48 protein-coding genes and 1 tRNA gene (2 of these 49 running past the window's edge) are annotated in these 56,611 nt (G+C 72.4%); 15 read left to right on the plus strand and 34 right to left on the minus strand.

The window, feature by feature from the left end; translation table 11 throughout:
- A protein-coding gene (locus ACFY9V_RS12145) for a glycerol-3-phosphate dehydrogenase/oxidase (protein WP_355333038.1) crosses the window boundary here: on the plus strand, window positions 1-583 show its final stretch. Its footprint begins 1,025 nt before the window's first position; the window shows 583 of its 1,608 coding nt (coding positions 1,026-1,608); the start codon falls outside the window, past its left edge; its stop codon occupies window positions 581-583.
- Here the strand turns inward: ACFY9V_RS12145 and ACFY9V_RS12150 are convergent.
- Both ACFY9V_RS12150 and ACFY9V_RS12155 read right to left on the minus strand, forming a co-directional pair.
- Window positions 580-1,413 (minus strand): hypothetical protein, encoded by an 834-nt coding sequence (locus tag ACFY9V_RS12150; protein ID WP_391161067.1) that lies wholly within the window; start codon window positions 1,411-1,413, stop codon window positions 580-582. The genes ACFY9V_RS12145 and ACFY9V_RS12150 overlap by 4 nt on opposite strands.
- Window positions 1,410-1,985 carry a TIGR03086 family metal-binding protein gene (locus ACFY9V_RS12155; RefSeq protein WP_391161069.1) on the minus strand — a complete coding sequence of 192 codons (576 nt, stop codon included), beginning with the start codon at window positions 1,983-1,985 and terminating at the stop codon, window positions 1,410-1,412. The genes ACFY9V_RS12150 and ACFY9V_RS12155 overlap by 4 nt, the downstream gene beginning before the upstream one ends.
- A 146-nt stretch (window positions 1,986-2,131) precedes the next feature.
- Here ACFY9V_RS12155 and ACFY9V_RS12160 point away from each other — a divergent pair, with 146 nt between their 5' ends.
- Window positions 2,132-2,977: a DUF6597 domain-containing transcriptional factor gene (locus ACFY9V_RS12160; RefSeq protein ID WP_391161071.1), complete on the plus strand. Its 846-nt coding sequence runs from the start codon at window positions 2,132-2,134 to the stop codon at window positions 2,975-2,977.
- A gap of 146 nt (window positions 2,978-3,123) precedes the next feature.
- Entirely contained in the window at window positions 3,124-3,795 is a 672-nt protein-coding gene (locus ACFY9V_RS12165) for a FadR/GntR family transcriptional regulator (RefSeq protein ID WP_355333046.1), read from the plus strand.
- A 142-nt stretch (window positions 3,796-3,937) separates the two neighbouring features.
- On the opposite strand, the gene ACFY9V_RS12170 is transcribed toward ACFY9V_RS12165, so the two are convergent.
- From ACFY9V_RS12170 to ACFY9V_RS12200, 7 genes are all read right to left on the minus strand, one after another.
- A complete protein-coding gene (locus tag ACFY9V_RS12170) occupies window positions 3,938-4,792 on the minus strand; it encodes an amidohydrolase family protein (protein WP_391161073.1) in 855 nt (284 codons plus the stop codon).
- 4 nt (window positions 4,793-4,796) lie between these two features.
- A complete protein-coding gene (locus ACFY9V_RS12175) occupies window positions 4,797-5,786 on the minus strand; it encodes an aldo/keto reductase (RefSeq protein WP_391161075.1) in 990 nt (329 codons plus the stop codon).
- Between the two features lie 28 nt (window positions 5,787-5,814).
- Window positions 5,815-6,852 carry an ABC transporter permease gene (locus ACFY9V_RS12180; protein ID WP_188282963.1) on the minus strand — a complete coding sequence of 346 codons (1,038 nt, stop codon included), beginning with the start codon at window positions 6,850-6,852 and terminating at the stop codon, window positions 5,815-5,817.
- Entirely contained in the window at window positions 6,849-8,435 is a 1,587-nt protein-coding gene (locus tag ACFY9V_RS12185; RefSeq protein WP_391161076.1) for an ATP-binding cassette domain-containing protein, read from the minus strand. The genes ACFY9V_RS12180 and ACFY9V_RS12185 overlap by 4 nt, the downstream gene beginning before the upstream one ends.
- Window positions 8,436-8,438: 3 nt before the next feature.
- Window positions 8,439-9,476, minus strand: coding sequence for a sugar ABC transporter substrate-binding protein (locus ACFY9V_RS12190; protein ID WP_355333054.1), 1,038 nt, complete (start codon window positions 9,474-9,476; stop codon window positions 8,439-8,441).
- A gap of 143 nt (window positions 9,477-9,619) precedes the next feature.
- Window positions 9,620-10,429, minus strand: a complete 810-nt coding sequence (locus tag ACFY9V_RS12195) for an SDR family oxidoreductase (RefSeq protein WP_391048258.1) — start codon at window positions 10,427-10,429, stop codon at window positions 9,620-9,622.
- Complete coding sequence (locus ACFY9V_RS12200) at window positions 10,426-11,751, minus strand: L-fuconate dehydratase (protein ID WP_355333059.1); 1,326 nt, start codon at window positions 11,749-11,751, stop codon at window positions 10,426-10,428. The genes ACFY9V_RS12195 and ACFY9V_RS12200 overlap by 4 nt, the downstream gene beginning before the upstream one ends.
- Before the next feature lie 281 nt (window positions 11,752-12,032).
- On the opposite strand from ACFY9V_RS12200, the gene ACFY9V_RS12205 reads away from it, so the two are divergent.
- Window positions 12,033-13,160, plus strand: coding sequence for a PAC2 family protein (locus ACFY9V_RS12205; protein WP_391161078.1), 1,128 nt, complete (start codon window positions 12,033-12,035; stop codon window positions 13,158-13,160).
- 59 nt (window positions 13,161-13,219) lie between these two features.
- Here ACFY9V_RS12205 and ACFY9V_RS12210 read toward each other — a convergent pair whose 3' ends face one another.
- The 5 genes from ACFY9V_RS12210 to ACFY9V_RS12230 form a co-directional block, all read right to left on the minus strand.
- Window positions 13,220-16,273: an NPCBM/NEW2 domain-containing protein gene (locus ACFY9V_RS12210; RefSeq protein ID WP_391161080.1), complete on the minus strand. Its 3,054-nt coding sequence runs from the start codon at window positions 16,271-16,273 to the stop codon at window positions 13,220-13,222.
- 123 nt (window positions 16,274-16,396) lie between these two features.
- Window positions 16,397-17,626: a cysteine--1-D-myo-inosityl 2-amino-2-deoxy-alpha-D-glucopyranoside ligase gene (mshC, locus tag ACFY9V_RS12215; RefSeq protein WP_391161082.1), complete on the minus strand. Its 1,230-nt coding sequence runs from the start codon at window positions 17,624-17,626 to the stop codon at window positions 16,397-16,399.
- A 117-nt stretch (window positions 17,627-17,743) separates the two neighbouring features.
- Window positions 17,744-18,667, minus strand: coding sequence for an SCO1664 family protein (locus tag ACFY9V_RS12220; protein WP_391161084.1), 924 nt, complete (start codon window positions 18,665-18,667; stop codon window positions 17,744-17,746).
- Complete coding sequence (locus ACFY9V_RS12225; protein WP_355333071.1) at window positions 18,631-19,221, minus strand: DUF3090 domain-containing protein; 591 nt, start codon at window positions 19,219-19,221, stop codon at window positions 18,631-18,633. Before ACFY9V_RS12225 ends, ACFY9V_RS12220 begins: the two co-directional genes overlap by 37 nt.
- Before the next feature lie 102 nt (window positions 19,222-19,323).
- On the minus strand, window positions 19,324-20,043 hold the full coding sequence (locus tag ACFY9V_RS12230; protein WP_391048270.1) for an MSMEG_4193 family putative phosphomutase: 720 nt from the start codon (window positions 20,041-20,043) through the stop codon (window positions 19,324-19,326).
- 194 nt (window positions 20,044-20,237) lie between these two features.
- Here ACFY9V_RS12230 and ACFY9V_RS12235 point away from each other — a divergent pair, with 194 nt between their 5' ends.
- Window positions 20,238-20,867, plus strand: a complete 630-nt coding sequence (locus ACFY9V_RS12235) for a hypothetical protein (protein WP_355333075.1) — start codon at window positions 20,238-20,240, stop codon at window positions 20,865-20,867.
- Between the two features lie 180 nt (window positions 20,868-21,047).
- On the opposite strand, the gene ACFY9V_RS12240 is transcribed toward ACFY9V_RS12235, so the two are convergent.
- Complete coding sequence (locus ACFY9V_RS12240) at window positions 21,048-22,103, minus strand: LLM class F420-dependent oxidoreductase (protein WP_355333077.1); 1,056 nt, start codon at window positions 22,101-22,103, stop codon at window positions 21,048-21,050.
- A 234-nt stretch (window positions 22,104-22,337) separates the two neighbouring features.
- Between ACFY9V_RS12240 and ACFY9V_RS12245 the strand changes: the two genes are divergently transcribed.
- The gene (locus ACFY9V_RS12245; RefSeq protein WP_355333079.1) at window positions 22,338-23,318 is read left to right on the plus strand and encodes an aldo/keto reductase; all 981 of its coding nucleotides are present in this window, start codon (window positions 22,338-22,340) and stop codon (window positions 23,316-23,318) included.
- Between the two features lie 358 nt (window positions 23,319-23,676).
- Window positions 23,677-25,917, plus strand: a complete 2,241-nt coding sequence (locus ACFY9V_RS12250) for a helix-hairpin-helix domain-containing protein (protein WP_391161386.1) — start codon at window positions 23,677-23,679, stop codon at window positions 25,915-25,917.
- A gap of 184 nt (window positions 25,918-26,101) precedes the next feature.
- Here the strand turns inward: ACFY9V_RS12250 and ACFY9V_RS12255 are convergent, their stop codons facing one another.
- Complete coding sequence (locus ACFY9V_RS12255; RefSeq protein WP_391161087.1) at window positions 26,102-26,710, minus strand: hypothetical protein; 609 nt, start codon at window positions 26,708-26,710, stop codon at window positions 26,102-26,104.
- A 47-nt stretch (window positions 26,711-26,757) separates the two neighbouring features.
- Here ACFY9V_RS12255 and ACFY9V_RS12260 point away from each other — a divergent pair, with 47 nt between their 5' ends.
- On the plus strand, window positions 26,758-26,946 hold the full coding sequence (locus ACFY9V_RS12260; protein WP_188283518.1) for a DUF5703 family protein: 189 nt from the start codon (window positions 26,758-26,760) through the stop codon (window positions 26,944-26,946).
- A 120-nt stretch (window positions 26,947-27,066) separates the two neighbouring features.
- Here the strand turns inward: ACFY9V_RS12260 and chpH are convergent, their stop codons facing one another.
- Window positions 27,067-27,300, minus strand: a complete 234-nt coding sequence (gene chpH, locus ACFY9V_RS12265; protein ID WP_355333084.1) for a chaplin ChpH — start codon at window positions 27,298-27,300, stop codon at window positions 27,067-27,069.
- A gap of 146 nt (window positions 27,301-27,446) precedes the next feature.
- Entirely contained in the window at window positions 27,447-28,784 is a 1,338-nt protein-coding gene (locus ACFY9V_RS12270; RefSeq protein WP_355333086.1) for a M20/M25/M40 family metallo-hydrolase, read from the minus strand.
- Window positions 28,785-29,030: 246 nt separating this feature from the next.
- On the opposite strand from ACFY9V_RS12270, the gene ACFY9V_RS12275 reads away from it, so the two are divergent.
- From ACFY9V_RS12275 to ACFY9V_RS12295, 5 genes are all read left to right on the plus strand, one after another.
- Window positions 29,031-29,115: transfer RNA gene (locus ACFY9V_RS12275), tRNA-Leu, on the plus strand.
- Window positions 29,116-29,343: 228 nt separating this feature from the next.
- The gene (locus ACFY9V_RS12280; protein WP_355333088.1) at window positions 29,344-29,868 is read left to right on the plus strand and encodes a hypothetical protein; all 525 of its coding nucleotides are present in this window, start codon (window positions 29,344-29,346) and stop codon (window positions 29,866-29,868) included.
- A 107-nt stretch (window positions 29,869-29,975) separates the two neighbouring features.
- Entirely contained in the window at window positions 29,976-31,082 is a 1,107-nt protein-coding gene (locus ACFY9V_RS12285) for a histidine kinase (RefSeq protein ID WP_391161387.1), read from the plus strand.
- Window positions 31,079-31,744, plus strand: coding sequence for a response regulator transcription factor (locus ACFY9V_RS12290; protein ID WP_355333091.1), 666 nt, complete (start codon window positions 31,079-31,081; stop codon window positions 31,742-31,744). Before ACFY9V_RS12285 ends, ACFY9V_RS12290 begins: the two co-directional genes overlap by 4 nt.
- A gap of 66 nt (window positions 31,745-31,810) precedes the next feature.
- On the plus strand, window positions 31,811-32,815 hold the full coding sequence (locus tag ACFY9V_RS12295; protein WP_355333093.1) for a YdcF family protein: 1,005 nt from the start codon (window positions 31,811-31,813) through the stop codon (window positions 32,813-32,815).
- 48 nt (window positions 32,816-32,863) lie between these two features.
- On the opposite strand, the gene ACFY9V_RS12300 is transcribed toward ACFY9V_RS12295, so the two are convergent.
- Window positions 32,864-33,304 (minus strand): type II toxin-antitoxin system PemK/MazF family toxin, encoded by a 441-nt coding sequence (locus ACFY9V_RS12300; RefSeq protein ID WP_391161089.1) that lies wholly within the window; start codon window positions 33,302-33,304, stop codon window positions 32,864-32,866.
- Between the two features lie 113 nt (window positions 33,305-33,417).
- Between ACFY9V_RS12300 and ACFY9V_RS12305 the strand changes: the two genes are divergently transcribed.
- Window positions 33,418-33,594 (plus strand): hypothetical protein, encoded by a 177-nt coding sequence (locus tag ACFY9V_RS12305; RefSeq protein WP_355333097.1) that lies wholly within the window; start codon window positions 33,418-33,420, stop codon window positions 33,592-33,594.
- Window positions 33,595-33,731: 137 nt separating this feature from the next.
- Here the strand turns inward: ACFY9V_RS12305 and ACFY9V_RS12310 are convergent, their stop codons facing one another.
- The 6 genes from ACFY9V_RS12310 to ACFY9V_RS12335 all read right to left on the minus strand — a co-directional run bounded on the left by ACFY9V_RS12310 (window position 33,732) and on the right by ACFY9V_RS12335 (window position 39,709).
- A complete protein-coding gene (locus tag ACFY9V_RS12310) occupies window positions 33,732-34,574 on the minus strand; it encodes a DUF1206 domain-containing protein (RefSeq protein WP_355333099.1) in 843 nt (280 codons plus the stop codon).
- Window positions 34,575-34,613: 39 nt separating this feature from the next.
- On the minus strand, window positions 34,614-35,693 hold the full coding sequence (locus tag ACFY9V_RS12315) for a YhjD/YihY/BrkB family envelope integrity protein (RefSeq protein WP_391161091.1): 1,080 nt from the start codon (window positions 35,691-35,693) through the stop codon (window positions 34,614-34,616).
- Between the two features lie 202 nt (window positions 35,694-35,895).
- Window positions 35,896-36,501 carry a response regulator transcription factor gene (locus ACFY9V_RS12320; RefSeq protein WP_355333104.1) on the minus strand — a complete coding sequence of 202 codons (606 nt, stop codon included), beginning with the start codon at window positions 36,499-36,501 and terminating at the stop codon, window positions 35,896-35,898.
- Window positions 36,498-37,856 carry a histidine kinase gene (locus tag ACFY9V_RS12325; RefSeq protein ID WP_391161093.1) on the minus strand — a complete coding sequence of 453 codons (1,359 nt, stop codon included), beginning with the start codon at window positions 37,854-37,856 and terminating at the stop codon, window positions 36,498-36,500. Before ACFY9V_RS12325 ends, ACFY9V_RS12320 begins: the two co-directional genes overlap by 4 nt.
- Before the next feature lie 84 nt (window positions 37,857-37,940).
- Window positions 37,941-38,756 carry an ABC transporter permease gene (locus ACFY9V_RS12330; protein ID WP_355333109.1) on the minus strand — a complete coding sequence of 272 codons (816 nt, stop codon included), beginning with the start codon at window positions 38,754-38,756 and terminating at the stop codon, window positions 37,941-37,943.
- On the minus strand, window positions 38,753-39,709 hold the full coding sequence (locus tag ACFY9V_RS12335) for an ATP-binding cassette domain-containing protein (RefSeq protein ID WP_391161095.1): 957 nt from the start codon (window positions 39,707-39,709) through the stop codon (window positions 38,753-38,755). The genes ACFY9V_RS12330 and ACFY9V_RS12335 overlap by 4 nt, the downstream gene beginning before the upstream one ends.
- A 155-nt stretch (window positions 39,710-39,864) precedes the next feature.
- Between ACFY9V_RS12335 and ACFY9V_RS12340 the strand changes: the two genes are divergently transcribed.
- Complete coding sequence (locus ACFY9V_RS12340) at window positions 39,865-40,974, plus strand: phosphotransferase (RefSeq protein WP_391161097.1); 1,110 nt, start codon at window positions 39,865-39,867, stop codon at window positions 40,972-40,974.
- Window positions 40,975-41,104: 130 nt separating this feature from the next.
- On the opposite strand, the gene ACFY9V_RS12345 is transcribed toward ACFY9V_RS12340, so the two are convergent.
- The 9 genes from ACFY9V_RS12345 to ACFY9V_RS12385 all read right to left on the minus strand — a co-directional run.
- Window positions 41,105-41,938: a glucose 1-dehydrogenase gene (locus ACFY9V_RS12345; RefSeq protein WP_391161099.1), complete on the minus strand. Its 834-nt coding sequence runs from the start codon at window positions 41,936-41,938 to the stop codon at window positions 41,105-41,107.
- Window positions 41,939-42,045: 107 nt separating this feature from the next.
- Window positions 42,046-42,918, minus strand: a complete 873-nt coding sequence (locus tag ACFY9V_RS12350; protein WP_391161101.1) for an NAD-dependent epimerase/dehydratase family protein — start codon at window positions 42,916-42,918, stop codon at window positions 42,046-42,048.
- On the minus strand, window positions 42,912-47,054 hold the full coding sequence (locus ACFY9V_RS12355) for a hypothetical protein (protein WP_391161102.1): 4,143 nt from the start codon (window positions 47,052-47,054) through the stop codon (window positions 42,912-42,914). Before ACFY9V_RS12355 ends, ACFY9V_RS12350 begins: the two co-directional genes overlap by 7 nt.
- Complete coding sequence (locus ACFY9V_RS12360; protein ID WP_391161104.1) at window positions 47,051-48,010, minus strand: ABC transporter permease subunit; 960 nt, start codon at window positions 48,008-48,010, stop codon at window positions 47,051-47,053. Before ACFY9V_RS12360 ends, ACFY9V_RS12355 begins: the two co-directional genes overlap by 4 nt.
- Window positions 48,007-48,906 carry a sugar ABC transporter permease gene (locus ACFY9V_RS12365; protein ID WP_355333125.1) on the minus strand — a complete coding sequence of 300 codons (900 nt, stop codon included), beginning with the start codon at window positions 48,904-48,906 and terminating at the stop codon, window positions 48,007-48,009. Before ACFY9V_RS12365 ends, ACFY9V_RS12360 begins: the two co-directional genes overlap by 4 nt.
- Window positions 48,907-48,944: 38 nt before the next feature.
- Window positions 48,945-50,291 carry an extracellular solute-binding protein gene (locus ACFY9V_RS12370; RefSeq protein WP_355333127.1) on the minus strand — a complete coding sequence of 449 codons (1,347 nt, stop codon included), beginning with the start codon at window positions 50,289-50,291 and terminating at the stop codon, window positions 48,945-48,947.
- A gap of 85 nt (window positions 50,292-50,376) precedes the next feature.
- On the minus strand, window positions 50,377-51,678 hold the full coding sequence (locus ACFY9V_RS12375; RefSeq protein ID WP_391161106.1) for an enolase C-terminal domain-like protein: 1,302 nt from the start codon (window positions 51,676-51,678) through the stop codon (window positions 50,377-50,379).
- 53 nt (window positions 51,679-51,731) lie between these two features.
- Window positions 51,732-54,650, minus strand: a complete 2,919-nt coding sequence (locus ACFY9V_RS12380) for a hypothetical protein (protein WP_391161108.1) — start codon at window positions 54,648-54,650, stop codon at window positions 51,732-51,734.
- A gap of 19 nt (window positions 54,651-54,669) precedes the next feature.
- Window positions 54,670-56,611: the 3' portion of an alpha-galactosidase gene (locus tag ACFY9V_RS12385; RefSeq protein ID WP_391161110.1), read on the minus strand. The gene runs 281 nt beyond the window's last position; 1,942 of the gene's 2,223 nt are visible here — the last part of the coding sequence; the start codon falls outside the window, past its right edge; it ends in the stop codon at window positions 54,670-54,672.

A 56,611-nucleotide genomic window follows, 5' to 3' on the forward strand; every position in this document is an offset into this window, starting at 1 on the left:
CGACCTGATCACGTACTCCTTCGCGGGTCTGCGGGTGCTGCCCGGCGGTCCCGGCGACACCTCGAAGGCCAAGCGGGAGACGGTCGTCACCGAGGGGACCGGCGGGATGCTGTCGGTGGCGGGCGGCAAGTGGACCACCTTCCGGCACATCGGCCGCACGGTGATGACCAAGCTGGCCGAGCTGCCCGGGCATCCGCTGTCCGACGACATGGAGCCGATGTCGTCGCTGCCGCGCCGGGCCCCGCTGCCCGGTTTCGCCAGCCCCGACGCGGTCGCCCACCGGCTGCTGATCGACGGCGACGCGCCGGGACCGCGCATGGCGGCCGACACCGCCAGGCACCTGGCCACCCACTACGGCTCGCTGGCCTTCGACATCGCGCGGCTGGCCAACGAGGACCCGGAGCTGGCCCGGCGCGTGCACCCGGACGCCCCGGAGATCTGGGCCCAGGTCGTCTACGCCCGCGACCACGAGTGGGCGCAGGACGCGGACGACGTGCTGCGGCGGCGGACGACGCTGACCATCCGCGGTCTCGACACGCCGGAGGTGCGGGAAGGGGTCGAGCGGGTGCTTCGCCGGGACTAGGAAGTGGGGGCCGCCGTCCCTGCGGGCGGTTCCGTCGCGGCGGCCTCGGCCGTCCCGGCGGGCTGGGCCGTCTCGGCGGTCAGGCGGTCGAGTTCGGCGAACAGGGCGGTCGGGGCGGGGCGGCCGGTCCTGGGCAGCAGGGTCAGCCAGCGGTCGCGGCCCTCGTGCCAGAGGCTCACGGGGTTGGCCTCTGCCACGGCCGCGATCGTACGGGCGGGCAGCTCGGCCTCCGCGGCGCGCGACGGCGTCAGCCAGTGCGCGGTGCTGTCCTCGGCGAGCCGGGCCATCCACAGCACATGGCGGGCCGCGTGCCAGAGCGCGTCCCGCGCGCGCAGGTGCTCGCCGCGCGCGGTGACGTGCAGCGCGAGCACCAGCCAGTTGGCGAACCGGCCGCACAGGTCGGCGATCTCGTCGGGCGCCGCGGGGAGCACGGGGTGCTCGGGCACCGCTTCGAGCACGGGCGTCAGCAGCCCTTCGCGGTCGACGACCACCATCCGCTCGACGGCGGCGCCGCGCGCGGGCCAGGTGGCGACCGTCGGGATGTCGTCGGTGGTCGCGAAGTGGAATTCGCCGCGCACCGGGCCCGGGAAGAGCACGACATGGCTGCCGAATTCGTTGAGCAGCACCAGATTGGCCGGGGCGATCTCCCGGCACCACTGCTCGGGTTCCACTTCCGCGCGCCGCTCCGGGTCGAAGAAGAGCCAGAATTCGACGTCGCTGTGGGCGTCGCCCTCCCCCGCGGCGAAGGAGCCGTACATCAGTGCCGCGCCGAGGCGTTCGTCGGCGCGGCACATGTCCCGTACCCGGGCGATGAGGTCGTGCTGGATCATGCCGCCCAGTATGGGTCGCGGCCGGACAGGGCGACAGCGGTTTCGAAGTCGGTGGCACCGGCGGGCGGTGCGACCGGTTCCGCGAAGCCCTTGTACTGCCGGAACATCTCGGCCTGCTCGCGCACGACGGCCAGCAGCAGGGCGCCGGACTTCTCGTCGGCCCTGAACTCCTGCCCGGTGGCCTTGGCGACGTCCCAGCCGTGCAGCAGCAGCTCCATGAAGAGCATTCCGGCGATGTCCTTCGCGGGCATCGCCATGCCGCCCATGTCCAGCTCGCCCTCCCAGGCGGCCGGGTCGGCCCAGGCGTCCGCGGCCCGGTCGAGCTGCCGCGCGTAGGCGGCGGCCCAGCCGGGCTCCGCGGTGAAGTCGCGCTCGCCGAGGTCGGCGGGGTGCGGCTCCTTGCGGGCGCGCAGCTCCATGCCGAGGCCGGTGTACGCGACCCAGTGGTTGATCAGGGTGCGGGTGTCGTAGTCGGGACAGGGCGTGGGGCCGGTGAGCTGGTCGTCGGTGATCCCGGCGGCGACTCGGGCGGCCTCCGCGGCACTGTCGGCGATCTGTGCGTGGAAGTTCATGCCCTCGACGCTAGGCGCGACCGGGGACGGCGGTCTTGAAGAAACGCGACACCCGGCCCGTGTCGCGCGGCCGCGCCGTTGCCGGTGCTCCCGCGTGCTCCCGCGTGCCCGCGCCGTTGTCAGTGGCCGCGTTTACAGTGACGGGCATGAGCGGGCACGGGCTGGGGCGCGGGGTGCTGAGGCCGGAGGCGACGGGCGGGCGCGTCGAAGTACGGCGGCAGCAGCCGCGGCCCGCGCTGGCGGCTCTGGTCGACTTCTACTGGAATCCGCGCTGGGACCTGCGGGGGCGGCCGGACCACGAGCAGAAGGTGCTCGCCCACCCCAATGTCCATCTGGTCTTCGAGGCCCCTGAGCCACTGGTGTACGGGGTGCAGCGGGGGGTGTTCAGCCGTGTGCTGCACGGGCGCGACCAGGTGTTCGGGGTGAAATTCCGGCCGGGCGCCTTCCGGCCGTTCATCGACGGGCCGGTGGCGGAGCTGGCCGACCGCGCGGTGCCCGCGGCCGGTCTGCTGGGCGGCCCGGCCGGGGCCGTCGAGGCGCTGAGCCGGGAGATCCTGGCACTGGACGACCTGGCGGCGATGACGGCGCTGGCCGAGGAGTATCTGCTGGAGCTGCTGCCCGGCACCCGGCAGGACCCGGTGGTGGCCGAGGTGGCGGACCTGGTCGAGAGAATCGAGAGGGGTGTCCCCCCGGCCGATGAGCGCGGGAGGATCACCGCCGGCCCGCAGCTCTTCCGGGTGGACGAGCTGGCCCGCGAGCTGGGCCTGCCCGTACGGCGGCTCCAGCGGCTCTTCGCCGAGTACGTGGGGGCGAGCCCCAAGTGGGTGCTGCGCCGGGCCCGGCTGCACGAGGCCGCGGCCCGCGCGGACGGCGGCGCCGACATCGACTGGGCCGCGCTCGCCGCCGACCTGGGCTATGCCGACCAGGCGCACCTGACCCGTGACTTCACCGCGGCGGTCGGCGCGCCGCCGAGCCGGTACGCGAGCCGCTGAGCCCGTACGGGGGGGCGGTTCGGCCGGTACGGGGGCGGCTGTGCCCGGTTCCGGCCGTTGTTAGGCGTTCCGGCGCGCCGGGCCCATAATGGGGCCTCATACATCGGAGGTCTGGCGGCGGCGGGACCTGGACAGGGGAGGCGCTGATGGCGGTCACCGACGAGGCCATCGAGAGGATCAAGGAGATGATCGTCTCCGGGGCGCTGCGTCCGGGCGACCGGCTCCCCAAGGAGAGCGAACTCGCGGCCGAGCTGGGGCTGTCCCGCAACTCCCTGCGTGAGGCCGTCCGCGCCCTCTCCCTGATCCGCATCCTCGACGTCCGCCAGGGCGACGGCACCTACGTCACCAGCCTCGACCCGCAGCTCCTGCTCGAAGCCCTCAGCTTCGTCGTGGACTTCCACCGCGACGACACCGTGCTCGAATTCCTCGCGGTCCGCCGCATCCTGGAACCCGCCGCCACCGCGATGGCCGCCGTCCGCATCTCCGTCGAGGAGCTGGACGCCCTCGAAGGCAAGCTGGACGCGCTCGGCCCGCAGCCGTCCGTCGAGGAACTGGTCGCCTCCGACCTGGAGTTCCACCGCGGCATCGTCCAGGGCTCGGGCAACTCCGTGCTCTGCTCGCTGCTCGACGGCCTGTCAGGACCCACCACCCGCGCGCGCGTCTGGCGCGGCATCACCCAGGTCGACGCCGTCAGCCGCACGCTGCACGAGCACCGGGCCATTCTCACCGCCCTGCGCGACCGCGACGCCGAGGCTGCCCGTTCGTGGGCGACGGTGCATGTCGCCAGCGTGGAGCAGTGGCTTCGCTCAACGCTTTAACCCTCCGGGCGGGGTGGGGAGGGCGCGAGCCCTGTGCGTTCGCCCTCCGCGGGGCCTCGCTCTCCGCCCCGAGAACTCGGCCTGCCGCCCCGGCGAACGACCCGTCCGGGGCCGCGCCCCCGGGAACAGGCGCTGCACTGGCTCAGGGGCCCGACGGGGGCAGGTTCAGGGCGTAGAGCCGAACGGCGTTGCGGCCGAGGACGGCGTCGCGGGCGGCGGGGGTGAGAGGGGAGAGGGCGGCCTCGGCGAGGGCGACGACGGAGGAGTAATCGGCGGCGAGGGTGCACACGGGCCAGTCGGAGCCGAAGAGGAGCCGGTCGGGCCCGAAGGCGGCCAGGAGACGGCGGGCGTAGGGCAGCACGTCGGCGACGCACCACCGGTGCCAGTCGGCCTCCGTGACGAGCCCGGAGAGCTTGCACGAGACGTTCGGCAGCGCCGACAGCTCGGTCATGGAGGCGGCCCACGGCTCCCAGCCTCCGCCGCCGACCGGCGGCTTGGCGCCGTGGTCGAGGACGAACCGCACCTCGGGCAGCGCCCGCACCGTGTCGATGGCGGCGGGGAGCTGGTCGACGGTCACGAGCAGGTCGTAGACGAGCCCCGCGGCGCCGACGGCGGCGAGGCCGGACCTGACGTCGGCGCGCGCCAGCCATCCGGGGTCGGCCTCGTCCTGGACCTGGTGCCGTATGCCGACCAGGGGTCCGAGGGCGGCCAACGCACCCAGGGTGCCGGGGAGTTCGGGCGAGGTGAGGTCGGCCCAGCCAACGACCCCGGCGACCCGGCCGCCGGAGTCGCGGGCGAGGGCGAGGAGTTCGCGGGTCTCGTCGAGCGAGGAGCTGGACTGGACGAGCACGGTGGCGTCGATCCCGTGCGCGTCCAGCAGCGGAAGGAGTTCCGCGAGGCGGAACGTCCGGGCGATGGGGTCGAGTTCAGCCCCGGTCAGCCACGGCTGGGGGCGCCTTTCGAGGTCCCACAGATGGTGGTGGGCGTCGATCCGCATCGGGTCAGGCCCCCTCGGCGGGAGCCCTGAGCGGCAGCGGCGCGTCCTTGTCCAGCAGCCCGCGGGCGACCAGAGCGTGCCAGAGCGCGTCCGGGATGTCGTACGAGAACAGCTCCGCGTTGTCGCGCACCTCGGCGGCGTTGGCGGCGCCCACCACGGCCGAGACCACCGAGGGGTGCGCGAAGGGGTAGCGCAGTGCGGCGGCGCGCAGCGGGACGTGGAACTCGGCGCAGACGGCGGCGATGTGCTGCGCGCGGGCCAGGATCTCCGGTGGCGCTTCGACGTAGTTGTAGTGTGCGCCGGGTCGCGGGTCGGCCAGCAGGCCCGAGTTGTAGACGCCGCCCACGACGACCTTCGTACCGCGCCGTTCGCAGGCCGGCAGCAGGTCGTCCAGCGCGGTGCGTTCCAGCAGCGTCCAGCGGCCGGCGCACAGCACGACGTCGACATCGAGGTCCGCGACGAGGCGGGCGAGGATGTCGCTGTAGTTCATGCCGAAGCCGATGGCCTTGACCACGCCCTGGTCGCGCAGGTCGGCCAGGGCGGCGAAGCCGGTGTCGTAGATCTCCGGCAGGTGGTCCTCGGGGTCGTGCAGATAGACGATGTCGACGGCGTCCACGCCGAGCCGTTCCAGGGAACCCTCCAGCGTGGCGCGGATGCCGTCGGCGGTGTAGTCCCACTCCCGCGCGCGGGCCGGGGAGTCGGTGAAGCCCTGGCCGTCCGGGGCCTCGCCCGGCCGCAGGTCGCGCAGCCTGCGGCCGACCTTGGTGGAGAGCACGTACGTGGAGCGGTCCCGTCCGGCCAGCGCCCGGCCGAGCCGTTCCTCGGACCGGCCGAGACCGTAGTGCGGCGCCGTGTCGAGGTACACGGGCCCCGCGGCCCCCGTCTCGAAGGCGGCGGCCACGGTGGCCTCGGCCTCCTCCTCGGTGACGGCGCGGTAGAGGTTGCCCAGCGGCGCGCAGCCGAGGCCGAGCCGGGGCAGTACCGGTACGGGCATGGTGACGTTCTCTCCCTCGGGTATCCGGTCAGTCCTGCTTCTCGCCGCTCGCGAAGCGGGAGATGATCAGCGCGACGATGATGATCGCACCGTAGAGGAACTTGTCCCACAGCGGCGGCACACCGCCCAGCGTCGTGACGTTCACGACGAGTTGGAGCGCGACGACACCGGTCAGGGCGCCGAAGAGGGTGCCCTTGCCGCCGTTGAGGCTGACGCCGCCGATCACGGTGGCGGCGAAGACCTGGAAGATCCAGCCGTTGCCCTGGGTCGAGGAGATCGCGCCGTAGTGGCCGACGTAGAGCACACCGGCGAAGGCGGCGAGCAGGCCCGCGACGGCGAGGACGACCCAGGTGATGAGATCGACCCGGATACCGGCCGCGCGGGCCGCCTCCTTGTTCCCGCCGATCGCGTAGAGCGCCCGGCCGTGCCGCAGATAGCCGAGCGCCAGGCCGCCGAGGACGAAGAGCACCAGGCAGATCCAGACCGCGGCCGGGGCGCCGAGCCAGGACGCGCCGCCGAGGTAGGAGAAGGACGCGGGCACCTCGACGATGGACTTGCCCTGGGATATGCCGTCCTGGAGGCCGCGGAGCATGGTCAGCATGCCGAGGGTGGCGATGAAGCCGTTGACCCGCAGTTTCAGGATCAGGAATCCGTTGAAGCCGCCGATGAGCACGCCCACCAGCAGGCAGAGCGGGATCGAGGACCAGCCGGGCAGCAGCCCGATGCCGTGGTAGGTGGCGGAGCCGGTGCTCGGCATCACCAGCCACATGGCGATCACGGGGGCCACGCCGATGGTGGACTCCAGCGACAGGTCCATCCGGCCGGAGATCAGGATCATCGCCTCGCCGAGCACCAACAGGCTCAGCTCGCTGCACTGTTGGAGGACGCCGAGGAGGTTGTCGGAGGTCAGGAAGGTGGGCGACACGATGAAGCCGATGACGCCCAGCAGCAGGATCACCGGCAGCAGGGACAGGTCCCGGTAGCGGGTGAGCTGGATACGCGGCGCCGGCCGCCGGGTCTTGTCCGGTACCGCCACATCGGCGGTCAACTGACTGGTGTCACTCATTCCTCGGCTCCCTCGTCGCCGCCCGAGGGCAGCCCTTCCATGGCCGAGACCAGGTCCCGGTCGCTCCATCCGCTGCCGAACTCGGCGATCACCCGCCCGTGGAAGAGCGCGATCACCCGGTCGCAGACCCGCAGGTCGTCCAGTTCGTCGGAGACGATCACGGCGGCGTCGCCGCGGTCCGCGACGCCTCTGACCACGCCGAGCAGCGCGTCCTTGGACTTCACGTCCACGCCCGCGGTGGGCCGGACGGCCACCAGCACGCGCGGGTCGCGGGCCAGGGCGCGGGCGATGACGACCTTCTGCTGGTTGCCGCCGGACAGGTCGGCCACCGGCTGGGCCGGTCCCGAGGTCTTGATGTCCAGCGAGCTGATCATGCGCTGTGCGAATTCCCTGGTCCTGGACGGCAGGACCGTGCCGTACGGGCCGAGTTGGTCGGTCACGGTGAGGGTGGCGTTCTCCGCGACGCTGCGGCCGAGCACCAGGCCCTGCCGGTGCCGGTCCTCGGGTACGTAGCCGATCCCGGCGCCGAGCGCGTGCGGGACGCTGCCGGGGCGTACGGCCTTGCCCGCGACCAGGGTCCGGCCGCCGGTGGCCTTGCGCAGCCCGACCAGGGTCTCGCCGAGCGCGGTGTTGCCGCTGGCGGTGGCCCCGGCCAGGCCCAGCACCTCGCCGGGGCGTACGGCGAAGTCGATGCTGTCGAAGGCGCCGTCGAGCACGAGCCCTTCGGCGCGCAGGACGGCGTCCCCGGTGTCCGCGGCGCCCTTGGAGACCGGCACCGACAGCGAGGTGGACAGCGCCTTGGACGCCGACTCGTCGGCCGACCCCCGTGCGTGCCAGGCCAGTTCGGCCTGCGCCGCCTCACCGGTCATCGCCTCGACCAGTTCCGCCTTGCTCAACTCGGCGACGGGCGCGGTCACGACATGGCGGGCGTCACGGTAGACCGTGACGGTGCTGCACAGGTCGTAGACCTCCTGGAGGTGGTGCGAGATGAACAGGAAGGCCACGCCCTGCTGTTGGAGGCCGCGCAGCTTGGTGAAGAGCCGCTCGATGCCCGCCGCGTCGAGCTGCGCGGTGGGCTCGTCCAGGATGATGAAGCGCGCGCCGAAGGACAGGGCCCGCGCGATCTCCACGAACTGCCCCTGCTCGACGGTGAGATCACCGGCGCGCGCGGTCGGGTCGACGTCGACCCCGTACTCGGCGAGCAGGTCGCGGGCCCGGCCGCGCAGCGCGGACCAGCGGATCCGGCCGTGGCCGAATCTGTTCAGGAACAGATTCTCCGCGACGGTCAGATCGGGGACGACCATCGACTTCTGGTAGACGCAGGCCACTTTGGACTGCCAGGCGGCGGTGTCGCCGGGCGCGGGGGCGGGCTTCCCGAGGAAGGAGACCCGCCCGGCGTCCGGGGCGTGCAGCCCGGTCAGCACGGAGACCAGGGTGGACTTGCCCGCCCCGTTGCGGCCGACGAGCGCGTGCGAGTCGCCGGCCGCGACGGTGATGCCCACCCGGTCCAGGGCCACGGTGGCCCCGAACCGTTTGACGATGCCCTCCGCGTGGACCGCGGGGGGCGGTACGGCCTCGGCCATGGGTCAGCTCTTCCCGAGCTGGTTGGCCCACAGGCTCGCGTCGTCCACGTTGTCCTTGGTGACCAGCGGGGCGGGGAGCTGGTCCTCGAGACCGTTGGGGATCTTGATGATCGTGGAGTCGTGGTCGGTCGGGCCCGGCTGGAAGGTCTTCCCGGCCAGTGCCTCCTTGGCGTAGTACAGCGCGTACTTCGCGTACAGGTCGGCGGGCTGGGAGATGGTGGCGTCGATCTGCCCGGCCTTGATGGCCTTGAACTCCTCGGGGATGCCGTCGTTGGAGATGATCGTGATGTGTCCCGGCGTGCCCGGCGGCTTGAGCAGGTTCTTCTGCTGGAGCAGCGCGAGGGTCGGCTGGAGGAAGACCCCGCCGGCCTGCATGTAGATGCCGTTCAGGTCCGGGTCGGCGGCCAGCGTGGTCTGCAGCTTGGCCGAGGCGGTGGCGCCGTCCCAGTTGGTGACCAGCGGGATCACCTTGATGTTCGGGAATTTGCTCTTCATGCAGGCGGCGAACGCCTCCGAGCGGTCGCGGCCGTTGATCGAGGACAGGTCGCCCTCGAACTCCGCGATCTTGCCCTTGCCCTTGAGCTGTTCGCCCAGGTACTCGCACGCCTTCGTGCCGTACGCCTTGTTGTCCGCGCGGACGACCATGTACACCGGGCCCTTGTCGGGGCGGGTGTCGACGCTGATCACCGGGATCTTCTTCTTGGCCATCTGCTCCAGGGTGGAGGCGATGGCGCCGGTGTCCTGCGGGGCCATCACGAGCGCCTTGGCGCCCTCGTTGGCGAAGCTCTGCACGTTCGCGACGAGCTTGCCGATGTCGTTCTGCGAGTTGGTGCGGGGCAGGGCCGAGACGTCACCGGCCTTGACGCCCTTTTCTATGTAGCTGTTGTACGAGTTCCAGAAGTCGCTGTCGGAGCGCGGCAGGTCGATGCCGACCTTGCCGGAGCTGCCCGCCTTGCTGTCGCTTCCCCGGTTGCAACCGGCGAGCGCGGTGACCGCGAGCAGTGCGGCACAGGCGGCCACGGTCGTTCTGCGCAGTCTCATCGTCGAGCCCTGCCCTTCGAATTGTGTGTCGGCTCTGCGGAGGATGTGGTGCGGGGGCGGTGCCTGAGGTGCGGAGGAGCTGAGGTGCGGAGGAGCTGACGTACTTGGGGACAACTGCCGTGCGCGGAAGCCGGGGTGGCGGCTCAGCTTCCGGCGGGGCGCAGGCGCAGTCCCTGCATTCCGCCGTCGACGGCGAGCGCGGTTCCGGTCACGCTCGCCGCGGCGGGACTCGCCAGGTAGACGATGGCCGCGGCGACCTCGTCGGCGGACACCAGCCGTCCCAGGGGCTGGCGTGCGTCGAGTGCCGCGCGCTCGGCGGCCGGGTCCTCGGCCTGGTCGAGGAGGCGGCCGATCCAGGGGGTGTCGGCGGTTCCGGGGTTCACGCAGTTGACCCGTACGCCCTCGCGTACGTGGTCGGCGGCCATCGCCAGGGTGAGGGCGAGCACCGCGCCCTTGCTCGCGCTGTACAGCGCCCGCTGCGGCAGTCCCGCGGTCGCGGCGATCGAGCAGGTGTGGGTGATGGAGGCGCTGCCCGGCCGGGCGGCGGCGGCCTCGCGCAGGTGCGGCAGGGCGGCGCGGGCGGTCCGCATCATGCCCAGGACGTTGATGTCCAGCACGCGCTGCCACTCGTCGTCCGGGTTGTCCTCGACGGTGCCGATGGCGCCGATCCCGGCGTTGCTCACCACGATGTGCAGGCTGCCGAGTTCGGCGACGGCCGCGCCGACCGCGGCCCGTACGTCCTCGTCCGAGGTGACGTCGGCGGTGACGGGGACGGTGCCGCTCGGCGCGCCCGCGGTGTCGCGGTCGAGTACGGCGACGCGCGCGCCGCGGGCGGTCAGCAGCGCCGCGGTGGCGGCGCCGATCCCGGAGGCGCCGCCGGTGACGAGGGCGGTGAGGCCCGCGAGGTCCTGGGCGGCGGAGGCGGCGTGCGTCGGATCGGCGCTGGTGCTCATCGGGTCAGCTCCTGTCGGGCCTGTCGCGCCTGCCACACCGGGCCGTCCGGGTAGCGGTAGTCGGCGAGCGACTCCGGGACCATACGGGCGGAGAAGCCGGGCGCGGCAGGGGCGCGGTATCGGCCGTGGTCCATCACCACGGGATCGGTGAAGTGTTCGTGCAGGTGCGGGACGTACTCGATCACCCGGTTGTCCCAGGTGCCGGAGACGGCGACGTAGTCGAACATCGACAGGTGCTGGACGAGTTCGCACAGGCCCACGCCGCCGGCGTGCGGGCAGACCGGGACGCCGAATTTGGCGGCGAGCAGCAGGATCGCGATGTTCTCGTTGACCCCGGCGACGCGGGCCGCGTCGATCTGGACGAAGTCCACAGCGCCGGCCTGGAGGAGCTGCTTGAACACCACGCGATTGGCGACGTGTTCGCCGGTCGCGACCGGCACCGGCTGGCCCGCGCGGATCGCGGCGTGCGCGAGGACGTCGTCGGGGCTGGTCGGCTCCTCGATCCAGTACGGGTCGAAGGGCGCCAGCGCCCGCATCCAGTCCACGGCGTCGGAGACGTCCCAGCGCTGGTTGGCGTCGACCGCGATCCTGATGTCGGGGCCGACCGCGTCGCGGGCCAGCCGCATCCGGCGCAGGTCGTCGTCCAGGTCGCCGCCGACCTTGAGCTTGATCTGCTGGAAGCCCGCGGCGACGGCCTCCTTCGACAGCCGGGTCAACTTGTCGTCGGAGTAGCCGATCCAGCCGGGTTCCGTGGTGTAGGCGGGGTAGCCGCGACGGCGCAGTTCCGCGGCGCGCTCGGCGCGGCCCGGCTCGGCGCGGCGGAGGATCTCCAGCGCCTCGTCGCGGGTCATGGCGTCGCTGAGGTAGCGGAAGTCGACCATGTCCACGAGCTGTTCCGGGCTCATCCCGGCCAGCAGTTCCCAGACCGGCAGTCCGGCCCGGCGGGCGGCCAGGTCCCAGGCGGCGTTGACCACCGCCCCGGCGGCCATGTGCATCACGCCCTTCTCCGGGCCGAGCCAGCGCAGTTGGGAGTCGTGGGTGAGCAGCCGGTAGAAGCCGCCAAGATCACCCGTGACACTGTCCACCGAGCGGCCGACCACGTAGGGTCGCAGTGTCCTGATCGCCGCGGCGACGACGTCGTTGCCGCGCCCGATCGTGAAGCAGAGACCGTAGCCCGCCAGGCCGCCGGGCGAGTCCGTACGGAGCATGACGTAGGCGGCGGAGTAGTCGGGGTCGGGATTCATGGCGTCCGAGCCGTCGAGCTGCTCCGAGGTCGGAAAGCGGATGTCGTACACGTCGACCTCGGTAATGGTCGGACTCATGCACACCCCCGTCGTGAGACATCGGATCTTTTCTTGATGATCCGATGTATAGCGGCGCGCGGGGCCGGAAGTCCAGGGGCGAGGCCAAACTTTGTGGGCAACAGATCGGATGTCTCACCTGGTGGCGCTGCCGGTGACTCATCGGGGGCCGCGCTGGGGATCATCCAGCTACGAGAACCACGGCACCGGCCTCGGTACGCCGTAGGCTGGTGCCGCACGTGCAGGAACAGCAGCCGGTACGGGGACGGCACCGCTCCCCTCCGGTCGGAAGGAGGCGCTGGGTGATCGAGCTCGAGGGGGTACCCGAGCTGATCGACCCGGTCATGGTGGCCGCGTTCGAGGGCTGGAACGACGCCGGGGACGCCGCCTCGACCGCGGTCGGGCACATGGACCGGGAGTTCAAGGGCGAGGTCTTCGCGGCGCTCGACGCCGAGGACTACTACGACTTCCAGGTGAACCGCCCCACGGTCTGGATGGACGCCGGGGTACGGCGGGTCGTATGGCCCACGACCCGGCTCTCGGTCGTCAGGATCACGACGCCCAAGCCCCGCGACCTGGTGCTGGTCCGCGGGATCGAGCCCAGCATGCGCTGGCGCTCGTTCTGCAACGAGATCCTGGGCTTCGCCCACGAGCTGGGCGTCGAGATGGTCGTGGTGCTGGGCGCGCTGCTCGGCGACACCCCGCACACCCGGCCGGTCCCGGTCACCGGGGTGACCTCGGACCCCGACCTGGCGACGACGCTCAATCTGGAGGAGTCGCGCTACGAGGGGCCGACCGGCATCGTCGGCATCCTCCAGGAGGCGTGCACGCACGCGGGCATCCCCGCGGTGAGCCTGTGGGCGGCGGTGCCGCACTATGTGTCGCAGCCGCCCAACCCCAAGGCCACCCTGGCGCTGCTCAACCGCCTCGAGGACCTGCTCGACCTGCGCATCCCGCAGGGCGAGCTGCCCGAGGACGCGCGCGCCTGGCAGGTCGGCGTGGACCAGCTCGCCGCCGAGGACAGCGAGGTCGCGGAGTACGTCCAGACGCTGGAGGAGGCGCGGGACACCGCGGAGCTGCCCGAGGCGTCGGGTGAGGCCATCGCCAAGGAGTTCGAGCGCTATCTGCGCCGCCGCGACCCGCAGGCCGGGGAGTACGCGAGCGAGGGTGACGGCGGGGTGCCGCAGTTCCGGGACCGTGCGCAGTCGCCGCGGCTGGACCCGGACAGCGGCGCGGGCGCGGGCACGGACACCGATACGGACGACGGCGCCGACAAGGACGCCGCAGCCGAGGCCGAGGCCGACAAGAAGGCCGACCGCAAGGCCGCCCCCGACGCCGACACGGAGACCGAGGCCGCCAAGGACGGGGAAGGCGACCTGGACGCCCCAAACGGGGACGGGGACGGCGACGGGGACGGCCGCGAGGAGTAGACCGCGCGACGGACGGGGGTGAGGGGGGCGCGCCGCGCGCACCCCTCACCCTCAACCGGTCACGCGCAGTGGAACCGCGCCCCCGCCCAGTCCCCGTGGTCACCGCTGAGCGACGTCGCCGCCGGGGTGATCTTCAGATGGACGTGCCGGGCCCCGGTCACCGGTACCGACACCGGCACGGTGGCCGACGCCCCGGTGAGCACGGGCGAGGTCCACAGCGTGACGCCGTCCGCGACGACGGAGAAGGTCACCGAGCCGTAGCCGCCGATCTCGTCGTCGATGCCCACGTCCGAGGTGAACACCGAGCACCGGCCGCCGAGGTACACCTCGACGTCGGAGGCCGCGTGCGCCCCGATGCCCTTGGCGTACGTAATCCCGTCCAGGGTCAGCGTGTGCCCGTCGGCCGCGCCCGACTCGCCGTTGCTGCGGTCGCGTTCCGGCGGCCCCCAGCCGTTGGTCGAGGTCAGCCAGGTCAGATCCCCGGCATACGTGTCGGCCGTCGGCGGCGCGGGCATCGCCGCGACCGCGAACGGCTGGACGGCGACCCGGCCGGGCGCCGACGACAGGTAGTCGGCCCGCGCGGTGAGCACGGCCTGTCCGGCCGTGACCCCGGCGGGCGGTGTCACCGAGAAGCGCAGCCGCTTGGTGTTCCCCGCGGTCAGCACGGGCACGGTCTGCGGCGCCGACACCTTCCAGCCGTCCGGCGCCCGGAGCGAGACCTTGGCGCCGACCACCGGCAGCTTGCCCGCGGTCAGGTCCACGGCGACGTCGGAGGCGACCCCGGCGCCGGTCTCCTGGCCCGCGGGCGCGGAGACCACCGCGGCCGAGCCCGGCACACGTCCGCCGAGCGCGCTGGAGCCCGCCAGCCGCAGCCGGAACGCCTGTGCGGTGGACCGGGTCGCGGTCTTCACCCGGACCACTCCCCCGCGGTCGGCGGGGTCGTACCACCAGCCCTGCGTCGCCTTGTCGAAGGCGGCCTCGGTGCCCAGCCGGGGCAGCACCTTGCTGTCGAGCAGCACCGCGCCGGGCGCGTCACCGGTGTGCAGGGTGAACGCGTACGGCCGGGCGGTCTGCTTGCCCCGGAAGTCGCCGACGCTCGCGCCGACGTCCACCGTCACCTCGCCCGCGCCGGACTTCGGCGCGGTGACCGTGACCTTCTGCCGCGCGTACTTCCCCGCGCGGCTCTGCCGGGTCACGCCGTCGTCCTCGTAGAGGGTGAAGGACGAGGTGCCCTGCGGGTAGACGTCCCAGGCCACCGGGGAGTCGGCCGTACGGTCCCGGTACGACCTGATGCCGGGCCACATCGGCACGGCGGCACCGGCCTTGACGAACAGCGGCAGGGTGCCCAGCGGCGCGCTGTAGCCGTCGACCGTGGTCGGCCCCTGGTAGATCCGGCCGGTCCAGTAGTCGGTCCAGGTGCCCTTGGGCAGGTAGATGCCGTCGCGCACCGCGGAGTCCTCGTAGACCGGCGCGACCAGGAAGTCCTGCCCTGACAGGAACTCGTACTTCGCCGCGCCGGTCGCCGCCACCGGGTCGTCCGGGTACTCCAGCGCCAGCGGGCGCACCGCGCCGACACCGGTCCTGTTCGCCTCGGCCGCGTAGCTGTACATGTACGGCAGCAGCGACTCCTTGAGCTTGAGGTACTGGCGGTTGATCGAGGTGTACGGCTCCCCGTACTGATAGGGCTGTTTGTCGCTGGCGGCCCAGCCGTCCATCGTCATGACGGCGGGCAGGAAGGACTTCCACTCCAGGTCGCGGGTGTACGTGTCGGGGCTGCCGCCGAAGATGCCGTCGATGTCGCCCGAGGTGTAGGCCAGGCCCGACATCGTGGCGCCCGCGTAGGTCGGGATCTGCCAGCGGATGTAGTCCCAGGTGCCGTACTGGTCGCCGGACCACTGCACGCCGCAGCGCTGCGCGCCCGCCCAGCTCTCCGGCGCCCAGGTGAAGCCGCGGGCGTCGCTGTTGTCCTCGATGCCCTGGTAGGCGTCCTTGCAGCCGTCCAGCGCGTGCTTGTAGCCGTCGCCGACCCAGGCCACGTCGAGCTTGGCGACCCGCTGGCCCGCCTTGACCTGGTCGGCGAGCTTGTCCAGGCCGTCCTCGGTCCACAGGCCGAGCTTCATGTCCTGCTTCGCCAGGCCCGCCGACGTCTCCGGCAGGTTCTCGTACCCGCAGCCGTAGCCGTCGTTGACGAGCATCCAGCCGTTGGGCATGTCGTTGGCGGTGTAGTCGGCGGCCACGTCGAGCGCGTCGAGGGTGTGGCGTTCGCCGCGGTTGGCGTTGTGCAGGTAGCAGTCGGAGTCGCCCGGCTCCAGGCCGTAGACCGGGGGCAGGAAGGGCTTGCCGGTCAGCTTGGTGTAGTCGCCGATCACCCTCTTGGCGTCGCCCGCGAAGTAGTAGGCGTCGAAGCGCTGTTCCTCGGCGCTCGCGGTCACCGGCTCGCCGAAGCTGTAGGTGTTGGGCGCGTAGGTGTTGCGGAAGACGCCGTATCCGGCCGTGGAGAGGTAGAACGGCACGGAGTTGGGGTGCCCGCCGTCGTTCCAGTTGCCGTCCACGCCGACCTGGAGGGTCTGGCCGCGGTGCGAGGTGTTGCCGCGGCCGTTCTGCATGCCGCCGCCGTAGAACTGCTCGGCCGCGCCGCGGTCGAGGGTCTGGGTCGTGCTGTCCTTGGTCCAGCTCAGCGGCTTCGTCTCGGACCAGACCCGGGTGCCGTCGGCCCGGTAGAGGGCGAAGCGCAGCGGCGCCTTGTAGGCCCGCAGTGTGACGGCCGAGGTGCTCAACTCGTAGGCGTCGCCCGCGTCCTTCCAGCGTGTGGCGGGCGGCGCGCCCTGCGGCAGGACGATGTCGTCGCCGGTCGGATCGGTGAAGGCGCCGTCCGGGGCCAGTTCGATGCGGAAGGTGTCGGCCGACACGAAGCTGACCCGGGCCAGGGCCTGACCCGCGTGCAGCCGGTAGACGGCGCCGGCGTGGTCGAAGCCGGTCACGTCCCCCACGGAGGTCTCGGCGGTCGCGGTGGGTGCGGCGGCCTGCGCGCCGCCGGGTCCCGTGAAGGCCATGAGCAGACCGAGCACGGCTGCACCGACCAGCGCCACTCTAGTGCGCACTCTTGTTTGCATGAAGCGTGTTTAGCGCAAAATCGAGCATGGGACCATGGGCGGAACGGAAGCGGAACGGAAACCGCCCTCGGACTCGGGGTGAGTCCAAGGGCGGTCACGGGTGGGGCGGTTGGGGTGTGCGGGCTACAGCGCGACTCCGAGCAGCGCGTCCACCGTGCGCGACACCAGGCCGGGCGCGCCGGTCTCGGTGCCGCCCTCGGACTCCTGCGCGGCGGCCCAGCGGTCCACGGCGGCCAGGGCGCGCGGCGCGTCGAGGTCGTCGGCCAGCGCCTCGCGGATCTCTTCGAGCAGCGCGTCGGCGGACGGCCCGTCCGGCCGGGAGACGGCGGCCCGCCAGCGCGCGAGCCGCTCGACCGCCTCGGCGAGCACGGCGTCGGTCCACTCCCAGTCGGCGCGGTAGTGGTGGGCGAGCAGCGCGAGCCGGATCGCCGCCGGGTCGACGCCGTCGCGGCGCAGCGTGGAGACGAAGACCAGATTCCCCTTGGACTTCGACATCTTCTCGCCGTGCAGCGCGACCATCCCCGCGTGCACGTACGCCTTCGCGTACGGGTACTCGCCGGTGAGCGCCTGGGCGTGCGAGGCGCCCATCTCGTGGTGCGGGAAGGCCAGGTCGGAGCCGCCGCCCTGGACGTCGAATCCCATGCCGAGGTGGTCGAGCGCGATGGCCACGCACTCGATGTGCCAGCCGGGGCGGCCGGGGCCGAGCGAGCCGCCGTCCCAGCTCGGCTCGCCCTCGCGGGCGCCCATCCACAGCATCGGGTCCAGCGGGTTCTTCTTGCCCGGCCGGTCCGGGTCGCCGCCGCGCTCGGCGGAGAGCGCGCGCATCGTGGCGGCGTCGAGCCCGGAGACCTTGCCGAAGTCGGGGTCGGCGGCGATCGAGAAGTACGTGTCGACGCCGAGTTCGTACGCCGCGCCCGCGTCCCGCAGCCGCTCGATCAGCGGGACGATGCCCGGAATGGCCTCGACCGCGCCGATGTAGTGGGCGGGCGGCAGCATCCGCAGCGCGGTCATGTCCTCGCGGAACAGCGCGGTCTCCCGCTCGGCCAGCTCGACCCAGTCGACGTCGGTCGCGTTGGCCCGCTCCAGCAGCGGATCGTCGATGTCCGTGACGTTCTGGACGTACTCCACCTGGCGCTTCGTGTCGAGCCACACGCGCTGCACGAGGTCGAACGCGTTGTACGTGGCCGCGTGCCCCAGGTGAGTGGCGTCGTAGGGGGTGATCCCGCAGACGTAGATCCGGGCCACCGGGCCCGGATCGATCGTCAGCGGCCCACCGGTCGCGGTGTCGTGGAGACGGAGTGCGCGTCCAGTGCCGGGAAGGGCGGGGACGTCGGAAGCGGGCCAGGCATGCATGTCATGAGATTAACCGTGCAGACGACTGGCAAACGAACCGGAGCTGGGGCAATGCCGGACGAGGCGGCTCGGGCGCGCTGCCGGAACGCTCTCCCGGACGGCCCGGAGCGCCCCGCTTCAGACCGGCGGCCAGGGGATCGACGGCCACTCGCCGCCGGGCTCGGGATGCACTCCCGACCGCAGCAGCCGCTCGGTCCTGGCCCGTACGGCGGCCGTCTCGGCGGGGGTGATCAGCTCGGCGAGCCGGTCGCCGAGCGCCCCCGCCAGCTCCGCCTGGAGCTTGCGCAGTACGGCCACGGCCTCGTCCGGCAGCGGCTCGCCCGCCCAGCCCCACAGCAGGGTGCGCAGCTTGTCCTCGGTGTGGAACGTCACTCCGTGGTCGATGCCGTAGAGCCGCCCGTCGGCGGTCTGGAGCAGGTGGCCGCCCTTGCGGTCGGCGTTGTTGATGACGGCGTCCAGCACGGCCAGGCGGCGCAGGCGTATGTCGTCGGCGTGCACCAGCAGGGCGGTGCGGCCGTTCTCCAGCCGGGCCTCGACGACGGGCTTCCAGCCGGGGGCGGGCTCGGTGTCCTCGGTCAGCCCGAAGAGCTCCGGCTGCGCGGGGTCGGTGTCGGTGTCGGAGTTGGGGTCGGCGGCGGCGTCCGGGGCCTCGTCGGGGCCGGCTTCCGTATCCGTATCCGTACCCGAATCCGTGTCCGCGGTCAGGTCCGGCGGGTCGATCCAGAGCTGGACCATGCCCTCGCCGTACGGTCCGTCGCGCAGCACGGTGGGCGGCACCAGGCCCCAGCCGGTCGCCTCGGAGACCAGGTACGCGGCCACCTCGCGCTGGGCCAGGGTGCCGTCGGGGAAGTCCCACAGCGGGCGTTCCCCGGCCACCGGCTTGTACACGCAGGCGAGCGCGCGGCCCTCGTACTCGGTCTCGCAGAACAGCACGGCGTTGGAGGCGTCGCGCACCTGGCCGCGCACGGTCAGCTCGCCGTGGACGAGGGCCTCGGTGCCGGGGCTCAGGCCGACCTCCGGTACCCGTTCTGACGCGGGCATACGTGTCCTTCCGGGTCCAGGGGGAGGCTGCACAGTGGGCACGGCGGGCGCCCCGCGGAGACCACGTCGAGCGCGCGCTTGGCGAAGGAGCGGGCCTGGGCGCCGGTCAGCAGGACGCGCAGCAGCGGCGGGCCGTTCTCGTCGTCCTGGAGCAGCTCTTCCTCGGCCGCCTCCAGGTCGTCCTCGTCCTCACCGGACAGCTCGACCAGCGCCTGCGCCTCGATGACCATCCGCTCGTGGGCGCCGTCCCAGGCCAGGGCCATGGTGCCGACCCGGAACTCCTCCTCGACGGGGGCGTCCAGCGGGGCGGAGTCGGCCAGTTCCGCGGGGGCGACGGCGGGTACCGAGGCGTTGCCGCCCGACCTGCGCACCACCTCGTCCAGCAGCTCGTCCACCCGCTCGGCGAGCGCCGCGACCTGCGTCTTCTCCAGCGCCACGCTGGTGGTCCTGCCCGCCGCGGTGGCCTGGAGGAAGAAGGTCCGCTGACCCGGCTGGCCGACTGTCCCGGCCACGAAACGGTCCGGCTGCTCGTAGAAGAAGACCTGACGGGGCACGTCCCGCTCCGTTATCTCGACTGAATCGCTGCTTTGGCGCGATGCGTTCTGGTGGCATTCACTGGTTCCACTGCCGGTCCCCCACCCTACTGCGGAAGCTGATCACAGGGCGCCGGTGGAGCCTCCGACGACCGCGTCGTCCTCGTTGCCCTGCGCCTTGTCGTGCGGCTTGTCCCGCGGCGGGGGCGGGATCAGCGGGGTCAGGTCGCCGGTGTCGCCGAGTCGGAGCAGGAAGGGGCGGTACGGGGTGTAGCGGATGACGGTCACCGAGCAGGGGTCGGTGCTGATCCGCTGGAAGAGGTCTAGGTGCATGCCAAGCGCGTCGGCGGCCAGCGACTTGATGATGTCGCCGTGCGAGCACACCAGGTACAGCGCGTCGGGCCCGTGCTCGGCCTCGATCCTGGCGTTCCAGTCCCGTACGGCGTCCACCGCGCGGGCCTGCATCGCGCGCAGCGACTCGCCGTTCTCACCGGGGAAGACGGCCGCCGAGGGGTGCCGCTGGACGGTCGCCCACATCGGCTCCTCCGCCAGTTCGGCCAGCTTGCGGCCCGTCCAGTCGCCGTAGTGGCACTCGCCGACCCGCTCGTCGGTGTGCAGCGGCAGCTCGGGGCGCGTGTCGAGCAGCGGTCCTACGGTCTCCTGGCAGCGTTGCAGCGGACTGCACACGACGGCGGCGAGCGGCAGTGCGGCGAGTCGGGCGGCGAGCACGGTCGCCTGGGCCCGGCCGGTGTCGTCCAGGGCGACGCCCGGACTCCATCCGGCCAGCACTCCGTCGGCGTTGGCGGTCGACCGGCCGTGCCGGACAAGGATCACGGTGGGCATGTCCGCCACCGTAACCCTTCCGCCGCCGACCCGTTGTGCTGGGTGACGGCCGTGGCGGGGAAGATCCCCCCGAGCCCCCACCACGGCCGCTGAATTCCCTGCGATCCACTGCCCCCGGCCTAGCCCTCGCCGACTTGCCTCATAGGTAAGGTCTAGGGGTCGGGGGGCCCTTCAGTTTTCGGGCAGCAGTCGGGATGGCGAAGCAGGTGGAGATGTTCAGCAAGGCGACGAGGAGCCGTCCGAGCGCGCGCCGGAGTGGTCCGGCCGGCTCTGACTGGTCTCCGTACGGCCGCCTGGAGGACGCCGCCGACGCGTATTTCCTGCACGCGGACGTCGCGCTCGACGCCATCGAGGGTGTGCTGGGCCGCCGGCGCGTGCGCGGCTTCACCCTGGAGCGGGTGGTCGACCTGACCGAGGCGGGCACCTCGGTGTGGCAGGAGGCCGCGGTGTGCGACGGGCGGCGGCTGATCCTGTGGCACAGCGAGGAGTTGGCGGACGACAAGGCGCCGGGCGGCACCGTACTGGACTCGTCGGTGCAGGTGCTGCCGCTGGACTCGATCGGGCACGTCGGGATGCGCACCCTGGTCGGCCGCGACGAGGGCGGGCAGCGGATCGACCGCGGGGTCTATCTGGTGCTGGCCACCGCGATGCCGCACGAGATGAGCGCGGTGCAGGCCGACCCGGATTCGCCGCTGCCGGTCGCCTCCGCCAAATTCCGCCCCGAGGCGTTCCGTTTCAGCAAGTCCCTGGACGACGGCGGCGCCGGGCAGATAGCGCGACTCATCGCCTTCGGGCGGCTGTTGGGGCGGCTGGTACCGAGCTGAGCGCGGCGCTGGGCCGGGCCGGGCCGTCATGAGGACGGGCGCTGGGCCGCGTCGAGGCGGGCGCCGCGCACGGCCCCGCGCGCGTCGAGCGGCACGGGGCCATGACCGGCCCATCGGACCGACATCAGCACGGGGCCGTGGCCGGCCCCCTTCGGGCCGACCCGTCGTCACGTCCTCGCCTTACGCCCCCGCGAGCCCGGCCCGCTCCAGCGCCTCGACGCCCGCCCGTACGCCCGCGATCCGCTCGTCCCGCGTGAATCCGGCGGGCGTGATGTTGAGCGTGGTGACCCCGGCGTCGGCGTACTCGCGCAGCCGGTCCGCGATCCGGTCGACCGTGCCGAGCAGGCAGGTGGAGTCGATGAGGTCCTGCGGCACGGCCGCCCCCGCGCCGTTCTTGTCGCCCGCCAGGTACTTGTCCTGGATCTCGGCGGCCTCCTTCTCGTACCCCATGCGCTGCGCGAGCTGGTTGTAGAAGTTCTGCTTGCGGCTGCCCATGCCGCCGACGTACAGCGCGGTGTACGGGCGGAAGATGTCGGCCAGCGCCGGGACGTCCTCGCCGAGGGCGAGCGGCAGGGTCGGGCTGACGTCGAAGCCGTCCAGCGTCAGACCGGCCTTCTCGCGCCCGGCCCTGATGTGCCGCAGCGCGGTGTCCTCCAGGTGCGCGGCGGACGGGAAGATCAGCAGGGCGCCGTCGGCGATCTCGCCGGTCTGCTCCAGGTTCTTCGGGCCGATCGCGGCGATGTAGAGCGGGATGTGCTCGCGCTCGGGGTGCACGGTGAGCTTGATCGGCTTGCCGGGGCCGCCGGGCAGCGGCAGCGTCCAGTGCTCGCCCTCGTAGCTCAGCCGCTCGCGGGACATCGCCTTGCGGACGATCTCCACGTACTCGCGGGTGCGGGAGAGCGGCTTGTCGAACTTGACGCCGTACCAGCCCTCGGAGACCTGCGGGCCCGACACGCCGAGACCGAGGCGGAACCGGCCGCCGGACAGCGAGTCCAGGGTCGCGGCGGTCATCGCCGTCATCGCGGGGGCACGCGCCGGGATCTGGAAGATCGCCGAGCCGACGTCGATCCGCTCGGTCTGCGCGGCGACCCAGGAGAGCACGGTGGGGCCGTCGGATCCGTACGCCTCGGCGGCCCAGCACACGTCGTAGCCGAGCCGGTCCGCCTCCTGGGCGACGGCGAGGTTGTCCGCGTCCATCCCGGCGCCCCAGTAGCCGAGGTTGATCCCGAGCCGCATACCGCTCCTCTTTCCGCCGCCGTGTCGTCGCTGTCGCGTCGTCGCTCTCGCGTCCGTCGCTCTCGCGTCCGTCGCTGTCAGGTCTTCGCTGTCATGTCACCGCCGTCGTCCGCCGACATACTGGCGAGTAACGTCGTTGTACCTCCGGACTGTAGCGCCCCGCCGCGGCACGGGGCCCTGTCAGGTACGTCACTGCCGCCCATTCGGCCGGTGCGGGCAGTAATCTCAGCGCCCATGGAGCATAGGCACCTGGGCCGCACCGGGTTGCGCGTGTCCCGACTCGGTCTCGGCACGCTCACCTGGGGACGCAACACCGGCGAACGCGACGCCGCCGACCAGCTCAAGGCGTTCTGGGACGCCGGGGGCAGCCTGGTCGACACGGCGGACGTGTACGCCGACGGCGGCGCCGAGTATCTGCTCGGGCGGCTGATCGAGGATCTCGTGCCGCGGGCCGATCTGGTGATCTCCACCAAGGCGGGCAGCGTGCCGGACCCCGACCGGCGGTTCGACGCCTCGCGCGGACACCTGCTGTCCGCGCTCGACGCGTCCTTGCAGCGGCTGGGCACGGACTACGTCGACCTCTGGCAGGTGCACGCCTTCGACCCCGGTACGCCCACGGAGGAGACGCTCCAGGCGCTGGACATCGCCGTCAGTTCCGGCCGCGCGCGGTACGTCGGCGTCTCCAACTTCTGCGGCTGGCAGCTCGCCAAGGCCGCCGCGTGGCAGCTCGCCGCGCCCGGGCGGACGCCGCTGGCCAGTACGCAGATGGAGTACTCGCTCCTCCAGCGGGGCGTGGAGCGCGAGGTGCTGCCCGCCGCGATCGACCTCGGGGTCGGCCTGCTGCCCTCCTCGCCGCTCGGCCGCGGTGTGCTCACCGGCAAGTACCGCAACGGCACGCCGCCCGAGTCGCGCGGCGGCTCCGACGACATGGCCGCCTTCGTCGCCCCCTACCTCGACGAGACCGCCCGGCTCATCGTGGACGCCCTCGCGATAGCGGCCGACGGCCTGGCGGTCTCCCCGCTGCACGTCGCCCTCGCCTGGGTACGCGACCGGCCCGGTGTCGCCGCCCCCATCCTCGGCGCGCGCAACGCGCAGCAGCTCATCGCCTCGTTGTCAGTGGAGGCGCTTACGCTTCCGGAAGAGATCTGCCTGGCGCTCGACGACGTGTCAGCACCCCTGCACCGCTATCCGGACCACGACTGGAGCACGCTCTGAACGGCACGCAAGCCTCCCGCCGGTCCACCACCCCACGGAGGCCGCAGTGACCGAATCCCCCACTCCCCCGCCGCCGAGCGGCCCCGCCGGAGGCCCGGCGAACCCACCGGCCGCCGCGGACGGCCCGTCCTCCGGGGGCGGCTCGCGGACGGCCCCGCAGGAGCGGCCCACGGGCACGGCGTCCGCCGCGGTGCCGGGGAGCCGTGCCGCCGCCAAGCCGGTCGCCGACGTGGCCGCGCTGGCCGCCGCCGTCCGCTCGATCGAGCGCGGCGACAATCCGGCGGCGCCCGCGCCGCGCGGTGACGCGGCCGAAGCCCGCCGCAAGCGGCGCGAGGCGATGGCGGCGGAGGCCGCCACCATGCAGGCCGCGGAGGCGGCGGAGGTCGGCGCCGGTGCCCCGGCGGGGACGGACGGCGCGGACAGTGCGCCGGAGGCCGACGCGGAGGCGACAGACGACGCCCAGTCGTCCGTGGAGGCGACGGACGGGAGCGGGGACGAGGACGGCGCCGAGGAGCCGTCAGGGGCCGGAACGGAGGCGTCCGAGACGGGAGTTACGGCCCCGGACGCCGGGGCGGACGGACCCGCGTCGGGAGCCACGGGTCCTGCCCCGGGGCCGCGGCCGTCCGCCGGGGCCGACGCGCCCCAGAGCGGAGTCACAGGTCCCGGCACCACGCCGCAGGCATCGGCCGGGGCCGACGGCCCTCAGGACGGGCGCGAGGGCCACGGCGAGGCTCCGGCGGCCTCCGGGGCGGGCGCGGCGGCCGGTGTCGAGGCGCGGCCTCGGGCCGGGGCGGGCGCGGCGTCCGGCGGCGGGGCGGCTTCGGCCGGGGCGCGGGTGCGCGAGGGCGGCTTGCGGAAGGCGGCCGTTGATCCGGCGGCCGTCGCGGCGGCGAAGGCCGTGCTGGAAGAGGGCGGCGCGCCAGGGGAGTTGGCGGAGGCGGCGGTCAGGGCGCTCGGGGAGCGGGCGGGGGAGGCACTGCGGGAGGACCCGTGGCTGGTGCTCGGCCTGCCCGGCGTACGGGTGGAACCGGCGGACACCTTCGCCCGCGCGCTGCTCGGCGCGCAGTGCCGCCCGGACGACGAGCGGCGGGCGAACGCGCTGGTCGGCTGGCTGCTGGAGCGCGCCGCCGAGAAGGGGCACACAGCCCTGCGGTCGGCAGAGCTACAGGCGGAGCTGGCAGCCCGCGCCGTACCGGACCCGGCGGCGGCCGTGGCCTCCGCCGTGGCCGACGGCCAGGTGCTCGTCTTCCCCGAGCACCCCGCGCACCCCGCGACGGCCTCGGAGGCCGCGAGCGAGGAGGAGGACGAGGGCGAGGACGGCGCGGCGGACGTACCGCTGCTGATCGGCCTCGACCGGTACGCGCTGGCGGAGGAGAGCCTGGCGGACGGCTGTGTGCGGCTGCTGCGCTCCTTCGAGGGCGACCACGGCACGGACTGGGAGAAGGCCGCCGCGGGCGCGCCGTCGAAGTCGGCGGCGGAGCTGATCAGGGCCGCCGCGGGCAGCGGCCTGGTCGTGCACTCCGGCGGCGAGGCGGCCCGCGAGGAGCCGACCGCCCTGGTGGCCGCGGCGCGCGCGGCGGGCCTGCGGGCGTACGCCGCCGCGTACACGGCGAACGGCAGGCGGCGGCTGGCCGAGGCGCTCGGCGAGGACGCGGCCGTGACGGTCGAGGCGCTGCTGGCCGGTACGCAGGGCCCCGGCAGGTCCGGCGACGGCGCCCTCGCCCTGGACCTGCTCGCGGTGCTCGACGCCCAGCAGTTGGGCATCGAGGAGGCCGCCTCGCTGGTGGAGGCGGTGCCGGACGGCGCCCGGCTGGTGTTCAGCGGCGACGAGCACGCGATGTGGTCGGCGGGCCCCGGTCTGGCCTTCGCCGACATGCTGGCCGCCAAGTCCTGCCCGCGGGTCGCCTCCCGCACCCCGGACCCCGGCCCGATCGGCGAGCTGGTCTCGCTCATCGGCATCGGCGAACTCGCCCCGGTCGAGGCCCCGGACAAGGAGGTCGTCGTCGTCCCCGTACGCGACCCGCGCGAGGCCGTGCACCGTACGGTGCAGCTCGTCGCCGACTCCGTACCGCGCGCCATCGGCGTACCGGCGGAGCGGACCCAGGTGATCACGCCGGGGCACGGCGGCGCGGTCGGCACCCGCGTGCTCAACGCGGCGCTCAAAGAACGGCTGAATCCCGGCCCCGGCCGCTTCGCCGGTTTCGACCCCGGCGACCGCGTCGTCCACGTACCGGTCCCCGGCCGTACGCTGCCCGGCACGGTCGTCGGCGCGGAGCCGGACGGACTGCGGCTGGAGTGCGAGGACGGGCCGGTGCTGGTGCCGCGCGCGGACGTGGCGACGACCGTACGGCACGCCTGGGCGATCACCGGGCACCAGGCGGCCGGGATGCGCTGGCCCGCGGTCGTGGTGGTCGTACCGGGCGACGCGGGGCCGCTGCTCACCCGGTCCTGGGTCTACACGGCGTTCGCGCGCGGCGAGCGGCACCTGTCGGTCGTCCAGGGCGCCGATCAGGGCCTGGCCCAGGCCGTGGCCGGTCCCCAGGCCGCGCCGCGCACGACCCGGCTGGTGACCGTGCTGCGGGAGCTGGCCGCCGACTGACGGGCGGCGCGGGCCCCGTACGGCTCAGCCGCCGCCCACCGGCCCGGCGGCTCCGTACGGCTCAGCCGCCGCCCACCGGCCCGGCGGGCCCGTACGGACCCGTCCCGCCGCCCACCGGCTCCGGACGCGCCTGGGGGCGGACAGCGCCCGCTGTCCGCCCCCTCCTGGCGCTCGGGCGACCCGCTCAGTCCGGGTCGAGCACGCTCAGCTCGTCGTCGAAGACGGCGCTCACGTCGAAGCGGCAGATGACGAGCTGCGGGTCGGCCTGCTCGAAGGGCGCGTCCAGCCACTCCCCCGGTTCCGCGGCCTCCGGCACGGCCGACACCCACACCGTGGAGTCGCCCTCCTCCAGGCCGAACTCCTTGTGGCGCTGGGCGATCTCGTCCGGCTCGTACTCGCCGAAGATCACCCCGACCGCCGCGTTCACCGTGGCGTCCGCCGCGCCGTCGCCGTCATCGGCCCTTCTGGCCTGCGCGAACAGCCGGGTGGGCTCAACGATCGTGTAGTCGCGGCGGATCAGCACACTGATGGCCTCCGGGTCCTCGGGACCGGTGTACTCCGGCAGTGAGTCGCCCGCGGGCACCTCGAAGGGAGTCACCTCGTCGTAGGTGTCGTACAGCAACTCGTCATACGACTCGGCGGCCGAAGCCAGCGACTCGAACGCCGCGTAGACGGCGGGATCGTCTTCGCCCGTACGGTTCTCGATCGCCTCGAGGTGGCGGTCCAGCGCGGCCTTGACCGCCTCGACAGCGGCTCGGACCTCGGCAACGGTGGGCTGCACGTCATCAGACATGAGGCAGACGCTATCCGCACCGGGGCGTTGCCCGCACAATAGATGCGATGCCGGAATACGAATTCAGAGAGATGTACGTCGCACGCGGGGTCTCCCGCAAGGACGCGACACGACTGCTCACGGACGAGGCCGAGTACGGGCACTGGGAACTGGACCGGGTGCGCCTCTACCCCGACGGCAGCCGCAGAGTGCGGTTGCGCCGCCGGATCATCCGCCAGGTGCGGGCCACATGGTGAGACGCGCGACGGTGGGACGCGGGGTCCGCCGCAGACACGGCCCGGCCCCGGAGCGCGGCATACGCGCTTCCGGGGCCGGTTCCGACGGTTCGGACCACAGGGGTTCCGAACGCCTTCGGACTACTTGTTGACGCAGTAGTTGCCGAAGGCCGGGTTGAGCAGACCGATCACGGAGACCGTGTTGCCGCACAGGTTCACCGGCACGTGCACGGGGATCTGGATCAGGTTGCCGGACAGCACACCGGGCGACTGCACAGCGGCGCCCTGGGCGCCGGAGTCGGCGACAGCCATGCCCGCACCCGCGAGCACGAGACCGCCGGTGACAGCCGCAGCGGCTACGACCTTCTTGATCATTTTCTTCCTCCTGATTGACAAGTGCGGTCCCAGCCGCGGACCACACACGTCGTAACGAAGCCGGAGGAATAGAGCTACGAAAGCACTGGATCATTCACTCGTCCCAGCGATCCGGGCCGCCCGTACTCGTACGGGCGGCCGAACCGTCAGCAGTTCTCGATGAAACGATCGAGCACCCGGACCCCGAACCGCAGGCCGTCCACCGGCACCCGCTCGTCAACACCGTGGAACATCCCGGCGAAGTCCAGCTCCGGCGGGAGCTGGAGCGGCGCGAAGCCGAAGCAGCGGATGCCCAGGTCGTCGAAGGACTTCGCGTCGGTGCCGCCGGAGAGCATGTACGGCACGGCGCGCGCGATCGGGTCCTCCGCCTTGAGGGCAAGCTGCATGGCGTCCACCAGGGAGCCGTCGAAGTCCGTCTCCAGCGCCTTGTCGGAGTGCACCGACTCGCGCTTGACGCGCGGGCCGAGGATCCGGTCGAGGTCGGCCAGGAACTCCTCCTCGTAGCCCGGCAGGAAGCGGCCGTCGACGTGGGCGGTGGCCTGGCCGGGGATCACGTTCACCTTGTAGCCCGCGCCGAGCATCGTCGGGGCCGCGGTGTTCCGCAGGGTCGTGCCGATCATCTTGGCGACGCCGCCGAGCTTGGCGAGCGTCGTCTCCATGTCCTCCGGGTCCAGCTCCACCCCGAAGGCGTCCGACAGCTCGTCGAGGAAGCCGCGGACGGACTTGGTGACGCGGACCGGGAACTCGTGCCTGCCGAGCCGCCCGACGGCCTCGCACAGCTCGGTGATCGCGTTGTCGTTGTTGGTCATCGAGCCGTGCCCCGCGGTGCCGTCCACCGTGAGCCGCATCCAGTGCATGCCCTTCTGGGCGGTCTCGATCAGGTACAGCCGCAGGTTCTCGTTGACGGTGAAGGAGAAGCCGCCGACCTCGCCGATCGCCTCCGTCACGCCCTCGAAGAGGTCGGGGTGCTTGTCGACCAGGTGCCGGGCGCCGTACACACCGCCCGCCTCCTCGTCCGCGACGAAGGCGAGCACGATGTCGCGCGGCGGCTTGCGCCCGCTGCGCAGCCGGTCGCGTACGACCGCCAGCGTCATCGCGTCCATGTCCTTCATGTCGACCGCGCCCCGGCCCCACACGCAGCCGTCGGCGATCTCGCCGGAGAACGGGTGGTGCGTCCAGTCATCCGCGTTGGCCGGGACCACGTCGGTGTGCCCGTGGATCAGCAGCGCGGGCCGCGAGCGGTCCTCGCCCTCGATCCGCGCCACCGTGGACGCCCGGCCCTGGTGCGACTCGAAGATCCGCGGTTCGAGGCCCACCTCGGCGAGCTTCTCCGCGACGTACTCCGCCGCCGCCCGCTCTCCCGGCCCCGAGTGGTCGCCGTAGTTGCTGGTGTCGATCCGGATCAGCTCACTGCACAGGTCGACGACCTCGTCCTCGCCCGTGACCGTCCCGTTCTCCGCCCTGCCCGGCCCCGACTCGCTCACGCTGTCTCCTCGCTCGTTGCCTGCCGCGTCCGCCCACCACCCGGGCGACCGCGGCCGATGCCTCCCCCCATCCTCCCCCGACACCCCCACCCCGCCCAAGGCTCCCCTCCGGGCCCTCACCCCGGGCCCCGCGCACAGCCCCTTCATCGGCCCCCTCGGCCCGCTCCGCGCCCGTGATCGACGTGACCGGATCTTTGCTATGGTTTACCTCGTCGCCACGGCCCATAGGCCGAGGTGAAACACCCCGTCCGGGTGGCGGAATGGCAGACGCGCTAGCTTGAGGTGCTAGTGCCCTTTATCGGGCGTGGGGGTTCAAGTCCCCCCTCGGACACATCTTCTCTCCTTACAGGGCCGCCTTCGGGCGGCCCTTTTCGGTGTCGGGCGCGCGGGCTCTGCGGTGTCGGGCCGCGGCTTCCGCAGTCTCCGGCGCGCGGGCTCCCGCCGTGTCGGGCGCGCGGCGGCGCCGTGGGGGTGGAGGGCCGGGCGGGGAGTCATCTCCACCCTTGGTTCCACCCATGGGTCCAGGTGCTTCGTGCCTGGTCGCAGCAGTCTTGGGGGCATGACATCGACCGAGTGGATCACCGACATCGCTCTTCTCCTCGTCGTCTTCCGGCAACTGCGGGAAGGCCGACTCGACCTCAAGACCTTCCTGATCCCGCTGGGCATCGTGGCCTTCGTCGCGAACTCGTACCTGGACACCATTCCCACCGCGGGCAACGACCTGGTGCTCATCGGAGTGCTGATGAGCGTGGGCGCCGCACTCGGCGTCGCCGGCGGCATCTACACCCGCGTCCGGACCGTCGGCGAGCACGTCCTGATCAAGGCCGGCGCCGTGTCGGCGATCTTGTGGGTCGTCGGCATGGGGGCGCGGATGGGCTTCCAGTTGTGGACCGAGCACGCGGGCGGCGCCCACCAGGTCGCCCAATTCAGCGTCGCCCACCACATCACCAGCGATCAGGCGTGGGTCGCGGCGTTCGTACTGATGGCGCTCACCGAAGTCGTGACGCGGCTCGCCACCATCTTCATACGGAGCCGGATGCAGATGACGCCGCGCGCCGTGCCCGTCCTCAGCCGCAGGGCCTGACCGTGCGTTATGTTCTCCCCGTGCCCGCGACAGACAGCCCCCCGCCTTCTGGGAAGACCGTGGCCCAGGAGGCGGGGGCGCGGCAGGTGCCGGGACAGGACCCGTGGATGCAGTGGGCGATGACCCTCGGGGTCGTCGTCGCCGGAGTCCTGACGATCCGCCCCCTGGGCTTCAGCGGCCGGGGGCTGGTCGTCGCCGTCCTGCTCGTGATCAACTCGGCGGTGCTGCTGGCCCGGCGCCTGCCCGAGGACAGGATTCCCCAGGGCCTCGTGCTCCCGTGGCTGACGGTCGGCATCGCCGCGGCGGTCGCCCTGATCGGTGTCAGCCGCAGCGGTACGGGCTATCTCTTCGCCTTCTTCCTCGCCGGTCACATCGGATACCGGCTGGAGACCAGACCGGCTCTCGTCCTCGCCGGGATCTGCAGTCTGCTCTGCGGCGGGGTGCTGTACTTCCGTCTCGGTCCCGGGCACGACGAGCTGCCCTGGGTGCTCGGTCTGGCCACCGGCACTCCGGTGCTGGTGGGCATACTCAACCGCAGCCAGCGCCAGGCCGTACAGGCGGTGATCGCGGCGGCCGAGTCGGCGGAGCGCGCCGCGCGGGCCGAGGCGCGGACGGCCGCGCTGACCGAGCGCAGCCGGATCGCCCGGGACGTGCACGATGTGCTGGCGCACTCGCTGGCCGGGATCAACATGCAGTTGGAACTGGCCGACGCGCTGCTCGACACCGGGGACCTGGAGAAGGTCAGGGAGGCCAACGACAAGGCCCACGGTCTGGTGCGGGAGAGCCTCAAACAAGCGCAGTGGACGGTGCACGCGCTGCGCGAGGACTCGCTGCCGCTGCTGGAGAGCCTGACGGCGATGCTGGAGTCGTCGGGGCACCGCGATGTCCTCACCGTCACCGGGACCGCACGTGAGGTCCCGGCCCGGGTGGTCCAGAATCTCCTGCGTATCGCCCAGGAGTCGCTGACCAACGCCGCCCGGCACGCCCCCGGCGGCGACGTCGGTGTGGAGCTGACGTACGCCGCCGCGTCGATCACGCTGGCGGTGCACAACGGCCCCGCCACGCGCGAGGCGAACGCGGTGGTCGGCAGCGGCATGGGGCTGATCGGAATGCGCGAACGCGTCGCCCTGCTGGGCGGGACGGTGACGGCGGGGCCGGTCACGGCCGGTCCCGACCAGGGCGGCTGGAAGGTGGAAGCAGTGATTCCGGTATGACCGAACCGACCGAGAGGCCGCGGCGGCTGAGGGTGGTCGTCGCGGACGACCAGGCCGCCGTACGGGAGCCGCTCGCCGCGGTGCTCGGGCTGTCCGAGGACATCGACGTCGTCGCGTCCGCCGCGGACGGGAGCCAGGTGCTGGCGGCTGTCGCCGCCGGGCCGGTGGACGTGGTGCTGATGGACCTGCGCATGCCGGTGATGGACGGGATCGAGGCGACCCGGCGGCTCGGCGAGGAGCACCCGGACGTGGCGGTGGTCGTACTGACCACCTTCGCCGACGACGACTCGATCCTCGGCGCGCTGAGCGCGGGCGCCCGCGGCTATCTGACGAAGAACGCGGGGCGCCAGGACATCATCCGGGCGATCCGTGCCGCCGCCGCGGGGCAGTCAGTGCTCGACCGCGAGGTGCAGAACCGGTTGCTCGCCTCCGTCAGGACCAAGGCCCCGATGGTGGGCCAGGCCCTGCCGGAGGACCTCACACCCCGCGAACGCGAAGTGCTCGCGCTGATCGGCCAGGGCCTGCCCAACCGCGGCATCGCCGAGAAGCTCTTCATCAGCGAGGCCACCGTCAAGACCCACATCAACAACCTCTTCGCCAAAGCCGCGATCCGCGACCGCGCCGACGCCGTCCGCCGCGCCATCGAAGCGGGCCTGACCTGACCCGGCCGGGGAGCCGGGGCTGGTGGGGCGGCGGGTGGGGGGACGGGGGGCCACTAGCATGTGGGCATGTGGGCGTATGTACCGGCGGTGCTGTTCTTTCTGGGGTTCTGTGTCGGAGTGCTGCGGGAGCGGCGTCGGTTCAGCAATGCGATTCTGCTCGGGCTTTCACCCGTCTTCGCGCTGGGTGCGTGGCTGTTTGACATAGGCAGGGAACACCCGACGTTGGGCAATGATCTCGGGGTGGCGCTGCTGACGCTCATGGCGGTGGGCGTGGTCGCCATGTCGTGGTTTCTGATTTCCAACGGCGTCGCCATGGTGCGGAAAGAGGGCAGAAGTCCGGCCAATCTGCTGTCCCTGCTGGCCGGGTTCGCGCTGCTGGCGCTCATAGCGCTGTTGATCACCGCGGTGGTGATGCACACCCGCGCGCTGCTCGTGGTCGCGGGGACGGCCACCGTCCTCGCGGGGTATGTCGTCTTCCTCTTCCTCTGTTTCATCGTCTACGGGTCGCTCTACGGATGGTTGACCGTCCGCCGCAAGACCGACTACGTCGTGGTTCTCGGCTCAGGGCTCATCGGCGGCACCAAGGTGCCGCCCCTGCTGGCCAGCCGCCTCGACCGGGCCCGTACGGTGCACCAAAGGCTCTCCTCGCGCGGCAGGCGGCCGGTGCTGCTCACCTCCGGCGGACAGGGCCCGGACGAGAAGCTGCCGGAGTCGCACGCGATGGCCGACTACCTCGTGGCGCAGGGTTTTCCGGCGGATCTGATCGAACGCGAGGACCGGTCGACGACCACCGAGGAGAATCTGCGCTTCAGCAAGTCCATCATGGAGCGGAACAAGGCGGACTACCGCTGCGTCGTCGTCACGAACAATTACCATGTCCTGCGCGCCGCGGTGACCGCGCGGCGGCTGGGCGTCAGAGGACATGTCGTGGGGGCGCCGACCGCCGCGTATTTCTGGCCGAGTGCGACCATTCGCGAATTCGTCGCGATGCTCATGACGTATTGGCGCACCAACCTCACCATCTGCCTCCTCGTTTTCGCGGGAGGCTTCTTCATCTGGTGGCTGAGCTGACCGCCGGACGGGCCCCGCGTCCGCGACGGCCGCTCGCCGGGCGGCTCGTCACCGCAGATTCAGCCGCTTCATGACCTGAGGGTCGAGGGCGCCCGCGCGGCGCCGGAAGGCCGAGACGGGCACGCGCCGCAGCTCGTTGGTCTCCAGATAGCTCTGCCGGCCCCGGGCGTCGTCGACGGTGCCCGCGGGAAGCGGTACGACTCCGGGCAGCTCCTCGTGGTGCTGAGAGGTGATCTTGGCGACCCGCGCGGTCCCGCCGCGCACCGAGACGACCAGGCAGGGACGGTCCTTCGAACCGGCCGTGTCCTCGTACGGCACGTCCGCCCACCACACCTCGCCCCCGCGCGGCGCGGCACCGCCGCCGGACGCGCCGCCCGACCGCCGTACGGGGGTTTCTCCGCTACGCCGCACGCGCCCGGCCGCCACCACGGCGGCCACCAGCGCCACGACGACCACGGCGCCCAGGACGACCCACATCGGCGTGCTCATCGACTTCTCCTCTTCGTGTACGGGTGTGCGGACGAATGTACGGACGGCAGGACCGGCCGACACCTGCCCCGGTCGTGCGCCGCGACAGCGGTGAGTAGTGGCATGCTTGCGCTGTGGACACAGCGAAACTTGAACTGGCAGCGCACCGCTACGCCGAGGCCGAGGACGCCCTCCAGGCGGCGGCGATCGACCTCAAGGCCGAGAGCGCGGCGGTCCTCGCCAAGGGCGGCGACGAGCACGAGGTGGCGGACGCCGTCGGCCGCCCGCCCGAGGAGATCCGCGAGCTGTGAGCGCGCGCGACCTGTGAGCCGCGCGCTTCCGCGACGCGTGAGCTTCCGCGAGCCGCGGCCTTCCGCGACGCGTGAGCTGACGACGCCACGGGCGCGGACGCCCGGCGCACCCCGCCCGGTCCGCCTTCCGGCGCCGCTCAGACCTCGCGCCACCGCGCGTTGGCCCAGGAGAACAGCCCGAAGGCGATCAGGCCGACCGCGATGAGCACCAGCAGCCACGGGCCGACCGGCGTGTCGGCGAACGAGCGCAGCGTGTCGTCCATGCCCTTGGACTTGCCCGCCTGGTGCTTGACCGCCGCGGCCACGGCGAATCCGCCGGCCGTGGCGAACAGCACGCCTCGCGCGGTGCCGCCGAACATGCCGAGGAAGTCCACGGCCTGGCGCTGGCGCCGCGACATCTGGCCCATCTTCAGGTGCTTGTGGAACTTGCGCATGAGGGCACGGACCGCGATCCACACGCCGACGCAGAAGACGGCGACACCGGCGACGGCGACGATCCACTGGCCGCCCGGCCAGTCGAGGACCTTGGCCGTCACGTCGTCGGTCCTCTTGTCGGTCGACCCGCTGCCGCTGCTCTTCTCACCGGCCGCGTAGGCGAGCACGGAGTACGAGACGAAGGCGTAGAAGACGCAGCGGCCCGCGGCCATCGCGCGCTTGGTGGGCTTGTCGCCGTCGGGCCCCGCCTGTCCGAAGGCCGCTTCCGACAGCCGCCACAGGGCCATTCCGGCCAGGGCTATGCCCAGCAGCCACAACAGGACGTCCCCGAACGGCTTGTGCGCGATCTCGGCGAGCGCGCCGCCGCGGTCGGCCTGTTGGCCTCCGGCGTCGGAGAAGGCGATGCGCACCGCCAGTGCGCCCACCAGGATGTAGATCACCCCTCGGGCCGCGAACCCCGCGCGGCCCGCGACGGCGACCGCCTTGCTGTCGGCCGCGCGTCTGGCGTTGTGACGGCCCGTCGATGCTGCTGCTTGCGTCTTCACACAGGCCGACTTCCCCGATCGGCGGAGTTGAGGCACCCGCTATGGAACGACGTCCTTCGCGTCCCCCGAACCGTCCTGCGCGGGTAGCCCGACGCCGGGCGGCGGCGTACCGGTTGCCGTATCCGTCGCCGTACCGGTGGGCGAGGGCACGGTCGGCGGGTCGAACCTCACCTCGACGTGCTGGAAGCCCTTGAAGACCTCCGTGGCGGCGTACGAGGTGTACACCTCGCGGTCCGCGCGGCTGAGCACCACATTGTCGGTGAACGGGGTGAGCAGGCTGCGCGGCCAGAGCCGCCGGGCCCGTACCGCCGCCACCTCCGCGGTGAGGACGAAGATCAGCGCGCCCAGGTAGATCCACGTGATCAGGCCGAGGACGATCCCGAACAGCCCGTACGTGGCGGTCGCCCCGCGCAGCTCGTGCCGGACGTAGTACGTGCCCGCCCACTGCACGAACTGCCAGGCCAGCGCGGCGGCCAGCGCCGTACCCGCCGAGGAGCGCAGCCGTACGGTGCCGACCGTGAAGTAGCGGTACGCGAACAGGAGCAGGCCGGTGTTGACGGCCGTGGACAGTACGGTCGCCGCGATCCGCAGCAGGACGACGGGGTGGACGCCGAACGCGCGGGCGTCCGACGCGAGCGAGGTCAGCGCGGTGGTGGCGGCCAGGCCCACGCCGAAGACCCCTACCACCAGCAGGCTGCGCAGCCGGGAGCGCAGCGGGTTCGGCCGGTCGTGGCGCGGCACGGCCCAGATCTTCAGCAGGGTGTTCTGCGCGGCCTGGGCGACACCGAGCGCGCCGTACAGGCCGCCGATCACACCGGTGACGACCGCGAGCGTGTTGCCGTGGAACGACCGGATGTTCTCGCCGATCTGATCGCCGATCACCGGGAACTGGTGCAGGGCCGAGTCGACGACCTGCTTCTGGAAGTGCGCGTCGTTGTGCAGCAGGAAGCCGAGCACCGACACCAGGAGCAGCAGCACGGGGAAGACCGACAGGAAGGCGTAGTAGGCGATCAGCGCCGTGAGGTAGCCGCCCTGGTCCTCGCCGAATTTGTACACCACCGCCAGCGGCAGCCCGATCCAGGTGTGCTCGCGCTGATAGGCGTCGAATCTTCGGACCATGCCCACGATCGCCACCACTTCGTCGTCGTCGGGCCTGCCGCCGCACGTCACGCGGCTTGGTCCCTGTCACGGCGGTTTCCCCGTGAGCGCCGGTACAGACCACGGTCAGGAGGCGGGCCGTGGAGGTGACCTTCGTCTTCTGCGGGTGACCGGTCCCTGACCTCCTGCGGCCCCCGCCCGCGGTCTCCGGTGCGCTGTGCGGTCACAGCCAGCCGCGCTCGCGGGCGAGGCGCGCCGCGACATGGCGGTTCTCTGCGCCGACCTTGGTGGCGGCGGACGACAGGTGGTTGCGTACGGTGCCGACCGAGAGCATCGCGCGGGCGGCGATGTCGGCGACGGGCGCCCCCTCCTCGGCCATGGCGAGCAGTTCCGCCTCGCGGGGCGTCAGCGGGGAGTCGCCCGCGGTGATGGCGTCGGCGGCCAGCTCCTGGTCGACGTAGCGTCCGCCGTCGTGCACGGTACGGATGATGCGGGCGAGCTGCTGCGCGGAGACGGTCTTGGGTACGAAGCCGCGCACGCCCGCGCTCAGCGCGCGCTTGAGGGCCCCGGCCCCGGCGTGGCTGGTCACGATCATCGTCGCGCAGTCGGGGAGTTCGGCGCGCAGGTGTTCCGCGACGCTGATTCCGTCGCCGCGCGGCATCTGGAGGTCGAGGACGGCGACGTCCGGCCGGTGGGCCCGTGCCATGGCGAGGGCCTCGTCGCCGGAGCCCGCCTCGGCGGCGACGAGGATGTCGTCCTCCAGGGCGAGCAGCGAGGCGAGCGCTCCGCGGATGAGGTGCTCGTCGTCGGCGAGCAGGACCCTGATCATGGTGTTTCCTCCCACGGGATGGTCACGGTCAGGCGGAAGACGCCGGCGGAGCGTTCGCTGGTCGTGAGTGTGCCCTGGAGCTGCGTCAGACGCTCTTCGAGTCCGGCGAGACCGCTTCCGGCGGGTGTGGTCCCGTCCGCGGAGGCCGCGTCCGCCGTGCGGCTGCCCGCCGTGGTGGCGGGCCCGTGGCCGCCTCCCGCGCTCCCCGCGCGGTGGCCGCGCCCGCCCCGGTGGTCGCTGCCGTCGTTCTCCACGACCAGCGTGACAGCGCCCTCGCCGGTGTCGCGCAGGGACACCTCGCAGCGGGTGGCGTGCTGGGCGTGGCGCAGCACATTGGTGACGGCTTCGCGGATGACCCAGCCGAGCGCGGTCTGGATGTCGTCCGGGAGGCGGGCGGCGGGACCGTCGCTGATACGGCAGGGAATACCGGCGGCCTTCAGGACCTCGCGGGCCCCCGCGAGTTCGGTGTGCAGGTCCGCGGTGCGGTATCCGCGCACGACGGAACGGATCTCGCGCTGGCTGTCCTGCGCGATGCGCTGCACCTCGTACATCAGGTCGACGGCCTCGGGGCTGCCGCGTTCCGCGAGCTTCGATGCCAGTTCGCTCTTCAGGGCCACCACGGCGAGGTTGCGTCCGAGGATGTCGTGCAGGTCGCGGCCGAAGCGCAGGCGTTCCTCGGCCACGGCCAGGCGGGCCTGGGTCCCGCGGGCCGCGGCCAGCTCCTCGATCAGGAGCACGCTCCAGCCGGAGGCCCGCAGGGCGAGGGCCATGAACGGGACGAGGAACAGGGTCCCGCCGACGACCACCGCCAGCGACTCCCCGCGCAGTCCGGTCGCGAAGACGGCGACCAGCGAGCCCAGCGTGACGGCCGAGACCAGGGCCGTACCCGCCCGCAGGGACAGCGCCAGCATCGGCGGGCCCGCGTAGAACATCATCAGCCACAGCACGTACGGCGCGAGGTCCTTCCCCTCGACGCGGTCCTTCGCCTGCAACACGCAGCCGACCGCGACGGCGGCGACCGTGACGGCGGTGTAGAGGGCGGCCAGCAGGTACGGCCGGGGCGCCAGGCCGATGTAGGCGCGGAGCCCGGCGCGGGAGAGCAGTGCCTGGACGACGACGTGGGCAGCGCCCAGGACCGCGACCGCGATCCAGAGCGGGCCCACGTCGTTCGTGACGACCCACAGCGTCCACAGGCCCGCCTCGAACAGGGCGAAGCAGGAGAGGGAGTTCAGGGTGTAGCGACGGTAGCGGTCCGTGCCGTGCCGGTGGCCGAGCCACTCCACCCAGCTCTGCACGCTCGCCAGCCCGGCCGTTCCCGTGGGTCCCGTCGTGGTCCCTGTGGTTCCCGCAGTCACCGTCGCCCCTTCGTCCCTACGTCCTTCGAGTCCTACGTGTCCGGCGCCGTGCGCGCCCGGCCTTCCCGTCGGCCGCGCGGGCGCTCAGTGCCGAGGCTCCCAACGGAACCACTTCCGCACGCCGAGCACGGCCACGCCGATCCACACCAGGGCCGTGAGAGTGAGCCGGAGCTGGTCCGTCCCGTCCACATTCCCCGTCCAGCCGCCGCGCAACAGGTCCATGACCGGGGTGAACGGCAGGAACGCACCGATGCGCGCCACCGTGTCCGGCAGGGTGTCGCGGGGCAGGAACATCCCGGAACCGGCCATGCTCACCAGCATGAACGGCAGAAAGGTCAGTTGGGCGCTCTCAGCCGTCTGGGTGAAGGCGGCGGTGAGCGCGGCGCCCACGACCAGTAGCACGATACCGAGGAGCAGGCCGAGGACCAGCAGGTGAGGTGCCTCGGGGGCGGGCATGTCGAGCAGGACGGCGAGTCCGACGCCGAGCAGCAGGGACTGCACGACCGCCATCAGGACCGCGGGCAGCGCGCCGCCGGTCAGGATCTCGGCGTCGCGGACCTCTCCCGAGCGGAGCCGCTTGAGGACAAGGCCCTCGCGGCGGGTGACGTACACGCCGACCATGTTGGTGTAGATCGCGAAGAACAGCGCCATGCCGAGGGCGCCAGGCACCAGCACGGTGGCGACGGACAGGCCGGTGCCGCCCAGGTCCAGGCTCTTCACGGCGCTGCGCATCGACACGGCGATGACACCGGGCAGGACGAGGGCCGTCATGAGGGCGGCCTTGCTGCGGACCAGCAGGATCAGTTCGGCGCGGCCGAGCGCGGCCAGGCGTTCGGTGCTCTTACGGGACCGGCGCGCGGTGTCCGTGGGCGCGGTGGTCGTCGTGGTCGCGGAGGTCATCGCGTCGTCTCCTGGTGGTCGTCGGCCCGGTGGGTGGCCCGGTGGTCGAGCTCTTTGGCGATGTCCATGAACGCCTCTTCCAGTGACGCGGAACGGACGTCGAGGCCGGTCAGTTCGACGCCCTGGTCACGGGCCCAGCACAGCAGCTCGGTGGTGGTGTGCTGGAGGTCGCGGGTCTCCAGGCGCATCTTCTGCCCGGTGACCTCGTGTGCGGTGACGCCGATCGACCGCAGCGGCGGCAGGTCGGCGGGGAAGCGGCCCCAGGGCAGTTCGAAGGTGATCCGCGCGGGCCGCTCGGCGACCACGTCCGCGACGCGTCCGGTGCTGGCGATCCGGCCCGCGTGCATGATGGCCAGCCGGTCCGCCAACTGCTCCGCCTCTTCGAGGTAGTGCGTGGTGAGCAGCACCGTGGTGCCCTGCCGCTTCAGCTCTCCGATCAGCTCCCAGGTGTCGTGCCGGGACTGGGCGTCGAGACCGGTGGTGGGCTCGTCGAGGAAGAGCACCTCCGGCCGTCCGAGCAGCGCGAGCGTGAGGTCGAGGCGGCGCCGCTCGCCGCCGGAGAGCTGCTTGACCCGGACCCCGCGCCGCTGCTCCAGCCGCGTCAGCTCCAGGGCCTCCGCCACGGGCCGGGCGCCGCTGGTGCAACCCGCCCACATGTCGACGGTCTCCGCGACGGTCAGCTCGGTGGGGAAGCCGCCCTCCTGGAGCATCACTCCGATACGGGGCCGCACCGCGGCACGCTCGCGGTAGGGGTCGGCGTCCAGCACCCGTACGGTTCCCGCGCTGGCGGGCGCCTGCCCCTCCAGGATCTCCAGCGTCGAGGTCTTGCCCGCGCCGTTCGTCCCCAGCAGGGCGAACAGCTCGCCCCGCCCCACGCTGATGTCGACGCCGCGTACGGCCTCGAAGCCGCTGTAGCTCCGCCGCAAGCCGGTGGTTTCGATGACTGTGTCCATGTCTCAAGGCTGTCCGCCCGTCGGCGCTTCGGGCCGTGTGGTCTGTCATGACTGTTCATGACGAATGTCATGGGCGGGGACCGCCCCGGACCGGGCGGGGCCGCCGCGCCGTAAATCGCTCCGGGTGTCGTCCCCGCCCGTGCGAGGATGCCGCCATGCGGTCACGGCTGCCCCTCGGGGAGAAGTTGCGGGACGAGTTGGGGACGCCCCGCCGGGGCCGCCGGCTGGGGAGCAGTCCGCGCTCGCGGGTGTGGCGGGCCGAGCTGGCCGGAACTCCCGTGGTGGTCAAGCAACTTGTCGACGCGCCCGAGGCCGACGAGAGGTACGCCCGCGAGGTGGCCGCGCTGCGGCTCGCGGGCCGGGTCGATCCGCCGGTCGTGCCGACGCTGCTGGGCACCGACGCGCGGGAGCGGGTGCTGGTGCTGGAGTACGTGGAGCACCGGCCGCCGCGCGAGGAGTGGATCGTCGACTACGCCGGGGCACTGGCCCGGCTCCACGCGGCGACCAGCGGCGATGCGGACGACGGCGACGACGGCGACGACGGCGACGACGGCGACGGCGACGGCGACGGCGACGGCGACGGCGACGGCAGCGTCGGCTCGGACGTACTCCCCGCCTGGTCGGGCCCGGCGCACACGGACGTCGACTCCTTCCTCGCCCTCGCCCAGGCCCTCGGCGTCGCCGTACCGCCCGCCGTACGCGGCGAGTTGGACGACCTCGTGGACCGTACGTCACGGGCGCGGGGCCGCGCTCTGCTGCACGGCGACCCGTGCCCCGGCAACGACATGCACACCGACGACGGCGTCAGATTCATCGACTTCGAGCAGGCCGCGCTGGGCGACGGAATCGTCGAACTCGCCTATCTGCGCGTCGGTTTCCCGACCTGCTGGTGCGTCACCGCCCCCGCTCGCCCGCTGCTGGAAGCGGCGGAGGCCGCGTACCGCGACGCCTGGCGCCGGGCGACGGGCACGGACGTCCCGGGTGATCTCGCCGACGCCTGCGCCGGTTGGCTGCTGCGCGGTGACGCGCTGGTGCAGCGGGCCGAGCGCGGGACCACCGACCGCCTGGCCCTGATTCCGCACCAGGACTGGGAGTGGGGCACGGTGACGGCCCGTCAGCGGCTGGTCCACCGGCTCGGCGTCGTCGGCCGCGTGACCGCCCAAGAGGGCCGCCTGCCGGCTCTCGGCCGTCTGGCCCCCGCGATGCGCGAAGCGATGCTCACCCGCTGGCCCGCCCTTCAACCGCCGCCCGCCCGCAGGCCGTAGAACAACGGCTCGCGCGCCGCCGGGACGCCGACGGGCCCGCCCGGTGCCGGTCGCTGCGCACGGCGACCGACTTCGCCGTGCCGACGAGGGCCCCCGCTCCCTCGTCGCCGTTATCGGTCCGGCCGTGGGGTCAGGCTGTCGCGGAGGGCTCCGGGGCGTCCTGGGGGAGGGTGACGGCCAGGGCCGCGAGGACGCCGCCGTCGACCGGGATGTCCGTGCCGGTGACGAATCCGGCGCGGGTGCCGGCCAGGAAGGCGATCACCTCGGCGACCTCGCGGGGCTGGGCTATGCGCCCTATCGGGTGGCTGCGGCCCCACTCCCCGAGCAGTCGCCGCACCCCTTCCTCGCTGCCGTCGCTGAACCGTGCCGCCGAGTGGCGCAGCATCGGGGTGTCGACGGAGCCGGGGCAGACCGCGTTGACCCGTACCCCGAAGGGGGCCTCGTCCACGGCCATCGACCGGACCAGCGCGTTCAGCGCGCCCTTCGCCGCCGCGTAGGCGGCCACGTTGGACTGCGCGGCGCGCGACTGCACGGACGAGACCACGACGACGGAGCCGCCGGAGGCGCTGCGCCGCAGGTGGGGCAGGGCGGCGCGGGCGGTCAGGAACACTCCCTTGACGTTGACGGCGAACACCTCGTCCCAGGTCTTCTCGTCGGTGTCGGCGACCGTCCCGTAGCGCTGGATGCCCGCGGACGTCACCAGCACGTCGAGACCGCCGTACTCGCTCACGGTCCGCGCCACCGCCGCGGCGACCGCGTCGGGGTCCGAGACGTCCGCGACGACGGGCAGCGCCCGGCCGCCCGCCTCCGCGATGGCCGCGGCCGTCTTCTCCGTGTCGTCGGCGTCCACACCGCAGACGGCGACAGCGGCGCCCGACGCGGCCAGCAGTTCCGCGGCGGCGCGGCCGATACCGCTCGATCCGCCCGTGACCAGCGCGACGCGACCGGCGTGTTCCTCACTCATACGTTCCCTCTCCAGTCCCACGGTGTTCGCCAACCGGAGCGCCTGCGCGGCCGGATGACCGAAAACTGTTGCCGTCCGAGCTTGCCGCCGACGGCAGGCCCCTGTCGTCAGCCCAACGGCATAGTGCAGAAATTGGCGCCGACGCGGAAGTTGCGGTCGGCCGCCGGGTCGAAGTCCGCGGGACCGAAGGACCCGCACTCCAGGAGCGCGGCCAGGTGGTCCTCGGCGTCGTCCCGCGGGTGGTAGCCGATGGCCTCCCCTTCCGCGAGGGACCACCACCGGCGGGTGTTGCGGGAGATGCCCCACAGCATCCGGAATCCGGCGGGCTCCGCGCGCAGACACGCCTCCACCAGCCGGGCCGCGTCGTCCGGCGACAGCCAGGCGGCCAGATCCTCAGGAGCGAGCGGGCGCGGCCGGAAGGCGCCGATCCGCAGACAGGTGACGTCGATGCCGAAGCGGCTCCGGTAGAGCGCGCCGAGCGCCTCCACCGCGGCCTTCCCCGCGCCGTAGAACGTGTCGGGGCGCGGTGCGATGTCCGCGGGCAGCTCGGCGCGCTCAGCGGCGGGGGCCCCTGCGGCAGCGCCCTCCTCCCGTAGGGGTACGGCGTCGTCCCGCGTACGGAATCCCGCCGCATGGATGCTGGAGGCGAGCACCACCCGCGGCACGCCCTGGCGGCGCACGGCCTCCAGTACCCGTTGCGTGCCGTCGATGTTGATCTCCCGGATGCGCTCCCAGGGCGCCTCCCCGGCCAGTCCCCCGAGGTGGAGCACCGCGTCGACACCCTGGCAGGCGGCGTCGATCGCGTCCGGGTCGGTGAACGAGGCGCGTACGGTCTCCACGGCCTCGCCCGGCGCCGGCGGCTCGATCTCGGCGATGTCCAGGAGCCGGAGTGTGCGTCCCGGCCGCGCCATGCGCGGGCGCAGCGCCCGGCCGACGCGGCCCGCGGCCCCGGTGATCAGGATGCGCTGCGCCGTCACCATGTCTGCTCCAACGGGTCCATATCGTGCGGCAGTCGGGCGGGCGGGCGCTGTTCGTCGTAGGGCCGCGGGGTCGCGCAGGCGGGGGCGTACGGCGGCTGGTTGTAGGCGTGGTGGCGGCGGAAGGCGACGTCGACCGGCGGATTCCAGTGCCGCCAGCTGCCGGGGTCGGTGTCGACGGGGGGCGACATGGGGCCGGTACCGTTTCCGTTCTCGGCGGCCACCGCGTACTCCAGGACGGGCGCCTGCCCCGGCTTCCCGACGCCGCGAGCACCGTCCGACCCGCGCGGATCGCCGGTCGCCGGTACGGCACCGGGCACGCGGTCGACGTACGCGAAGGCCGTGCCCGCGAAGACCTCGCGGAAGCCGGCCTCGCCCTTGCGCCGCCGGTACAGCCGGTACCGTCCGGCACCCAGCACCTCGCCCCAACTGACGCTCACCGCACCGTCGTTGAGCCTGACCTTCAGGCCGTCCGGCGGCTCCGGCGCCCGGCCGGACGCGTAGACCGGGTATTCGGCGCCGGGAGGGCCCTGCCGGTCGGTGTTCCGCGCGGCGACCCTGACGTGGTACTTCACGCCGTCGGACAGTCCGCTCAGGAGTCCGGGGCTGTCGGCGGCGGCGACGGCCGGTGCCCAGGTCAGACCGCCGTCCGTGCTGAGTTCGAGCAGGTAGGAGTCGGCCGCGGCGACGGCGGTGAAGTGCACGACGGCGCCGCCGGGGAGGGTCTCGGTACGGATCACCCGCGGCGGCGCCGGTTCCGGGCGGCGCGCGGTCAACTCCCATGCGTGGCGGCCCCGTGGGAGCGCCAGCCGCACGGTGTCGTGCGTCCGGCCGAGCGGGCGCAGCGGTGCGCCGTCCACGGAGAAGTCCGCCGCGGCGTCGAGCCCGGCGGGCAGGCGCAGGGTGATCCCGGTGTCCGTCTGCGCGTCGTACGTGCCGCGCAGCTCCGTGGGGTGGAGGTAGCCGAGGCTGATGCCCAGGTCGCGGCCGTCGGTGGTCAGCAGGACGTCCGCCGTGCCGATGGCGCTGCCGTGAAAGAGGGTCAGTTCGCGGCGTCCGCTGTCGAAGAGCCGGATCGTGCCCGCCGTTCCCGTGAACCGCAGCCCGTCCTCGGCGAATTCGACGTCGGCCGGTTCGCAGGGCCTCGCGGACTGGTGCCGGAAGACGAGGTCGAGGCTGTGCGGGGTGCGGATCCTGGCGCCCCAGGGCGTGTCGGCGGCGGGGTCGATCACCAGGTCGTCGCGGTGGCTGACGACCGCGAGCGTGTTGCCGTTTGCCCCGTCGGCGCGGCCTTCGAGGCGTACGCCGTGCGTGACGTCGGTGGCGAAGGCGCCTCCGAGCGCGCCGGCCTCCCGCACCGCGCCGCCCCGGCCCGCCGCGCCGCCTTCTCCCACCGTGCCGTCCTCGCGCACCCCGCGCACGAGGTGGATGAACGGCATCCGCTCGGGCAGGTGGGGGTAGCTGTTGGCGTCGTGCCCGGTGGCCTCGGTGAGCACCGACCAGGTCCACACCATGCGCTGGTTGGGCGCGAAGGAGTCGTAGGTGACCAGGTAGTCGGTGCCGACGAGCAGCACGCTGCGGCCGAGGTACAGGTCGCCGACCGGGCCGTCGGGATCGGGGACGATCTCCGCGTACTGCGCGCCGCCGAGGTCGTACATCGGCCGGTCGAGGGTGTGGCAGCCGATGCCGCGGAAGGCGCCGTCCTTCCAGACCGCGCAGGAGGTCGCGAAGGTCGCGTCGGGCACGCGGCGGTCCCCGGCGTCCTCGGGGCCGTGGCCGCTGTAGGAGGCGCCCGCCGCGTAGTAGTAGAGGTGGCCGCTCCCGTTGTCGTCGGCGATGCCCCAGCGGTAGTTGGGGCCGCGGTCCACCTGCTGGAGGAAGACGGCGACCTCGCCCGGCCGGTCGACGTCGGCGCGCAGGGTGATCCCGTATCCGGTGTATTTGGCGCTGCGCAGGCGGGGGTTGGTGCCGGGGTTGCCCTCGGTGCGCACGGTGACGCGCCAGGGGTCGGGTGCGTCGTGCGGGCTGTCCAGGCGCCGGGCGGCGGGGTCGCTGCCCCACAGCAGGTGTTCGGCGACCAGGGGCCGGTAGCGGTGCAGGGTCTCGCCGAGCAGCCGCATCTCGATGGGAGGGCGGCGCGGCCAGTAGGCGTGCGCTCCCTGCGCGGGGTGCAGCCGCCGCAGCTCGCCGGTGCCGGTGACGTCGACCGGCGCGGTCAGCGCGTTGACCAACCAGTCGCCGAGGGCGGCGAGTTCGGGGGTGACGGCCCGGTTGCGGCCGTCGGCCTCCCGCGCCAGGTGGTTGCCCTGGCCGAGGGGCCGCAGATACGCCCACACGTACGTGGCCAGGCTCTCGGTCCACCGGCCGGGCCGTGCGCGGCGGGAGGGCAGCGCCGGGCGGGTGTGGAACACACCGGTCAGCTCGGCGAACCGCTCGAACTGGTCCAGCCACTCCCCCGCCGCCTCGTGCTCGGGGAAGAGCCAGGCCAGGCAGGCCAGCGCCGCCTTGCCGTCGGCCATGAAGTTGGGGTGCCCGCCCGCCATCCGCAGCAGCGGGCCGATCTCCTCGCCCGCCGAGACGTATCCGGTCAGCAGGAGCAGGGCGTCCACGCGTTCGCGCTCGGCGGCGTCGAGCTGTCCGGCGAACCGGTCGTAGCCGTCCAGCAGCCGGTCGTAGAGCGGGCGTTGGCCGATGTTGAGGTAGCCCGCGATGTCGTTGACCCCGTGGGCGATCAGCCGGGGTCCCTCGGGGCCGGTCAGCAGGGCGTCGGCGAATTCCCGCGCGCTGCCGAACTCCCCTTCCCCGCACAGTGGTTCCGGCCGCTTGCCGGTGTAGGTGAGCGTCCAGTCCTTGACCCGGTCGAGGCTGAGCGTGCCCTGCCAGTGCTGGAGATGGCGTACGTACGTGGACTGGTAGGCCGTCGACCGCTGCGCGCGCAGCACCTCCAGGTCGCGCTCGTGGTCGTAGAAGGCGATACCGGTGCTGCGGGTGCCGGTGCGCAGCGGCCAGGTCCAGCGCAGGACGCCGTCGTGGCGGAAGTGGACGCGGAGGGTGTCCGCCGACGCCCACGAGGAGTACGTACGGTCGTCCCACCGGCTGTGGTCGCGGACGAACACGCCCATGGCGTCGCGCTGTTCCGCGTCCCAGAAGGCGGCGTGCGGCCGGATGTCCCACGCGAAGCTCGGGGCGTAGGGGCCGACGGTGAAGGCCATGTCGGTCTCGGGGTGCTCCCTGCCGCCCGGCCCGGAGAAGGACGGGTCCTCGCCGCAGTCGCCGACGACGACGGGCTCGTCGATGCCGAGCCAGTGGTACAGCTCGGGCGAACCGGGGTCGGCGTGGTCGGCGGCGGACTGCGAGAACGGCCATGCGGAGGAGAACCGGTGGGTGGGCGTGCAGCCCTCCCAGTGCAGTTCCCAGGCCATGGCCGTCGTCGCCGTCGTCGCCGCAGTAGTGGTGGTCGCCGTTTCGTCCAACGACACCATCTCCTCGGACAGTTCGAGGAAGTCGCAGTCCCGCAGCACCCGGACGGTGGCGGTGTAGCGCGCGCCGCCGGTGAAGACGTACGTGAGGACGTGGGTCGCGAACAGCGGTCCCGCCTCGGTCAGTTGCACGTCGAGGTGGTCCAGCCGCCCGTCGCCGCAGCGCAGTACGGACCTGCCGACCCAGCCGTGCCCGCGGTCGAGCTGCCGGACCGGCCCTGGTATGGCCCCGGCGGCGAACCGGCCGGCGGACGGCAGCCGGACCCGCAGGGCTCCGCCGTCGACCACGATGCCGTCGCCGTCCTCGATGACCTCGACCGGCCCCGTGCCCCGTGCCGGCGGCAGCGTCTCGTCCGCCCGCAGGGTGAACTCATGGCGGGCGCCGGGCGCGAGGTCGGCGAAGAAGCAGACGGTGGCCGACGTCAGGAACGCGTCGTCGCCCTCCGAGTCCGTGGTCGTCTCGGCGAGTTGGAAGGGCATCGGCGCGCCGGACGCGTCGAGCAGCCGCAGTCGCCCGGCGCGTATCGAGGGCGCCGCCCACCGCACCGGGTAGTGCAGCAGGGTCCGGGGCCAGGCGAAGTCGGGGTGGACGAGGGGGTCACTGAGCGCGAACCTCACCTCGTCGCCGTCCGCCGGCCAGTGCGTGACGGCGGCCGTCACGATCCCCCTCCCACTTCGGCGCCTCCGGCGCCCGACGAGCCGGGCGCGACACCCTGCGTGCCGAACGCCGCGCCGCCCGCGACGCCTTCGACGAGGTAGCGCTGGAGCAGGATGAACAGCAGCATGATGGGCGCCGCGACGATGAAGGTGCCCGCGGCGATCAGCGGCCAGTTCTGCGAGTACTCGCCGAAGAACGAGTACAGCCCCCGGGTGACCGGCCACAGCGCGGAGTCCGACAGCATCACCAGCGGCAGGATCAGGTTGTTCCAGGCGTGCACGAAGCCGAAGATCGCGAACGTGGCCAGGGCCGGTTTCATCTGCGGAATGATGATGGTGAAGATGAACCGGATGTAGCCGCAGCCGTCGAGCGCCGCCGCCTCGTCGATCTCGCGCGGGATGCCCTTGATGTAGCCGACGAAGAAGAAGAACCCGGCGCCGGACAGGCTGGTCAGGATCAGGTAGCCGGCCATGCTGTTGTACAGGCCCAGCGTCCTGGCCTCGATGAACAGCGGGATCAGGCCGCCGGGCAGGAAGCCGGAGAAGATGAAGAAGGTGTACAGCCCGTTGGAGTATTTGAAGTAGCCGCGGGAGATGGGGAAGGCCAGGAAGACGCCGAGGATCAGCGTGACGACGTCGGGGATGACCGCGTAGACAAGGCTGTTGATCATCTGCCGTCCGAAGTGCCCCTGGTTCCAGGCCGCCGAGAAGCTCTCGGTGGTCCACGGATGCGGCATCCCGGTGGGGTTCTGGAGGAATCCGGTGTACGTCTTGAACGCCTGGAGCAGGACGTAGACCAGCGGCAGGGCGAACAGACCGGCCGCGATGGCGAAGCACAGCAGGTTCAGCCCCGCCGCCTTGGTCGTCCTGGCGGACATCAGCCGCTGGAGCCGGGTGGGGGCCGCGGGGGTCCTCGGCGCTGACGACGGCGACGCGCCGGCCGCCCGGGCGGTCGTCACAGCGAGACCTCCCGCCTGCGCAGGCCGTACAGCAGGACGCCGCCGATCGCGACGGTCAGCACGAACTGGATCATCGCCAGCATCGAGCCGTAGCCGAGTTGGCTGTCACTGCCGAACGCGGACTGGAACATGTACAACCCCAGGGTCTTGGTGCCGAAGTTGCCCGCGGTGAGCACCATGATCAGCGCGTACTCGCCCAGCGTGGCCATGGCGGTGAGGAAGACGTTCACGGTGGTGGCCGGGGCCAGCAGCGGCCACGTCACATGCCGGAACACCCGGAACCGCCCCGCGCCGTCCATCGCCGCGGCCTCGTACACCGAGCGCGGGATGTTCCGCAGTCCCGCGATGTAGATGAGCATCGAGTAGCCGGAGAACATCCAGACGTTCACCATCATCACCAGCCACAGCGCCAGTGAACTCGACCCGAGGAAGGCGGAGTCGACGCCGAACAGGCCGTGCACGACCTTCTCCACCGGCCCCGAGTACGGGTCGAGCATGAGGGAGAAGACCGCGCCGACCACGGTGACGGAGAAGATCTGCGGCATGAAGATCAGTGCGCGGTAGAAGGTCAGGGAGCGGCCCGGCCGGTTGAGCAGCAGGGCCAGTCCGAGCCCGATCGCGTTCTGGAGCACGGTCACGCCGATGACATAGATCAGCGTGACCCGTACGGCGCTCCACAGTTGGGTGGACAGCGACGTGAACGCCGCGTCGTAGTTGCACAGTCCGCAGAAGTTGAGCGGCGTGCCCGGGAGCCCGGAGTACCTGGTGAAGGAGTATCCGATGGTGGCCAGGGACGGGTAGAGCCCGAACAGCAGCCAGCCCGCTCCCGGAATCGCGATGCTGGCCCAGGGAATGAACCGCCGCGTCCGTTGGGTTCCGAAGGGACAGCGTGCCACGCCGCGCCTCCTTTCTCATGGTGCCTGGGAGGCGGTGGTCAGTTGCCGACCGACTTGCGGTACGCGCTCGCCGAGCGGCTGAGGATCGTGTCGGCGCTGTCGCCGCCGATCGGCGTCATCTTGGAGAAGTCGGGACCGCCCGCGTCCACGGGCGCGCCCGCGGGCACCCACGGGTTGCTGAGCTGCTGGAATGCGTCGTCCATGTGGGCGTTCTGCCAGTCCATCCACGGCAGTCCGGTGTTCTTCAGCGCGGGCTGGGTGGAGATGGAGCCGGTCTTGGTCAGCCACTCCTTGTAGTTCTCCGGGTCGGAGAACATCGTCAGCCACTCCATGGCCAGGTCCTTGTGCTTGGCGGTCGTCGGGACCATCCAGGTCAGGTCGGGCTTGAGCATCAGGCGGTTGGCCGCCGGGGTGTCGGTGCCGGGCATGGTGAAGAACCCGAGGTTGAGCGTGGGGTTGGCCTTCTGGATGAGCGCGCCGTCCCACGAGCCGTCCAGCAGGAACGGGTAGTCGTCGGACTTCGCGGCCCAGACGCCGGGCGCGGTGAGCTGGGCGACACCGGCCGCGTTGGGCTCGATGTACTTCATGACCTTCTCGTAGCGGCCTGCCGCGTCCTTGTAGACCTGGTCGGTCCAGGACTGCGTGCCCTTCCAGAACGCGTCGGCCCGCTCGCTCGACACCTTGACCGAGTCCGAGGCCGGGCGGCCCTGCATGAGCGTCTGGTTCACCGAGCCCTGCCACACCCCGCCCTGCATGTTGTCCTTCGCGGCCACGAAGATCGGGGTCTTGCCCGCCTTCTTCAGCGTCTCGCAGTCGTCGAGGAACTCCTGGAAGGTGGTGGGCACGCCCATGTGGTACTTGTCGAGAAGGTCCTTCTTGTACCAGATCGACCCGGCGGCGGCGTACTGCGCGGCCATGACGCCGTAGACCTTCCCGTTGCGCCCGACCGCGGCGGCCTGGGCCGTCGCGTCGTAGTTCTTCATGAACGGCTGCGCCGACAGGTCGGTCATCTGCCCGGCGTCGATCAGCGCGGCGGCGCCCGCGGGCTTGAGGCTGGTGTAGCTGGGCGCGAAGCCCGCCTGGGTGGGCGCGGAAAGGGCCAGTACGTCAACGGACTTGGACTGGAGCAGGCTGTTCCAGAGCTGCTGCCAGGCGCCGTTGTTGTTCGGCGCCTGCTGGAGCTTGACCTTCACGCCCGGATGGGCCTTCTCGAACTTGGCGTTGAGGTCCTGCGTGAACTCGATCGCGCCCGGGTTGGTCCACTCGGCGACGGTCAGGGTGGTCGTGGCGCCGCCGCCGCCGGACGAGGAGGAGCCGCAGCCGGTGAGCGCGGCCGACACGCAGGCGGTCGCCGCCAGCAGCGTGACGAAGGTACGGGGTCGCATGAGGGTGGGGCTCCTTCGTTTCGAGTTCGGTTCGAGTGCGGTGCGGGGGTCGGTTCGGGATCGGTGCCGGGCGGGCGGGCGCGCGTCAGGGGCGCTGGAGCGCGCCGTCGGCCCGCCGCGGCGGCTTCCACGCCTGGCCGGGCTCCGCCGCGCCCTTGGGCGGGTACTTCAGCGCCAGCCGCTCGTCGAGGTCGACGCCGAGACCGGGCGCGTCGCTCGGCCACAGGTGGCCGTCGCGGATCTCGGGGCAGCCGGGGAAGACCTCCCGCGCGGCCGGGCCGAACAGATGCTGTTCCTGGATGCCGAAGTTGGGGGCGGCCAGGTCGAGGGCGAGGTTGGCGGCGTGCCCGACCGGCGAGACGTCGCCGGGACCGTGCCAGGCGGTGCGCACGCCGAACATCTCGCAGGCGGCGGCGAGCCGCCACGCCAGGGTGATGCCGCCGATCGCCGACACGTGGACCCGGATGAAGTCGCACAGCCGCTCCATGACGACCGGGCGGTACTCGGCCGGGTTGGTGAACAGCTCGCCGATCGCGATCGGGGTCACCGAGCGTCCGCGCAGGACGCGCAGCCACTCGATGTCCTCGGGCGCGACCGGGTCCTCCAGATAGAACAGGTCGTACGGTTCCAGGTCCGCCGCGATCCGTACGGCGTCGGTGGGGTGCACCCGCTCGTGCACGTCGTGGATCAGCTCGACCTCGGGGCCCGCGTGCTCCCGCAGGTGCTCGAAGAGGCCGCGCACCGTGCGCCGATAGGCCGCCGGGTCCCAGGCGTTGGGGGTCAGCGCCTTGGCGGCGCCGGCCGTGGCCGCGGCGGCCGGCGCCCCGTAGGTGCCCGCGCCGGGCACGGCGACCTGGCAGCGGACGTGCCCGTACCCCTCGGCCATCAGGGCCAGCACCTCGTCGGTGACCTCCGCCGCGTCCCGTCCCGCGGCGTGCGCGTACACCGGGACCGCGGTGCGGCAGCGCCCGCCGAGGAGCTGCCACACCGGAAGTCCCGCCTGCTTGCCCTTGATGTCCCACAGGGCCATGTCCACACCGGACAGCGCGTTGTTGAGCACGGGACCCGACCGCCAGTAGCCGCTGACGTGCAGGGTCGACGCGATGTCCGTGATGTCCGCAGGATCGCGGCCGATGAGCTGCGGCGCCAGATACTCGTCGACCGCCGTGGCGACCGCCTTCGCCCGCTGCGTGAAGGTCGCGCAGCCGAGTCCGTACAGGCCGGGCTCGCTGGTGTCGACCCGCACCACGACGAGCGTGGTGCCCGCGGGAGCGGTCAGGATCGTCCTGACCCCGGTGATACGGACTCCGGACGGCTGCGCCCACGGCGGCTCTGCGGGCACGGACTCCTTGACGGGTCCGGCGGAATCGGCGGCGTGGTCGGTCACGGGAGGGTGCTCCTGGTTCTGTGCGAAGAGGCGTTACGGGGTGCGCGGGACGGTCAACTGCCGATGCCCCAGCGGGTGTCCACGCGACCGCCGGTGAACTGGGCGCCGGTGCCCCAGAACGGCGCGAAGTTGTAGCAGCCGGACGTGGGCGGCTCCGCGGCGGTCGTCCAGTACGTGGCGCCGTGACCGCCGGTTCCCGCGTCCGTCACCTGGAAGGCGAAGGACATCGGGGTGACGGCGCCGGGCTGCGCGCTCTTCACCGCGGCGGCCACCTCGGGGAGTTGGCTCCAGGCGAGCGCGACCTCGTACCTGGTCACCTTGTTGACGTCGTCCCGCGACACCAGCACCCGGCCCTCGGTGCCGCTGTCCGCCTTCGCGTCCATCGGGCCCAGCGGCGTCGGGAGCGTCGCGTTGGTCGGGTAGTACGTCTGGTAGTTGGTGCCGGGCGCGAGCTGCCGGTGCAGTTCGGGGACGCCTCCGGTGGCGAGCGTGACGACGTACAGGTGGGAGAGCGACCGCAGGCACTTCTCGTAGTGCGCGTCCCCGACCAGCAGATCCTCGGTCTTGTGCGCGACCGCGTCGAAGCCGAGCTGGATGCTGTCCGCCTTGAACGGGAAGAGGTACTCGTTCGCCGCGAAGGGCACGTTGGAGAGCTGGACGTCGTCCTCGATCAGCGCCCTGAAGTACAGGAAGCCGTCGTCCCAGGCGGCCTGGAGGCTGTACGTCCTGGTGTCACCGGCCGCGCCGGTGCTGGCCATCGTCACCGGGACGACGTCGTTCCACTGGCTGGCGCTTCCGCCGACGGTGATCTGACGGAACGGCAGATACGCGAGCTGCACCTTCCGCGTCCCGGTCTGGTGCACCTGCGCCGAGCCGCGCGGCACCGTGATGTCGTAGCCGATCTCGTACTGGTTCGCGGAGTTGGCCGTGAACGACGTCACGGGGAAGGTCAGCGTCTTCGACTGGCCGGGCTTGAGGCTGATCCACGGCGAGACCGACAGCGACACCTGCCAGCCGGACGGCGGGGTGATCACGACCTTCGCGTTCTGCGTCTGCGGCGAGACGTTCTCCACCAGGACGTCGATGGTGCTGCTCGCGCCCAGCGGCTTGGTGAAGGACTGGACCTCGACCTTCAGCGGGGTGTCGTAGTCGAAGGCGGCACCCGTGGTCAGCACCGACTTCAGCGCCTCAGGACTCAGATCGCTGTCGAAGTACAGGACTTCCCACGGCTTGACCTGGAGCGTGACGGACGACGAGGCCCCGTCGGCGAGGCGGCGGCCGAGGTAGTCGTAGACCCGCACGCCCTGCGCGCCGTTGAGGGTGACGGTGCCGTTGTACCCGGCGCTCTGGTCCTCCATCGTGCCGTCGTAGAGCTGGTCGGCGTAGACGGCGGCCCGGCCCTTGCCGTCGGCGCCGCGGAACAGGAAGCCCCACGTCGACTTGGCGTTCGGGTACAACTCCTCTTCCAGCGTGGCGTCTTCGAGCAGGCTCGTCATGGTCGCGTAGGCGACGACGGCGGGCTTGGGGGACTTCGTGGCGATGTCGTAGATGTTGAACTCGACGCCGGAGTAGGTCTTGTCGTAGGACAGCGAGAACCAGAAGATCCGGATCGGCGAGTCCTCCTCGGCGCCCGCGAGCATGTGCAGCAGGTACGTCGGCGCCACCGTGCGGGCCACGCCGTACCCGGCCTGTCCGGCCGGCAGATGGGTGAAGTTGGCGTCGGCGTTGCCCAGTTCGGTCTGCCACTGCCCGGCGCGGCCCTGGGTGCGCGACCAGAGGCGGTCCATCTTGACCTGCGTCTTGGTCATCGCGTACTGCGTGGCGTCGGGGTAGCCGTAGGCGTGGTTCACCGAGCCGTCGATGTAGCCGGTGTCCTTGGAGCCCCGCGCGTACACGATGTCGCGGTTGTACGTGACCGAGCCGCCGCCGATCAGATTGACGTCGGGGAACTCGGGCTTCACCCGGTCCCAGATCAGCTTGCACATGTCTCGGTAGTCCTGGGCGTCACCGGTCATCCACGCCCAGCCGTGCACCCAGGGCTCGTTCCACACCTCCCAGTTGGGGACCAGGTCCTGGAGCGGCGCGATGCAGTGGTAGACCATCTCGGCGTGCGCGACCAGGTCCTTGGGCCGGTTCTGGTAGGTCTTCACCGGCTTGCCGTCCGGGCCGGGCTGCACATTCCACGACATGTTGTAGTTGATGCCGGCGAGGGCCTCGATGCCGTGGGCGTGCCAGTCGGCGATCTCGGCCCGCGCCGCGTCGATCTGCGGCTGCTGCCAGAAGACGCCGGGGGACGGGCAGACGGTGTCCGGCTGCACGGCGTCGATGCCCCGGCACCACTTGACGCCGATGCGCTGGGCGATCTGCCGGGTGATGGCGGGAGTCGACTCCGAGCGGATGCCCAGCCCGAACGCCGAGTTCGGCCTGCGGCCCGCCACGGTCGGCCGGATCACGCCCAACCCGAGCGTCTGCGACAGCAGTTGGGCACCGGAGGCGTTGGTGACGGTGGCCGTGACGGCGTAGTGGTCGGGATCGTACGAGCCCAGCGGGATCGTGGTGGTGGTCTGCGTACCGGCCGGGGCGGTGAACGCGGTGGTGCCGCTGTTCAGCGGCGCCCCGGCGCGGGCGGCGACCGACCAGGTGACCGAACCGCTCAGCGCCGTCGTGGGGTTGAAGACCACGAGGAGGTCGGGGGCGGCCTTCGCCGTACCGGTCACCGGGTAGAGGCCGGTCGGGTCGGAGAATCCGAAGGCGACCACGGACAGCGCGGCGGCTGCCGCCGTGCCCTCGGGCGCCGCGGCGCGGGCGCTCGGCGCCAGGCCCCAGTCCATGGCGCTCGCGACGGCGGCGCCCGCGACGGCGGCTGCTCCGTAGCCCACGACCTTGCGCCGGGAGACCTCCGCGGGGGTGGCCGTCGCCGAGGTCGGCGTCGCCGGGGTGGTGCGGTCGGATCTGGCGTGGCTGTCTGTCACGGTCGGTCCTCTCCAGGGTTCAGCGCGGGGATTGTTCGGGTGCCACCGGCCGGATGACGCACAGGCCGGAGGGCGGGACGGCGATCGGGGTGAGTCCGGGGCCGAGCGTGCGCGGGCCCGAGGCGGCGGGTCTGCCGCAGGCGTCGAAGACGTCCAGCCGGACGCGGACGCCGGTCCCGGCGACGCCAGGAGCGTCGATGTCCAGGCCCGACCCGCCTGCCACGCCAGCCATGCCTGCCACGCCCGCCACGCCCGGCCGCTCGACGCCGGGGTCCCCGACGTCCAGGACCACGCGCGGCCCGGCGGTGGAGTTCACCAGGGCGACCTCGGTGAACTCCGCCAACTGGAGCGGGACGACGTGGTGTTCGGCGTAGCAGGCGATGACGGCGCGCCGGCCCAGGGCCGCCGTCACCGTCTGGTGGAGCTGGTCGGGACGTCCGGCGCGGATCTCGCCCCGGTCGAGGACATCGGCGTACGTCCGCCGGACGCCGAGCCAGAAGGCGGTCATCGCGCGGTGCTCCGCGCTCTGTCCGGCCAGCGCGACGGAGATCTGCGGTGCCGAGAACAGCGCGGAGTGCAGCTGTCGGGACGCCGCTTCCGCCGGGGCGGCCGGGTCCCACATCAGCATGTCCGAGTGGACCGCCGCCGATCCGGCGAGCACGCCGGTGTCCAGCGTGCGGACCCGGTTGGCGGTGGCGTCCCCCGGGCAGTCGGCGGCCCGGAGCATGTTGCCGAAGCGCCGCATGCCGGGGCCGGTGTAGGGCTGTCGCAGCTCGATCAGCAGCTCGTCGCCGCGCAGTTCACGCAGCCGCTCGCGCAGTTCGGTAAGCAACAGCCGTATGCCCAGGCCCACATCGGCGACGTCCGCGACGGCGAGGTCGGCGGGCGCCTCCGCGGTGACGCCTCGGCAGGTGTCCTTACCGGTGCCGGTGCCGGTGCCGGTGCCTCCGCCGGTGTCAGGTCCGGCGGCGGTGGCGACACCGGTACCGGCGTCTGTGGAGGCACCACGGCCCGCACCGGTGCCGTCATCGCGGCCGGTCCTGACGTTCTCGTCTGCGGCGTTCTCTTCGGCAGTCGGCCGGTCGGCCCCATGGACCTCGACCTTGTGGACTTCGACCGCATGGACTTCGACCGCGTGGACCTCGGCCGCGTGGTCCCCGCCCGCGAGTTCCTCAGCCGCGTACTCCTCCGCCGCGTACGCCATCGCGAAGTCCAGGAAGTCGATCTTGAGCCCGTCCAGGCCGTAGCGCTGGACGAGGTCGACGCAGGAGTCGACGGCGAAGCGCCGGGCGGCCGGGCGGCGCGGGTCGAGGACCCGGCAGCCGAGCCGCGTCACCTCGTGCGGCGCGACCCGCGCCAACTCCTCGTACGCCGGGGTGCGTTCGCCGACCAGCAGGGGTGCGATCCAGGCCACGTACCGCAGGTCCAGGCCCTGCACGGTCCTCACATGCGCGGCGAAGTCGGGGAATTTGGCCGGGTCCGGGGTCCACGCGCCACTGCCGGAGTAGCCGGGACCGTCCGCGTGGAGCTGCCAGCCGTCGTCCAACAGCAGCACCCCGCAGCCCATTTCGGCGGCGAGCACGGCTTCGGCCTCGACGCCCGCCGCCGTCAGCTCGCGGTGCATCGAGTACCAGGTCGAGTACGCGGGGGCGCGGGCCGCGTCGGGTACGGGCAGCGGCGCGGCGTCCGCGAGACCGCCGGTCACCTCCCGTACGGCCTCGGCCCACGGGCGGCCCGGGGCCTGGACGCGAATCCGACAGGTCTCCCCCGCCGCGAGGTCCATCGAGAGCCACACCCCGAAGCGGGCCGACTCCTCGCCGACACCGAATCTGACCCGCGTGGTGGCCGCGATCCGGTCGGACGCGAAGGCCAGCAGCGCGCGGCCCGCCGTGTCGTACAGGCAGCCCAGCGGCGCGGAGTCGACCAGGCCGACGGTGCGCCAGGGGTTGGCCCAGTCCGCC

The sequence above is a fragment of the Streptomyces sp. NPDC008317 genome, from assembly GCF_042955955.1.
Classification (GTDB): domain Bacteria; phylum Actinomycetota; class Actinomycetes; order Streptomycetales; family Streptomycetaceae; genus Actinacidiphila.

Excerpts from the sequence above, each read along its gene's own strand:
- ACFY9V_RS12150 (WP_391161067.1), bottom strand. The coding sequence starts at position 1,413 with ATGATCCAGCACGACCTCATCGCCCGGGTACGGGACATGTGCCGCGCC.
- ACFY9V_RS12155 (WP_391161069.1), bottom strand. The coding sequence starts at position 1,985 with ATGAACTTCCACGCACAGATCGCCGACAGTGCCGCGGAGGCCGCCCGA.
- ACFY9V_RS12160 (WP_391161071.1), top strand. The coding sequence starts at position 2,132 with ATGAGCGGGCACGGGCTGGGGCGCGGGGTGCTGAGGCCGGAGGCGACG.
- ACFY9V_RS12165 (WP_355333046.1), top strand. The coding sequence starts at position 3,124 with ATGGCGGTCACCGACGAGGCCATCGAGAGGATCAAGGAGATGATCGTC.
- ACFY9V_RS12170 (WP_391161073.1), bottom strand. The coding sequence starts at position 4,792 with ATGCGGATCGACGCCCACCACCATCTGTGGGACCTCGAAAGGCGCCCC.
- ACFY9V_RS12175 (WP_391161075.1), bottom strand. The coding sequence starts at position 5,786 with ATGCCCGTACCGGTACTGCCCCGGCTCGGCCTCGGCTGCGCGCCGCTG.
- ACFY9V_RS12180 (WP_188282963.1), bottom strand. The coding sequence starts at position 6,852 with ATGAGTGACACCAGTCAGTTGACCGCCGATGTGGCGGTACCGGACAAG.
- ACFY9V_RS12185 (WP_391161076.1), bottom strand. The coding sequence starts at position 8,435 with ATGGCCGAGGCCGTACCGCCCCCCGCGGTCCACGCGGAGGGCATCGTC.
- ACFY9V_RS12190 (WP_355333054.1), bottom strand. The coding sequence starts at position 9,476 with ATGAGACTGCGCAGAACGACCGTGGCCGCCTGTGCCGCACTGCTCGCG.
- ACFY9V_RS12195 (WP_391048258.1), bottom strand. The coding sequence starts at position 10,429 with ATGAGCACCAGCGCCGATCCGACGCACGCCGCCTCCGCCGCCCAGGAC.
- ACFY9V_RS12200 (WP_355333059.1), bottom strand. The coding sequence starts at position 11,751 with ATGAGTCCGACCATTACCGAGGTCGACGTGTACGACATCCGCTTTCCG.
- ACFY9V_RS12210 (WP_391161080.1), bottom strand. The coding sequence starts at position 16,273 with ATGCAAACAAGAGTGCGCACTAGAGTGGCGCTGGTCGGTGCAGCCGTG.
- mshC (WP_391161082.1), bottom strand. The coding sequence starts at position 17,626 with ATGCATGCCTGGCCCGCTTCCGACGTCCCCGCCCTTCCCGGCACTGGA.
- ACFY9V_RS12220 (WP_391161084.1), bottom strand. The coding sequence starts at position 18,667 with ATGCCCGCGTCAGAACGGGTACCGGAGGTCGGCCTGAGCCCCGGCACC.
- ACFY9V_RS12230 (WP_391048270.1), bottom strand. The coding sequence starts at position 20,043 with ATGCCCACCGTGATCCTTGTCCGGCACGGCCGGTCGACCGCCAACGCC.
- ACFY9V_RS12235 (WP_355333075.1), top strand. The coding sequence starts at position 20,238 with ATGGCGAAGCAGGTGGAGATGTTCAGCAAGGCGACGAGGAGCCGTCCG.
- ACFY9V_RS12240 (WP_355333077.1), bottom strand. The coding sequence starts at position 22,103 with ATGCGGCTCGGGATCAACCTCGGCTACTGGGGCGCCGGGATGGACGCG.
- ACFY9V_RS12245 (WP_355333079.1), top strand. The coding sequence starts at position 22,338 with ATGGAGCATAGGCACCTGGGCCGCACCGGGTTGCGCGTGTCCCGACTC.
- ACFY9V_RS12250 (WP_391161386.1), top strand. The coding sequence starts at position 23,677 with ATGCAGGCCGCGGAGGCGGCGGAGGTCGGCGCCGGTGCCCCGGCGGGG.
- ACFY9V_RS12255 (WP_391161087.1), bottom strand. The coding sequence starts at position 26,710 with ATGTCTGATGACGTGCAGCCCACCGTTGCCGAGGTCCGAGCCGCTGTC.
- ACFY9V_RS12260 (WP_188283518.1), top strand. The coding sequence starts at position 26,758 with ATGCCGGAATACGAATTCAGAGAGATGTACGTCGCACGCGGGGTCTCC.
- chpH (WP_355333084.1), bottom strand. The coding sequence starts at position 27,300 with ATGATCAAGAAGGTCGTAGCCGCTGCGGCTGTCACCGGCGGTCTCGTG.
- ACFY9V_RS12280 (WP_355333088.1), top strand. The coding sequence starts at position 29,344 with ATGACATCGACCGAGTGGATCACCGACATCGCTCTTCTCCTCGTCGTC.
- ACFY9V_RS12285 (WP_391161387.1), top strand. The coding sequence starts at position 29,976 with ATGCAGTGGGCGATGACCCTCGGGGTCGTCGTCGCCGGAGTCCTGACG.
- ACFY9V_RS12290 (WP_355333091.1), top strand. The coding sequence starts at position 31,079 with ATGACCGAACCGACCGAGAGGCCGCGGCGGCTGAGGGTGGTCGTCGCG.
- ACFY9V_RS12295 (WP_355333093.1), top strand. The coding sequence starts at position 31,811 with ATGTGGGCGTATGTACCGGCGGTGCTGTTCTTTCTGGGGTTCTGTGTC.
- ACFY9V_RS12300 (WP_391161089.1), bottom strand. The coding sequence starts at position 33,304 with ATGAGCACGCCGATGTGGGTCGTCCTGGGCGCCGTGGTCGTCGTGGCG.
- ACFY9V_RS12315 (WP_391161091.1), bottom strand. The coding sequence starts at position 35,693 with ATGGTCCGAAGATTCGACGCCTATCAGCGCGAGCACACCTGGATCGGG.
- ACFY9V_RS12320 (WP_355333104.1), bottom strand. The coding sequence starts at position 36,501 with ATGATCAGGGTCCTGCTCGCCGACGACGAGCACCTCATCCGCGGAGCG.
- ACFY9V_RS12330 (WP_355333109.1), bottom strand. The coding sequence starts at position 38,756 with ATGACCTCCGCGACCACGACGACCACCGCGCCCACGGACACCGCGCGC.
- ACFY9V_RS12335 (WP_391161095.1), bottom strand. The coding sequence starts at position 39,709 with ATGGACACAGTCATCGAAACCACCGGCTTGCGGCGGAGCTACAGCGGC.
- ACFY9V_RS12340 (WP_391161097.1), top strand. The coding sequence starts at position 39,865 with ATGCGGTCACGGCTGCCCCTCGGGGAGAAGTTGCGGGACGAGTTGGGG.
- ACFY9V_RS12345 (WP_391161099.1), bottom strand. The coding sequence starts at position 41,938 with ATGAGTGAGGAACACGCCGGTCGCGTCGCGCTGGTCACGGGCGGATCG.
- ACFY9V_RS12350 (WP_391161101.1), bottom strand. The coding sequence starts at position 42,918 with ATGGTGACGGCGCAGCGCATCCTGATCACCGGGGCCGCGGGCCGCGTC.
- ACFY9V_RS12370 (WP_355333127.1), bottom strand. The coding sequence starts at position 50,291 with ATGCGACCCCGTACCTTCGTCACGCTGCTGGCGGCGACCGCCTGCGTG.